Source organism: Streptomyces sp. NPDC050564 (assembly GCF_044457265.1).
GTDB lineage: Bacteria > Actinomycetota > Actinomycetes > Streptomycetales > Streptomycetaceae > Streptomyces.
The window spans coordinates 65,965-123,635 of record NZ_JBITGS010000005.1 but is presented as its reverse complement, the minus strand read 5'-3'; the positions used below and the strand labels follow the sequence as shown (position 1 = coordinate 123,635).

Annotated in this window: 50 protein-coding genes and 1 riboswitch (1 of these 51 running past the window's edge); of the genes, 19 read left to right on the top strand and 31 right to left on the bottom strand. The window is 70.8% G+C overall.

Annotation, left to right across the window (positions count from 1 at the left end):
- The 3 genes from ACIBK0_RS10025 to ACIBK0_RS10015 form a co-directional block, all read left to right on the top strand.
- Positions 1–852 carry the 3' portion of a pectinesterase family protein gene (locus tag ACIBK0_RS10025; protein WP_399077595.1) on the top strand. Its footprint begins 279 nt before the window's first position, so 852 of the gene's 1,131 nt are visible here — the last part of the coding sequence; its start codon lies beyond the left edge, outside the window; it ends in the stop codon at positions 850–852.
- A 58-nt stretch (positions 853–910) separates the two neighbouring features.
- Positions 911–2,023: a chondroitinase-B domain-containing protein gene (locus tag ACIBK0_RS10020; RefSeq protein WP_399077593.1), complete on the top strand. Its 1,113-nt coding sequence runs from the start codon at positions 911–913 to the stop codon at positions 2,021–2,023.
- A gap of 161 nt (positions 2,024–2,184) precedes the next feature.
- The gene (locus ACIBK0_RS10015) at positions 2,185–2,979 is read left to right on the top strand and encodes an HAD family acid phosphatase (RefSeq protein WP_399077591.1); all 795 of its coding nucleotides are present in this window, start codon (positions 2,185–2,187) and stop codon (positions 2,977–2,979) included.
- A 6-nt stretch (positions 2,980–2,985) separates the two neighbouring features.
- Here the strand turns inward: ACIBK0_RS10015 and ACIBK0_RS10010 are convergent, their stop codons facing one another.
- Positions 2,986–5,202, bottom strand: coding sequence for a family 43 glycosylhydrolase (locus tag ACIBK0_RS10010; RefSeq protein ID WP_399077588.1), 2,217 nt, complete (start codon positions 5,200–5,202; stop codon positions 2,986–2,988).
- Positions 5,203–5,458: 256 nt separating this feature from the next.
- Here ACIBK0_RS10010 and ACIBK0_RS10005 point away from each other — a divergent pair, with 256 nt between their 5' ends.
- The gene (locus ACIBK0_RS10005) at positions 5,459–6,616 is read left to right on the top strand and encodes a right-handed parallel beta-helix repeat-containing protein (RefSeq protein ID WP_399077586.1); all 1,158 of its coding nucleotides are present in this window, start codon (positions 5,459–5,461) and stop codon (positions 6,614–6,616) included.
- A gap of 304 nt (positions 6,617–6,920) precedes the next feature.
- On the opposite strand, the gene ACIBK0_RS10000 is transcribed toward ACIBK0_RS10005, so the two are convergent.
- The 3 genes from ACIBK0_RS10000 to ACIBK0_RS09990 form a co-directional block, all read right to left on the bottom strand.
- Positions 6,921–7,751 (bottom strand): pectate lyase, encoded by an 831-nt coding sequence (locus ACIBK0_RS10000; RefSeq protein ID WP_399077584.1) that lies wholly within the window; start codon positions 7,749–7,751, stop codon positions 6,921–6,923.
- A gap of 87 nt (positions 7,752–7,838) precedes the next feature.
- Entirely contained in the window at positions 7,839–8,720 is an 882-nt protein-coding gene (locus ACIBK0_RS09995) for a hypothetical protein (protein WP_399077582.1), read from the bottom strand.
- Positions 8,717–9,283, bottom strand: a complete 567-nt coding sequence (locus tag ACIBK0_RS09990) for a SigE family RNA polymerase sigma factor (RefSeq protein WP_399077580.1) — start codon at positions 9,281–9,283, stop codon at positions 8,717–8,719. Before ACIBK0_RS09990 ends, ACIBK0_RS09995 begins: the two co-directional genes overlap by 4 nt.
- A gap of 258 nt (positions 9,284–9,541) precedes the next feature.
- On the opposite strand from ACIBK0_RS09990, the gene ACIBK0_RS09985 reads away from it, so the two are divergent.
- Positions 9,542–10,993: an NCS2 family permease gene (locus ACIBK0_RS09985; RefSeq protein WP_399077578.1), complete on the top strand. Its 1,452-nt coding sequence runs from the start codon at positions 9,542–9,544 to the stop codon at positions 10,991–10,993.
- 117 nt (positions 10,994–11,110) lie between these two features.
- Here the strand turns inward: ACIBK0_RS09985 and ACIBK0_RS09980 are convergent, their stop codons facing one another.
- The 6 genes from ACIBK0_RS09980 to ACIBK0_RS09955 form a co-directional block, all read right to left on the bottom strand.
- Complete coding sequence (locus ACIBK0_RS09980; RefSeq protein WP_399077576.1) at positions 11,111–12,562, bottom strand: peptidoglycan D,D-transpeptidase FtsI family protein; 1,452 nt, start codon at positions 12,560–12,562, stop codon at positions 11,111–11,113.
- A gap of 95 nt (positions 12,563–12,657) precedes the next feature.
- Positions 12,658–13,329 (bottom strand): response regulator, encoded by a 672-nt coding sequence (locus tag ACIBK0_RS09975; RefSeq protein WP_399077573.1) that lies wholly within the window; start codon positions 13,327–13,329, stop codon positions 12,658–12,660.
- The gene (locus tag ACIBK0_RS09970; protein WP_399077571.1) at positions 13,326–14,585 is read right to left on the bottom strand and encodes a sensor histidine kinase; all 1,260 of its coding nucleotides are present in this window, start codon (positions 14,583–14,585) and stop codon (positions 13,326–13,328) included. Before ACIBK0_RS09970 ends, ACIBK0_RS09975 begins: the two co-directional genes overlap by 4 nt.
- Positions 14,582–15,604 carry a hypothetical protein gene (locus ACIBK0_RS09965; protein WP_399077569.1) on the bottom strand — a complete coding sequence of 341 codons (1,023 nt, stop codon included), beginning with the start codon at positions 15,602–15,604 and terminating at the stop codon, positions 14,582–14,584. The genes ACIBK0_RS09970 and ACIBK0_RS09965 overlap by 4 nt, the downstream gene beginning before the upstream one ends.
- Before the next feature lie 421 nt (positions 15,605–16,025).
- A complete protein-coding gene (locus tag ACIBK0_RS09960) occupies positions 16,026–16,499 on the bottom strand; it encodes a GNAT family N-acetyltransferase (RefSeq protein WP_399077567.1) in 474 nt (157 codons plus the stop codon).
- A 10-nt stretch (positions 16,500–16,509) separates the two neighbouring features.
- Positions 16,510–17,283, bottom strand: a complete 774-nt coding sequence (locus ACIBK0_RS09955) for an IclR family transcriptional regulator (RefSeq protein WP_028803360.1) — start codon at positions 17,281–17,283, stop codon at positions 16,510–16,512.
- Between the two features lie 145 nt (positions 17,284–17,428).
- On the opposite strand from ACIBK0_RS09955, the gene ACIBK0_RS09950 reads away from it, so the two are divergent.
- Together ACIBK0_RS09950 and ACIBK0_RS09945 are read left to right on the top strand one after the other, a co-directional pair.
- Entirely contained in the window at positions 17,429–18,958 is a 1,530-nt protein-coding gene (locus ACIBK0_RS09950; RefSeq protein ID WP_399077564.1) for an aldehyde dehydrogenase (NADP(+)), read from the top strand.
- A gap of 219 nt (positions 18,959–19,177) precedes the next feature.
- Complete coding sequence (locus ACIBK0_RS09945) at positions 19,178–19,786, top strand: DUF1349 domain-containing protein (RefSeq protein WP_399077562.1); 609 nt, start codon at positions 19,178–19,180, stop codon at positions 19,784–19,786.
- Positions 19,787–19,928: 142 nt separating this feature from the next.
- Here the strand turns inward: ACIBK0_RS09945 and ACIBK0_RS09940 are convergent, their stop codons facing one another.
- Entirely contained in the window at positions 19,929–21,308 is a 1,380-nt protein-coding gene (locus tag ACIBK0_RS09940) for an MFS transporter (RefSeq protein WP_399077560.1), read from the bottom strand.
- A gap of 70 nt (positions 21,309–21,378) precedes the next feature.
- Between ACIBK0_RS09940 and ACIBK0_RS09935 the strand changes: the two genes are divergently transcribed.
- From ACIBK0_RS09935 to ACIBK0_RS09910, 6 genes are all read left to right on the top strand, one after another.
- Entirely contained in the window at positions 21,379–22,377 is a 999-nt protein-coding gene (locus tag ACIBK0_RS09935; protein WP_399077558.1) for a GlxA family transcriptional regulator, read from the top strand.
- Positions 22,374–22,880, top strand: coding sequence for a GNAT family N-acetyltransferase (locus ACIBK0_RS09930; RefSeq protein ID WP_399077556.1), 507 nt, complete (start codon positions 22,374–22,376; stop codon positions 22,878–22,880). Before ACIBK0_RS09935 ends, ACIBK0_RS09930 begins: the two co-directional genes overlap by 4 nt.
- Positions 22,881–22,990: 110 nt before the next feature.
- Complete coding sequence (locus ACIBK0_RS09925; protein WP_399077553.1) at positions 22,991–23,710, top strand: DsbA family oxidoreductase; 720 nt, start codon at positions 22,991–22,993, stop codon at positions 23,708–23,710.
- A gap of 60 nt (positions 23,711–23,770) precedes the next feature.
- Positions 23,771–24,856 carry an aminotransferase class V-fold PLP-dependent enzyme gene (locus tag ACIBK0_RS09920; RefSeq protein ID WP_399077551.1) on the top strand — a complete coding sequence of 362 codons (1,086 nt, stop codon included), beginning with the start codon at positions 23,771–23,773 and terminating at the stop codon, positions 24,854–24,856.
- 53 nt (positions 24,857–24,909) lie between these two features.
- Positions 24,910–25,506, top strand: coding sequence for an RNA polymerase sigma factor (locus tag ACIBK0_RS09915; protein ID WP_399077549.1), 597 nt, complete (start codon positions 24,910–24,912; stop codon positions 25,504–25,506).
- Positions 25,507–25,609: 103 nt separating this feature from the next.
- Positions 25,610–26,638 (top strand): maleylpyruvate isomerase family mycothiol-dependent enzyme, encoded by a 1,029-nt coding sequence (locus ACIBK0_RS09910; RefSeq protein ID WP_399077548.1) that lies wholly within the window; start codon positions 25,610–25,612, stop codon positions 26,636–26,638.
- A 125-nt stretch (positions 26,639–26,763) separates the two neighbouring features.
- Here ACIBK0_RS09910 and thpD read toward each other — a convergent pair whose 3' ends face one another.
- The 5 genes from thpD to ACIBK0_RS09885 form a co-directional block, all read right to left on the bottom strand.
- Entirely contained in the window at positions 26,764–27,651 is an 888-nt protein-coding gene (thpD, locus tag ACIBK0_RS09905; RefSeq protein ID WP_399077546.1) for an ectoine hydroxylase, read from the bottom strand.
- A 7-nt stretch (positions 27,652–27,658) separates the two neighbouring features.
- On the bottom strand, positions 27,659–28,063 hold the full coding sequence (locus ACIBK0_RS09900; RefSeq protein ID WP_189187471.1) for an ectoine synthase: 405 nt from the start codon (positions 28,061–28,063) through the stop codon (positions 27,659–27,661).
- Between the two features lie 38 nt (positions 28,064–28,101).
- A complete protein-coding gene (gene ectB / locus ACIBK0_RS09895; protein WP_399077544.1) occupies positions 28,102–29,373 on the bottom strand; it encodes a diaminobutyrate--2-oxoglutarate transaminase in 1,272 nt (423 codons plus the stop codon).
- 47 nt (positions 29,374–29,420) lie between these two features.
- On the bottom strand, positions 29,421–29,984 hold the full coding sequence (gene ectA, locus ACIBK0_RS09890; protein ID WP_399077542.1) for a diaminobutyrate acetyltransferase: 564 nt from the start codon (positions 29,982–29,984) through the stop codon (positions 29,421–29,423).
- 723 nt (positions 29,985–30,707) lie between these two features.
- Positions 30,708–31,808 (bottom strand): pyridoxal-phosphate-dependent aminotransferase family protein, encoded by a 1,101-nt coding sequence (locus ACIBK0_RS09885; protein WP_399078017.1) that lies wholly within the window; start codon positions 31,806–31,808, stop codon positions 30,708–30,710.
- A 329-nt stretch (positions 31,809–32,137) separates the two neighbouring features.
- On the opposite strand from ACIBK0_RS09885, the gene ACIBK0_RS09880 reads away from it, so the two are divergent.
- Genes ACIBK0_RS09880 through ACIBK0_RS09865 form a run of 4 tightly spaced genes read left to right on the top strand, consistent with a single transcriptional unit; the run spans position 32,138 to position 35,718 of the window.
- A complete protein-coding gene (locus ACIBK0_RS09880) occupies positions 32,138–32,986 on the top strand; it encodes a transporter substrate-binding domain-containing protein (protein WP_399077540.1) in 849 nt (282 codons plus the stop codon).
- On the top strand, positions 32,983–33,816 hold the full coding sequence (locus ACIBK0_RS09875; RefSeq protein WP_399077537.1) for an amino acid ABC transporter permease: 834 nt from the start codon (positions 32,983–32,985) through the stop codon (positions 33,814–33,816). Before ACIBK0_RS09880 ends, ACIBK0_RS09875 begins: the two co-directional genes overlap by 4 nt.
- Complete coding sequence (locus ACIBK0_RS09870) at positions 33,813–34,592, top strand: amino acid ABC transporter ATP-binding protein (RefSeq protein ID WP_399077535.1); 780 nt, start codon at positions 33,813–33,815, stop codon at positions 34,590–34,592. The genes ACIBK0_RS09875 and ACIBK0_RS09870 overlap by 4 nt, the downstream gene beginning before the upstream one ends.
- A gap of 34 nt (positions 34,593–34,626) precedes the next feature.
- Positions 34,627–35,718, top strand: coding sequence for an amidohydrolase family protein (locus ACIBK0_RS09865; RefSeq protein ID WP_399077533.1), 1,092 nt, complete (start codon positions 34,627–34,629; stop codon positions 35,716–35,718).
- A gap of 77 nt (positions 35,719–35,795) precedes the next feature.
- Here the strand turns inward: ACIBK0_RS09865 and ACIBK0_RS09860 are convergent, their stop codons facing one another.
- Positions 35,796–37,064, bottom strand: a complete 1,269-nt coding sequence (locus ACIBK0_RS09860; protein ID WP_399077531.1) for a serine hydrolase domain-containing protein — start codon at positions 37,062–37,064, stop codon at positions 35,796–35,798.
- 379 nt (positions 37,065–37,443) lie between these two features.
- On the opposite strand from ACIBK0_RS09860, the gene ACIBK0_RS09855 reads away from it, so the two are divergent.
- Positions 37,444–38,352, top strand: a complete 909-nt coding sequence (locus ACIBK0_RS09855; RefSeq protein WP_399077529.1) for an SCO1860 family LAETG-anchored protein — start codon at positions 37,444–37,446, stop codon at positions 38,350–38,352.
- Between the two features lie 159 nt (positions 38,353–38,511).
- Here the strand turns inward: ACIBK0_RS09855 and cobC are convergent, their stop codons facing one another.
- The 6 genes from cobC to cobM are packed head-to-tail and all read right to left on the bottom strand — an operon-like array spanning position 38,512 to position 45,030.
- The gene (cobC, locus tag ACIBK0_RS09850) at positions 38,512–39,621 is read right to left on the bottom strand and encodes an Rv2231c family pyridoxal phosphate-dependent protein CobC (RefSeq protein WP_399078015.1); all 1,110 of its coding nucleotides are present in this window, start codon (positions 39,619–39,621) and stop codon (positions 38,512–38,514) included.
- The gene (locus tag ACIBK0_RS09845; protein WP_399077527.1) at positions 39,611–40,546 is read right to left on the bottom strand and encodes a sirohydrochlorin chelatase; all 936 of its coding nucleotides are present in this window, start codon (positions 40,544–40,546) and stop codon (positions 39,611–39,613) included. Before ACIBK0_RS09845 ends, cobC begins: the two co-directional genes overlap by 11 nt.
- A complete protein-coding gene (locus tag ACIBK0_RS09840) occupies positions 40,543–41,163 on the bottom strand; it encodes a precorrin-8X methylmutase (protein WP_399078013.1) in 621 nt (206 codons plus the stop codon). The genes ACIBK0_RS09845 and ACIBK0_RS09840 overlap by 4 nt, the downstream gene beginning before the upstream one ends.
- A gap of 5 nt (positions 41,164–41,168) precedes the next feature.
- On the bottom strand, positions 41,169–42,959 hold the full coding sequence (gene cobJ, locus ACIBK0_RS09835) for a precorrin-3B C(17)-methyltransferase (RefSeq protein WP_399077525.1): 1,791 nt from the start codon (positions 42,957–42,959) through the stop codon (positions 41,169–41,171).
- Positions 42,956–44,209, bottom strand: a complete 1,254-nt coding sequence (cbiE, locus tag ACIBK0_RS09830; RefSeq protein WP_399077523.1) for a precorrin-6y C5,15-methyltransferase (decarboxylating) subunit CbiE — start codon at positions 44,207–44,209, stop codon at positions 42,956–42,958. The genes cobJ and cbiE overlap by 4 nt, the downstream gene beginning before the upstream one ends.
- The gene (gene cobM, locus ACIBK0_RS09825) at positions 44,206–45,030 is read right to left on the bottom strand and encodes a precorrin-4 C(11)-methyltransferase (RefSeq protein WP_399077521.1); all 825 of its coding nucleotides are present in this window, start codon (positions 45,028–45,030) and stop codon (positions 44,206–44,208) included. Before cobM ends, cbiE begins: the two co-directional genes overlap by 4 nt.
- Positions 45,031–45,137: 107 nt before the next feature.
- Between cobM and ACIBK0_RS09820 the strand changes: the two genes are divergently transcribed.
- Positions 45,138–45,866: a ZIP family metal transporter gene (locus tag ACIBK0_RS09820; RefSeq protein ID WP_399077519.1), complete on the top strand. Its 729-nt coding sequence runs from the start codon at positions 45,138–45,140 to the stop codon at positions 45,864–45,866.
- Between the two features lie 8 nt (positions 45,867–45,874).
- Here the strand turns inward: ACIBK0_RS09820 and cobI are convergent, their stop codons facing one another.
- From cobI to ACIBK0_RS09780, 8 genes are all read right to left on the bottom strand, one after another.
- Positions 45,875–46,606, bottom strand: a complete 732-nt coding sequence (gene cobI / locus ACIBK0_RS09815; protein ID WP_399077518.1) for a precorrin-2 C(20)-methyltransferase — start codon at positions 46,604–46,606, stop codon at positions 45,875–45,877.
- Positions 46,603–47,970 (bottom strand): cobyrinate a,c-diamide synthase, encoded by a 1,368-nt coding sequence (locus ACIBK0_RS09810; protein WP_399077516.1) that lies wholly within the window; start codon positions 47,968–47,970, stop codon positions 46,603–46,605. The genes cobI and ACIBK0_RS09810 overlap by 4 nt, the downstream gene beginning before the upstream one ends.
- Positions 47,970–48,569: a cob(I)yrinic acid a,c-diamide adenosyltransferase gene (gene cobO, locus ACIBK0_RS09805; RefSeq protein WP_399077515.1), complete on the bottom strand. Its 600-nt coding sequence runs from the start codon at positions 48,567–48,569 to the stop codon at positions 47,970–47,972. Before cobO ends, ACIBK0_RS09810 begins: the two co-directional genes overlap by 1 nt.
- On the bottom strand, positions 48,569–50,587 hold the full coding sequence (locus ACIBK0_RS09800; RefSeq protein ID WP_399077514.1) for a putative cobaltochelatase: 2,019 nt from the start codon (positions 50,585–50,587) through the stop codon (positions 48,569–48,571). Before ACIBK0_RS09800 ends, cobO begins: the two co-directional genes overlap by 1 nt.
- Positions 50,584–54,237, bottom strand: a complete 3,654-nt coding sequence (cobN, locus tag ACIBK0_RS09795; RefSeq protein WP_399077511.1) for a cobaltochelatase subunit CobN — start codon at positions 54,235–54,237, stop codon at positions 50,584–50,586. The genes ACIBK0_RS09800 and cobN overlap by 4 nt, the downstream gene beginning before the upstream one ends.
- Positions 54,234–55,769, bottom strand: a complete 1,536-nt coding sequence (locus ACIBK0_RS09790; RefSeq protein WP_399077509.1) for a cobyric acid synthase — start codon at positions 55,767–55,769, stop codon at positions 54,234–54,236. The genes cobN and ACIBK0_RS09790 overlap by 4 nt, the downstream gene beginning before the upstream one ends.
- Positions 55,766–56,821, bottom strand: coding sequence for a cobalamin biosynthesis protein (locus tag ACIBK0_RS09785; RefSeq protein ID WP_399077507.1), 1,056 nt, complete (start codon positions 56,819–56,821; stop codon positions 55,766–55,768). The genes ACIBK0_RS09790 and ACIBK0_RS09785 overlap by 4 nt, the downstream gene beginning before the upstream one ends.
- Positions 56,822–56,938: 117 nt before the next feature.
- Positions 56,939–57,082, bottom strand: a riboswitch (cobalamin riboswitch).
- Between the two features lie 313 nt (positions 57,083–57,395).
- The gene (locus ACIBK0_RS09780; protein ID WP_399077505.1) at positions 57,396–57,551 is read right to left on the bottom strand and encodes a hypothetical protein; all 156 of its coding nucleotides are present in this window, start codon (positions 57,549–57,551) and stop codon (positions 57,396–57,398) included.
- Between the last annotated feature and the right edge of the window lie 120 nt (positions 57,552–57,671).

Below are 57,671 nucleotides of genomic sequence, written 5' to 3'. Positions count from 1 at the left end.
GTGATCGACCCGGCGACGGGCCTGCCCGGCCCCGCGGGGACCGGGATGACCTGGATCGGCGCCTCCGAAGATCCGCGCGATGTCGTCGTGGTGTACGACAATGCCAACGGCACCCGAAAGCCCGACGGTTCGGGTACCTACGGCACCACGGGCTCGGCCACGACCACCGTGCGCACCGACGGCTTCACGGCCCGCTGGATCACCTTCGCCAACGACTGGCTGCGCGCCGACCATCCCGAGATCACCGGCACCCAGGCCGTCGCCGTCAAGGTGCAGGGCGACCGCTCGGCGTTCCACCACTGCCGCTTCCTCGGGCACCAGGACACGCTGTACGCCGACTCCATCGCGCTCGGCAGCTTCGCCCGCCAGTACTACCGCGACTGCTACATCGAGGGCGACGTCGACTTCGTCTTCGGCCGGGCCACCGCAGTCTTCGGACGCTGTCACTTCCACACTCTCGACCGTGACGTCGCGTTCAAGCCCGAGGGGATGGTGTTCGCCCCGTCCACGGCCCGGGCCAACCCGTACGGCTTCCTGGCGGTACGCAGCCAGGTCACCTCCGGCGCCGAGGACGGGGCCTACAAGATCGCCCGGCCGTGGGTCCCGTCGTACGAGACCACGGCCTGGCCCTCGCTCGTCGTCAGGGAGACCCGGCTCGGACCCGGCATCGACGCAGTGACGCCGTACATCGACATGCGCGAGGCCTACCCCTGGCAGTCCATGCGCTTTCGGGAGTACCGCAACACGGGCCCCGGCGCGGAGATCACCATGCCGGAGAACCGGCCCCAGCTCACGGACGCCGAGGCGCAGTCGCACACCCCTGCCTCGTATCTCGGCGACTGGCGCCCCTGAAGTCCGGCGGAGAAAACAGCACATCCCCCGAAGGAATCGACGAAAGGACCGCACTCCTATGTCTCGTCGTACCGCTCTCATCGCCGCCGGGGCCCTGGCGCTCGGCGGCGGACTCGCCGTCCTGCCCAGCCAGGCCCAGGCGGCGACGGTCGTCGTCAGCACCACAGCCGACCTCACCAGCGCCGTCAAGAACGCGACCGCCGGCACCGTCATCCAGGTGCGCGGCGGCACGTACTACCCGACGGCCACGCTCCAGTCGACCGCCAACGGCACCTCGTCGAACCCGGTCACCCTCCAGGCCTACGGCTCGGAGACGGTGAAGATCGACGGTTCGTCCCTGCCGTCGGGCGACTGGATCTTCAAGCTGACGGCCGACTACTGGAACGTCTCGGGCATCACCTTCCAGAACTCGCCGGACAGCGCCGTCGTCTGCCAGTCCTGCACCGGCACGAACTGGAACAACATCAAGACCATCAACGGCGGCGACTCCGGCTTCACGCTCACCGGCGACGGCACCGTCAACAACACGGTCAGGAACATCGACAGTTACGGCAATTACGACGCCGCCAACCATGGCGAGAACGCGGACGGCGTCGCGGTGAAGTTCGGCTCCGGCACCGGCAATCTGATCACCGGCGCCCGCCTGTACCACAACTCGGACGACGGCATCGACCTCTGGTCCTTCTCGTCCCCCGTCACCATCGAGCACACCTGGTCCTTCGGCAACGGCAAGAACCGCTGGTCCGACTCGGCCTTCGCGGGCGACGGCAACGGCTACAAACTGGGCGGCGACGGCGAGGTGGTCGGGCACGTGCTCAACAACTCCGCCGCCTGGGACGACGCGGGCAACGGCTTCACCGAGAACTCCAACATCGGGTCGATCGTCATCAACCGCACCACCGCGTACGCCAACGGCAAGTACGGCTACTACTTCGCGACCAGCTCCGCGAAGCTCGGCAAGAACCTGGCGGTGAGCAACGGCAGCGCGGCGGTCTCCAAGGGCTCCTCGGCCACGTCCTTGGGCAACAACTGGGACTCGGGCATCTCCACCCCGTCCTTCGTCTCCACGGACGCCACCACCACGTACAACTCCCGCAAGTCGGACGGCTCGTTGCCCGCGACCACGTTCCTGACGACAGGATCCACGACCATCGGCGCCACGATGAACTGACCTCTTCCAGAGAGACGGAAGCGGGCCGGAGCACCGGCCCGCTTCTCTTTTTCCATGGGTGAGGTATCGATCGGATAAAGGCCCTCGCACAGCGCACGTGATGCGCGTAGACAGTCCGTGACCTGGTGCGGAATCCACCACACCCAGATACCGGAGAATCCATGCGGAAGTCCCTCAGAGCGGCAGCCATAGGCGCCGCCTGCGTCGTCGCCGGCGGCGCCCTCTACGGCACCGGCGTAGCCACCGCCGGCCAGTCGACGGCGAACTCCACCCACGAGCCGTACAACATCGGGCTCCTGGTCAAGGACATCGACACCTACTACGGCACCACGCTCGACAGCAACGGCGTGTACCAGGCGTCCGCGGACAGCCAGTACGCCAAGGACCTGGCGCGCCTCGAGTCCGACGCCAGGCGCTACATCGACAAGGCGGCGCACAAGGCCCGGCACCACGGCGAGAAGCCCGCGGTCGTCTTCGACATCGACGACACGCTGCTGCTCTCCCTCGACTACGAGAAGAAGACCAACTACACGTACAACTCCGCCTCCTGGGCCGCGTACGTGGCTCAGGCCGACCGCCCGGCCGTCTTCGGCACCCCCGCACTCGTCGAGTACGCCGAGTCCGAGGGTGTCGAGGTCTTCTACAACTCGGGCCTGAAGGAGTCGCAGCGCGCGGATGCCGTCAAGAACCTGAAGAAGGTCGGCGCCGACATCAACCTCGACGCCGACCACATGTTCCTCAAGGACGCGGCGAACCCGCCCGCGTACCTGAGCGACTGCGCCACCGCCGCCGCCTGGAACTGCACGACGGTGCAGTACAAGTCCGGCACCCGCAAGCACATCGAGTCCCTCGGGTACGAGGTCATCGCCAACTTCGGCGACCAGTACTCCGACCTCGAAGGGGGCTACGCCGACAAGACGTACAAGCTCCCGAACCCGACGTACTTCGTCAGCTGAGCCTCCTCAGGAACGGTCGGTCCGCACGGGGCGGATCGACTCCAGGGTCGGCACCACCGGCAGAATCGTCCCGTCGGCCGCGAATTCCAGGCGGTCGACGGTGGTCTCCCGGTGCGTGCCGTCCCCGCCCGGCTTCCCGGGGCCGTTCAGGGCGAACCGGTGGTAGACGATGTACCAGTCGTCCGTACCGGGGACGTTCACCACGGAGTGGTGACCGGTGCCCTTGATGCCGTACTCCGGGCGCTTGGACAGGATCGTGCCCCGCTTGGTCCACGGGCCGAGTGGGGACGGTCCCGTCGCGTAGGCGACGTGGTAGTTCTCGCTGCGGGTGTCGTCCTCGGACCACGTGAAGTAGTACGTGCCCTGCCGCTTGACGACGAAGGATCCCTCACGGAAGCCGGTCTGGGTGATGTCCTTCACCTGCGTCGCGTCGAACGACACCATGTCGTCGTTCAGTGGCACGACGTACCCGTGCCCGTTGCCCCAGTAGAGATACGCCTGGCCGTCGTCGTCCGTGAAGACAGCCGGGTCGATCATCTGGCCCGCGAACTGCCCCTTGGCGACCAGGGGTTTGCCGAGGGCGTCCGTGAAGGGACCCGCCGGGGAGTCCGCCACGGCCACGCCTATCTGCTGCTCGGCGCAGAAGTAGAAGTAGTACTTGCCGTTCTTCGAGGCGATCGCGGGTGCCCAGGCGTTCTTGTCCGCCCACGCCACATCGGGCCCCAGGTCGAGGATCACCCCGTGGTCCTTCCAGTGCACCAGATCCTTCGACGAGTAGGCCTTGAAGCTCGTCCCGCTCCAGCCCGGGTGGCCGTCCGTCGTCGGATAGATCCAGTACCGGCCGTCCAGGTAGTGGACGTCGGGGTCTGCGTTGAGGCCCGCAAGGACGGGACTTCGGGTCGGTACCGCCTCGACCGTCCACGTCCGGCTCGTGCCGTCCGCCGCCGTCACGGTGTACGTCCGCGGCTCCCGGAAGTCGCGGCGCGTGCCGGACTTGGGGCTGAGCTCGGCACCCTCGCCGACCCACAGCTTCGGCGCGAGCCGCGAGAGGTCCGCTCCGGGCTCCATCGGCAGCACCACCTTGGACGCGGCCTCGGTGACGACCGCGTATCCCTTCTGCCCGTGCGCCGTCGCGTCCACGACGGAGGTCCCGGTGTGCGGATACGCGGCGAGCAGCCGGTCGTACTCGGCCTGGGTCACCGGCATGACGGTGCCGTGCCGTGGGCTCGCGGGCAGCTGGTAGTCCGTCGACATGGTCCACTTGCCGGAGTCGAGGTCGGTCGTCTCGAAGGGGACGTAGCCGCGGCCGCCGTACTCGTCGATGAAGAGGTACCACTTGTTCTCGGTGTTGGACTTGAAGACCGTCGGTCCCTCGCCGCGGTCGATCGAGCCGCTGCCGACGCAGTCGGAGACGAAGTCGTACTTCGTGTTCGTCAGAGACGTCGATTTCTCCACGGTGATGAACTTCGAGCAGGGGCTGGACGAGGTGGGGTCGCGCTCATCCTTGGTGTAGCGGTAGTAACTGCCCTTGTTCTTGATGACCGTTGAGTCGATCACCGAGTAGCCGGGGTCGTCCCAGACCTTCGGCTCGCTGAAGGTGCGGAAGTCCTTGGTGGTGGCGTACAGCATCTTGTTGTACGTCGATCCGGTGTGATCGGGATCGTCATCGGCGTAGAGCTTGGAGGCCCAGAAGACGACGTACTCGCCGAGCGCGTCGTCCCAATAGGCCTCCGGGGCCCAGGTGTTGCCCGCGTTGTCGGGGGCGACCTCGACCAGCCGTCGGTCGGTCCAGTGGACCAGGTCGGTGGACTCCCAGATCATGATGGACTTGCTGCCGTGCCGCTGGACGTAGTCCCAGCTGCCGCTGCTGTTCTTGTACATCTTCAGGTCGGTGGCGATGAGATAGAACTTGTCGCCCTCGGGGGAGCGGATCACGAACGGATCGCGCAGTCCCTTCTCACCCAGGTCGGAGGTGAGGACGGGTTTTCCGGCGTTCAACTCCCGCCAGTGCAAGGCGTCGTTGCCACGGCTGAGGGCATAGCGGATCTGCTCCCCGTCGGCGGTTCCCTCGCCGGTGAAGTAGGCGAAGAGATAGCCGGCGTACTTCTGTTGGTTCACGTGGGGTGCTCCGGGTTGCGCGGCGGGGCTGGGCGGTGCCGCGAGCAGGCCCAGCAGGAGGGCGAACAGGGGGATCAGGAGCGTGCGGGCGGTGCGGCGTCGCATGACACATCCTGTCGGAGTCTGATGGATTCTGTTGATTGAACTGCTCCCGGAGTGTCACCAGTTGGGGACGGTGTGTCAATCGATGTGGAGGTGGTGAGGGTGGCGAAAAGTTTCGATCGCTTGCGTGCGGACCTCGGCAACCCTTTTGGCTGCGGCGGCGACCAGAGAGCAGAAGCGGGCCGGGGCGGCCCCTCCGGCCCGCTTCGTACGGCCCGACAGGGCCTGGAGCCCCATTTCCCCGGGAAAGGAATGCCCCGTGCGTCAGAGCATCGGACGCCACCGCAGGACCCGCACGCTCTCGATCGCCGCCGTGGCGGCCGTCGCCGCGGGGGCGGGTGGCGTCTACCTCGGTCTTTCGGACAACGGTTCGGCCCAGGCCGCCGCCACCACGGTCACCGTCTCCACCACCGCCCAGCTGGAGTCGGCGGTGGCCCACGCGGCCGCCGGTACGACCATCCAGGTGCGCGGCGGCACGTACTATCCGACGGCCACGCTCAAGTCCACGGCCAACGGCACGAGTTCTACGCGCATCACGCTCACCGCGTACGGCAGTGAGAAGGTGAAGATCGACGGTTCGAAGCTCGCCGCCGGTTCCTGGCTGGCCGGGATCTACGGCGACTACTGGACCGTCCAGAACATCACCTGGCAGAACTCGCCGGCCCAGGGCTTCGTCGCCACCTCGTCCGTCGGCGGCGTCTTCAGAAACCTGGTCACCGCCGACAACGGCGACTCCGGGTTCACCCTGCGTGGCGACGGCACGACGAACAACCTCGTGCAGAACCTGGACAGTTACGGCAACTACGACGCGGCGGGCCACGGCCAGAACGCCGACGGCATCGCGATCAAGTTCGGCTCCGGCACCGGCAACAAGATCACCGGAGCTCGCCTCTACAACAACTCGGACGACGGCCTCGACCTCTGGCAGTTCTCCTCGTCCGTCACCATCGAGCACTCCTGGGCCTTCGGCAACGGCAAGAACCGCTGGAGCGACTCCGCCTTCGAGGGCAACGGCAACGGGTTCAAGCTGGGCGGCGGGGGTGTTGCCGTCGCGCACGTCGTGAACAACGACGCGGCCTGGGACAACACGCTGAACGGCTTCACCGAGAATTCCAACACCGGGGCGATCGTGCTGAACCGGAACACCGCGTACGCCAATGCCGAGGCCGGGTTCTACTTCGCCACGGGGAAGGCGCGGCTCGCCAGGAACCTCGCTGTGAGCAACAAGGGCGGGTTGGACAAGCTCGGCTCCGCCACGGTCTCCGCAGCCAACAACTGGGACAGCGGTGTCCCGACACCGGCCTTCAGGTCGACGGACGCGACGACCGCGTACGGGGCCCGCTCGTTGAGCGGTTCGCTGCCCTCGACGACGTTCCTGACCACGAGCTCCACGACCATCGGCTCGACCATGAACTGACCTGTCGGACGACGAATGAACGCCCCCGCCGGTCGTCACCGGCGGGGGCGTTCCTCTGCTGACCGAGGGGGGCTCAGGTCAGCAGGTCAATGCAGTCGAACGACGTGCCCGGGCTGGGTGGGCCGAGCCGGTCGCACCACTGACGATGCCGAGCTTCAGGACGCTGTACTGACCGGCGTCCGTCTTCCCCGCACTGGTAGGGACGTGGAAAGTGAACATGTGGTTCATTCCTGGTACGAACCCATGGTGAGCGAGCACACGCCGGCGCGTGAGACGTTGTGCGTGAGCGCTCAAGGCGATTGCGTCACTCGTAGCTGATGTCGGACGCCGTGAACTTGCAGGACGTGCCGTCCGGACCGGTTCCCAGCTCCGTGGGCTCCTTGCCGGTGTTGTTGCCCTGGAAACGGACACAGGTCTTGATCTTCTTGCCGCTGTCGCCGTGGACGCGCACCTTGCGCAGGGCGGCCGTGTCGCCGTAGTTGGAGTTGATGCCGACGATCGCCTTCAGGGGCGCGGTGACATCCACGTCGTTGATGATGATCGTGCGCTTGTACTGCGTCTTGCAGTTGCCGCAGGAGCGCACCAGCTTGCCCGAGTTCTCGACCTGGAACTTGCTGACGACGAGCTTGCCCGCGCCGTTGAACTGCAGCACCTTGTCGGAGGCGTTCTTCGCACCGCCGCCGTAGACCTTGTACACGGCCGACGACGACTTGCCCTTGAAGCTCGCCGCGTCCTCGCCGACGTCCAGCCACCACACGTTCTGGAGCGTGCAGCTGCCCAGGCAGTGGACGCCGTCGGCAGCCGGGGTGCCGATGATCACGTTCTTGAGGGTGGCGCCGTCGGCCAGCTCGAAGAGGGGGCCCTGATCCTCGTCCTGGCTGTCGGTGCCCAGGTCGCCACTGCCGTAGAACTTCTTCAGCTTGCCGTCGTACGTGCCGGACACCGGAATCGTGGACCCGACGGCCTTGCTGCCCGTGGCCGTCGGCCAGGCCGACGCCGCGCCGGCCGAGGACAGCATCGTCGTGGTGACGAGGGCCGCGCCGGTGATGCCGAGGGCGGCCACGCCCCCGATCACGGCACGCCGCTTGGTGACCCGGCGGCGGTGGCGGACGCGCTGTTCAACTCGTGCAGTCATGAACCGAGTTCCTTGAGTGGTGAGGAGATCGTTGCGTCTCCTGGTCGCCACTGCCGAGGAAAGGGTTGCCGCCTTCCGGAAATTCTCTTACGAATCTCCGTCGGCCGCCGCGTCGGTGCTGCCCTGGGCCGCGAAGTCGCCGGACACGGTGGACCGTTCGCCGTCCGTGGTGGTGGCCGTCGCCGAGTAGCTGTCGTCCTTCGCGTCCCGGCCACCGCGGTCGTGGTCGTATTGCCCCGCGAACACCCACTCGCCCGGCCAGACCGTGTGGTCCGGCTTGAGCACCCAGGTGTAGACGAGGAAGCCGTCCTGCTCCGCGACCGTCGTGGTGAAGTCGTCCTCGGGCAGCGAACGCCAGGATCCCGCGTTCGTGACCCCGCCGGCCTGTCTGATCCTCAACACGACGGTGAGCGAACGGAGTTGCTTGCCCGGCTTCAGGGTCACATTGCTCTGCGCCCAGAACTCGTTGCTGTGCGGGTCGACCGAGCCGTCGGACCAGAGCGGGCCGTCCTGGTTGCCCTTGGCGGGCGGCTGTGCCGTGGCGGAGACGGAGCTCCCGGGCGTCGGGGTTGTGGAGGGCGAGGAACGCGGCTTCCCGGACTGCTTCGACGTACCGGAACGGTGGGTGGGCTCCGGGGCGACCGGCGCCCGGCTCGTCGCGTCCGGCGACGGATCGGGGGTCGGCGAGACCGCGACGGTCTGATGCGCCGGTGTGTCGTCCTTCACCGCCGAGGCGACGGCGTAGCCGCCCACCGCGAGGACGCCCGCGACCGCGGCCGTGGCGCCCACGACACGGGCCCAGCCGAGCAGTGGCGGCCGTGCCGCACGCCGCGCGGGCCGCCGCTCGTTGCCCCCCGCCATCCCGCGCTCGACCCGGGCCAGGATGCGCGCGCGGTCGGGCTCGTGCGCCTCGGCCGCCTCACGCAGCCCGGCGCGCAGCTCGTCGTGCACGTCCTGCGCCTTCCTCATCGGTCCCTACCTCCGGCTCCGCCTGTGGGCAGCACTCCCGCGTGCACCCGCATCGGTGCCTCGTCGGTGCCGAGAAGCCGCTTCAATTCCGCCATGCCCTTCGACGTCTGGCTCTTCACCGTACCCACGGAAACCCCGAGGGCGAGAGCCGTGTCCTTCTCCGAGAGGTCGAAAGCATGCCGGAGAACGACACACGCGCGCTTGCGGAACGGCAGTCTGCGCAGCGCTTCCTGGACATCGATCGTGCCCGGAACGTCGGGGTTCTCGGTCCTGTCCTCGCGCTGCGACCAGAACAGTGTGATCCGCCGGCGCTCCCGCACGGCGCTGCGTATGCGGGTGCGGGCGAGGTTGGCGACCACACCGCGCGCGTACGCCACCGGATGGTCCGCCGCGCGCACCCGGTCCCAGCGGTGCCACAGCGCGAGCAGCGCATCCGCCGCCAGATCGTCGGCGGCGTCCGCCTCGCCGGTCAACAGGTGGGCCAGACGGGCCAGTTCGGCGTAGTGCCGTTCGAAGAAGGTGTGGAACTCCACGGAGGCGGCGTCGTCGACGACAGTGCCCACGGGCGACCTCTCCTCGCTGCGGCTTTCGGTACCGGTGCGGGTCTGTGCGTATACGGCCCCTGTGTTTCACCTGTGAAGAAGTGGTGTTCGCGTGGGGCGAGATGCGAGAGCGTACCAGCGTTCCGTACAGAACTTCGAACGCCGTATGGCAGGTCGAACTCGATTCTGTAACACGGGGAAAACCTGAAAGCGGTTCAACGCGGGAACAATCCAGCCAGCATCCGCACACCCGGCACGCAGGTAGCGAGGAGTATCGCCATGTCCGAAACGCAGAAGGTGACCGATCGGTCAAGTGCCGCGCCACCGGCGGAGAACAGCGTCGATCGGTTCTTCAAGATCTCCGCCCGGGGCTCCACCTTCGGCCGGGAGATACGCGGCGGCTTCGCCACGTTCTTCACCATGGCCTACATCCTTGTCCTGAATCCGATCATCCTGGGCAGCGCCAAGGACAAGTTCGGCCACCAGCTCGACACCGTCCAACTGACCACCGCCACCGCCCTGGTGGCCGCGGTCATGACGATCATCATGGGTATCGGCGGCAACCTCCCGCTCGCGCTCGCCGCGGGCCTCGGCCTCAACGCGGTCGTCGCCTTCCAGATCGCCCCGCTGATGAGCTGGGACGACGCGATGGGCCTGATCGTGCTCGAGGGCCTGCTCATCTGTGTGTTGGTGGTGACGGGCCTGCGTGAAGCCGTCATGCACGCGATACCGCAGCCGTTGAAGCAGGCGATCAGCGTCGGCATCGGCCTGTTCATCGCCTTCATCGGCTTCGTCGACGCCGGGTTCGTCACCCGTATCCCGGACGTCGCGAACACGACGGTTCCGGTGCAGCTCGGCGGCACGGGCGCGCTCGCCGGCTGGCCGATCCTCGTCTTCTGCCTCGGAGTTCTGCTGACCATCGGGCTGCTCGCGCGCAAGGTCAAGGGCGCGATCCTGATCAGCATCGTCACCATGACGATCGTGGCGATCATCGTCAACTTGGCCGCCGACATCAAGAGTTGGGGCCTGACCACGCCGAAGGTCCCCGACGACGTGGTGGCCTCGCCGGACTTCGGACTGCTCGGTCGCTTCAGCCTGTTCGGCTCCTTCGGTGAGACCAGCGCGATCACCGTCGTCCTGCTGGTCTTCACCCTTGTCCTGTCCGACTTCTTCGACACCATGGGCACGGTCGTCGGCATCAGCGCCGAGGCGGGACTGCTCGACGACGAGGGCAAGGTGCCCCAGCTCGGTCGCGTCCTGCTCATCGACGGTGCCGCGGCGGTCGCCGGTGGTGCGGCCTCGGCGTCCTCCTCGACCTCCTACATCGAGTCGGCGGCGGGCGTCGGTGAGGGCGCGCGCACGGGGTTTGCGAACCTGGTCACCGGTGGCCTGTTCGCGCTCGCCCTCTTCCTGACGCCGCTGCTCACGATCGTTCCGCTGCAGGCCGCCGCACCTGCCCTCGTCGCGGTCGGTTTCCTCATGATGACCCAGGTCAAGCACATCGACTGGGACAGGTACGAGATCGCCATCCCGGCGTTTCTGACCATCGCGGTGATGCCGTTCACGTACTCGATCACCAACGGGATCGGGGCCGGTTTCCTGGCGTACGTCCTGATCAAGACGGTGCTTGGGAAGGCGAAGGAGGTGCACTGGCTGTTGTGGGCGGCGTCGGCGCTGTTCCTGGTGTACTTCGCGATTGATCCCGTGGAGCAGCTGTTCGGGGTGAAGTAGCCCGTCCTTCGGGTGCCGCTTGTCCGTGGCCGGTCGCGCAGTTCCCCGCGCCCCTTCGGGGGTCCCGTACGGGGCGCGGGGGAGCGAGCCTCTGGGGCCTGATCCAAACGACAGGCCCTAGTTCTTCAGGGCCGCCTGCATCATCGCCTTCGCCACCGGAGCCGCCAAGCCGTTGCCGCTGACCTCGGAGCGGGCCGCGTCGGACTGTTCGACCATGACCGCCACGGCGACTTCCTTGCCATTGGAGTCGGACTTCGCGTACGACGTGAACCAGGCGTACGGCGTCTTGCTGTTGTTCTCGCCGTGCTGGGCCGTACCGGTCTTGCCGCCCACGGTCGCGCCGGAGATCTGGGCGTTCGTGCCCGTGCCGTCCGTGATCACCGTCTGCATCGCCGACTGGAGCTGCTGGGCCGTGGACGAGCTGACGATCTCCTTGGTCTCCGTGCTGTCGTCGTAGTTCCTCAGCACATTGCCGTCGGCGTCGCCGGTCTGCGACACCATGTGCGGCGAGACCAGCTTGCCGTCGTTGGCTATCGCGGCGGACACCATGGCCATCTGGAGCGGGGTCGCGGTCACGTCGAACTGGCCGATGCCGGTCAGCGCCGTGGAGGACTTGTCCATGTCCGAGGGGTACACGCTGGTGTACGCGCGGACCGGCACGTCCTGCGTCTTGTCGTTGAAGCCGAACTTCTCGGCCATCGCCCTGACCTTGTCCTGGCCCAGGTCGACGGCCATCTTCGCGAAGACGTTGTTGCAGGAGTACTGCAGCGCGACGCGGATCGAGGCGTTCTCGCAGGGTGCGTTCGGGTTCTCGTTCGACAGCTCCCGGGTCGTGCCCGGCAGCGTGTACGGGTCCGGGCTGTCCGTCTTCGTGTCCACGTCCGAGTACCGCCCGTCCTCCAGCGCGGCCGCCGCGACGACCAGCTTGAACGTCGACCCCGGCGGCAGCGGCTGGCGCAGTGCGCGGTTCGTCATCGGCTTGTCCGCGTCCTTCGTCAGCTTCTTCCAGGCGGTGGAGTTGCCTGTGCTGAGCTGCGAGGGGTCGTACGACGGTGTGGAGACGGCCGCGAGGATCCTGCCCGTCTTCGGGTCGATCGCGACGGCGCCGCCCTTCTTGTCGCCGAGGGCGTTGTACGCCGCCTTCTGCACATCGGGATCGATCGTCGTGATCACGTCACCCGGGTCGGCGCGCTTGTTGGTGATCGTGTCGAGCGGGTTCTTCAGCTGGGTGTCCGTGCCGTCGAGCAGGTCCTGGTAGATGCCCTCCAGCTGGGTCGCCCCGTACACCTGTGAGCTGTAGCCCGTGACCGCCGCGTACAGACTGCCGTCCTTGTACGTGCGCTTGTACTTGAGGTCGCTGCCCTTCGTCTGCGCGGAACCGGTGATCGCGTCGCCGGCCACGATGATGTTCCCGAGCGGGTTCGCGTACAGCGAGATCGCGTTCCGCCGGTTGTCCTTGTTGTCCGCGAGCGCCTTGCCGTCGTAGAACTGCACCCAGGTCGCCCTGATCAGCAGGGAGAGCACGAGCAGCAGAGTGAAGACGGCGGCACGCCTGATCGTCTTGTTCATCCCGCTCAGAAGGACGAGCGAGGAGGGGCGAATCGTTCCCTTCCGCCCGGATTTCTCATACGTCCTTCATGAAGTTCGTCCCTCGGCAGCGGGGGTCAGCCGCCGTCCCGCATGAAGCCCGCTTCGTAGGCGGCGATCACCGCCTGGGTGCGGTCGCGGGTGCCCGTCTTCGCCAGGACGGCCGCGACGTGCGTCTTCACCGTCGCGGGGCCGACTTCCATGCGCCCGGCGATCTCGGCGTTCGTGAGCCCCGTGGCCATGAGCCGCAGTACGTCGCGCTCCCGTGCGGTGAGCTTCGCCACCCATGGCGGCGGAGCGGGCCGCGACCGGGCGTGCTCGGCCGCCAGCGCCCGCACGGCCGACGGGAACAACAGCGTGTCGCTGCGCGCCACCAGCCGTACGGCCTGCACGAGCGCGTCGGCCTCGGCCCGTTTGAGCAGGAAGCCGGAGGCTCCGGCGCGGAGCGCCTCGTACACGTAGGCGTCGTTCTCGAAGGTGGTCACGACGACGACGCGCGGGGGGGCGGGGAGCGTCGCGAGGATCTGCTCGGTGGCGCGGATCCCGTCGATCCCGGGCATGCGTACGTCCATGAGGACGACGTCCGGTGTGAGCTCCCGGACGACGGACACGGCCTCGGCGCCGGTCGCCGCCTCGCCGACGACCTCCAGGTCGGGCTCGGCGGTGAGGATCGCGCGCAGGGCGGTGCGCACCATGCGTTCGTCGTCGGCGAGGACGATACGGAGGGGGTCGGTGCGCGGGCTGGTCATGAGGGTCCTTCGTCTCTCTCGACGGGCAGTCGTACGGTCAGCCGCCACACCCCGTCCGCCGGGCCCGCCTCGCACGTGCCGCCGAGCAGCCGGGCGCGGTCGGCGATGCCCCGCAGGCCGTGACCGCCGCCCGGGCGGGGAACGCCGGTCGCTGTGGTCGGATTCTCCGTGGTGATCTCCAGTGCGCTGCCGCTCCCCGTGATCCGCAGGGTCACCGGTGTGCGTGCGCCCGCGTGTTTGAGGGCGTTGCTCAGGCCCTCCTGCACGATGCGGTACGCCTCCCGGGAGACGAGCGGGTGCAGGTCGTCCCGATTCACTTCGACGGTGGCGGTCACCTGGAGGCCGCCGGCGCGGGTGCGGTGCAGCAGGCCGTCGAGGTCGGCGGCGAGGGTGGGTGCCGGAGCGGTGGAACGATCGTCGCCCTCCCGCAACACGCCCAGCACCGCGTCCAGTTCACCCACCGTCCGCCGCGTGGTGTCCTCGATCGCGGCGAGGGCCTCGCGGACGAAGTCAGGGTCGGTGTCGAGGACACGGCGGGCGGCGCTCGCCTGGAGGGTGACCGCGCTGAGGGCGTGGCCGACGGAGTCGTGCAGCTCGCGGGCGAGCCGGTTGCGTACGGCGAGGTCGGCGGCACGGCGTTCGGCCGCCGCGAGCCGGTCCTCGGGCGTGGGCCCGAGCAGCGCGGGCGCCCAGCGGGCCAGCAGATTCCCACCAACGGCGGCGCAGGCCGCGAGCGCGATGAGCGTCGCGACCCCGGCGACCGGCGACAGCGCCAACGCCCAGGTGTGGTCGAGGACTTCGGGCAGTCCGAGGCGGGAGTCGCGCAGCCCCGCCACGACGGGCAGCACGATGAGAACCGTCGCGAAGGGCGGTACGGCCAGCGACATCCCGCTGATGACCCCGCCGAAGCCGAGGTGCAGCGTGAACCAGCCGACAGTGCGTCGTCGGGCCGCCCAGGTGCGCGGGGGCCCGTCGGCGAGCCGTTCGCCGTCGACCCCGCACAGCGCGCGCACCCCGGCCACCGACATCGGACGGGTCAGCGGGAACAGCGCGGTGATCGCGGCGAGCGGCAACCCGACCGCGAAGGACATGAGCTGGAGGGGGAAGGAGTTGAACACGTAACGCGAGTCGGTGAGCGGCCCGACGATGACCTCACCGACGAGGACGTACGGCATCGCGAGCGCGCCGCCGAGGATCAGATGGATCCACCGCCGGCGCGCCCGCCGTCCGAACAGGAACCGGGCGAACTCCCTCACGTGGTGCGCCGTGGCGGCCTGGCAGCGGCGGTCCGCTCGGCGAAGAAGTGCGCGCCGAGGGTGACCACGAGCATGCCGACGATCATGTGCACAGCGTAGGTGAGGTTCATCAGCTCCGTCGGGCGCTTGGCGATGTCGTCCACGCCCAGGCCGGCCAGCGACAGCCAGCCGCCCCAGCAGGCCACCGCCCCCGAGCCGATCCAGGCGAGGGCGAGGGGCGCCGTCACGGGCAGGGCCCGCCCGCGCCGGAAGGCGAGGATCCACGCGCCCGCGACGGTGGACACCAGGAACACGACGTCCATGACCTCCAGGACGAAGAAGTCGCTGGTCCGGTCCGCGACCCGGCCCGTGCTCAGCCCCGCCGTGCCGCCGCACGCCCACAGCAGGTGGGTGGTGAGCGGGAACAACGCGAGTACGGCCGCCGCGACCGCCGCCGCCCGCTGGGCCGCGCCCACCCGGCTGACCGGCAGCTCCCAGACCCGTCCGCGCCACAGGTACCCCCAGCGGTCCCGCGCGTACAGCACGAACAGGGGGCCCAGGGCGAGGCCCTGCACGATGAACCCGGTGTAGACGACCCCGAACACCCACTCGTCCAGGAACGGTTCCCGCCCGCTCTCCAAGGCCTTGTTCCCGGAGCCGCCGAGGGCCTTCACCAGGATCTGGAGCGGGAATCCGGTCATGATCGGCGCGAGCAGGCCGGTGGCCACCCACATCGGCAGGGCCGGCAGCCACGCCGGCACCCGTAGCCCCCAGGGCCGGGTGAGCAGCAGCGCGATCACGATGACGGCCCCGTCCATCAGCACGGTGATGCCGTTGGCCACGGCCATGCCGGTGCGGTGCTCCAGCAGCGAGCTCCCCTCGGGGATACCGAGGTGGCTCCCGGCGATCCAGGCGACCTTGAGGGAGAGATACGGCGCGCACGAGACGATGGCGACGTTGCGGAGGATCCGGCGAAGCCGACTGCTGCCCAAGGGCCCCGCGGGGGTCGTGTCCGAAGCGGAGGCGAGTGTCTGCGTCATGCCTCCACGCTCCCTGGCGGGCCCTCGCCCCACGTCCTGCGCGGCGACGATCCGCCTCCGCCGGACGGGGGAGGGGCCGTCTGACTTGCGGAGGTCTCCGGCAGCGTCGCCGAGGCGCGCCCAGGGGGTTGAGCGCTGTCACGGCGCGCATGGTTCCGGCACCTTGCGGTGCCGGAACCATGCATCGGAGGGCGAGGCGGCGCGCGGCTGCGGTGGGGTGCGCCGGGAAGCTTTGCGTTCAGCGGGCCACAGGGCGGAGCCGCGCTTGCGACCTGTGCCGGGGAGCCGCCCTGGTCCGTGCCATGAAGGGGTCGGCACCATCAGGTGCCGCGCCCTTCATCCGCCGCGACGGCGCTCGGCCCACGCGGCGCTGTGCGGCCGTGTCGAGCCGGCGCCGGGCCGGGCGTGGTCCACGTCGTGCTCAGGCCTCCAGGGTGAGCACGAGCTCGGGTATCTCCGCGCCGCGGGCGTTGGCGTAGCCGCTGGTCCGGGCGGTCACGTGGAAGCCACACTTCTCCAGGACCCGACGGGAGGCGGTGTTGTCCGCGGCGGTGCGGGCGGACAGCGGGCGTTCGTCGACCTGCGCCAGCAGGGCTCGCAGCGCCGCCGTCGCGATGCCGCGGCCCCAGTACGCGCGGTCGATCCAGTACGTGACCTCCCGCTCGCCCGGCGAGCCGTACACCGACGCGCTGCCGAGGACGTCGCCGTCCACCAGGACCGTGCGCACGACGATGTCGGACGAGGAGCGGATACGACGCCAGTGGTCGGCGAAGGCGGTCCAGTCGGCGGGATCCTCCGCGGTGAACGCGGCCATGCGGAGCGCTTCCGGGTCGTTCATCTGGCGGAAGAAGACCGGCAGATCGCTGTCGTGTACCTCGCGCAGGATGACATCCATGCCGGACACGTCAGAGCCTGCGCGTCGCGAGCGTGAGCCGGTCGCGCGCGTCGAACAGCGCGTCCTTGACCATCTGTTCGTGCGCGGGGGTGAGACGGGCCACCGGGACCGAGCAGCTGATGGCGTCGCGGGCGGGCGTGCGGTACGGGATCGCCACGCCGAAGCAGCGCAGCCCCAGCGTGTTCTCCTCGCGGTCCACCGCGAAGCCCTGCTCCCGCACCTGGTGCAGCTCCTCGATGAGCTTCTCCCGGTCGGTGATCGTGTGCTCGGTGAGCGCGGGAAGCGTCTCGGGGAGCATCTTGCGGACCTGCTCGTCGGTGTGGGTGGCGAGCAGCGCCTTGCCGAGGGAAGTCGAGTGGGCGGGCAGCCGGCGGCCCACCCGGGTGAAGGGGCGCAGGTAGTGCTGGGACTGGCGGGTGGCCAGGTAGACGACGTTCGTGCCGTCCAGGCGCGCCAGGTGGATCGTCTCCGTCGTGTCGTCGGAGAGCCGGTCCAGCGTGGGCCGGGCCGCGGCGACCACCTCGTCGCCGTCGATGTACGACGTGCCGACCAGCAGCGCCCGTACGCCGATGCCGTACCGGGTGCCCGTCGCGTCCGTCTCGACCCAGCCGAGCTCCACGAGCGTGCGCAGCAGCATGTACAGGCTGGACTTGGGATAACCGACGGCCTCCTGGACCGCGGCCAGGGAGTGCATTCCGGGCCGACCGGCGAAGTACTCGAGCAATTCCACGGTCCGCACCGCGGACTTGACCTGCGCCCCGCCGCCTGTCTCGCCTGCCGACATCGCCCTTGACCCCTTCGTTGGACGGGAAATAGTCTCCGCATCATATTCACCAACAGAGACAGCGTTCAGTATATCGAACGCCCCTGGTGGGTGACATTAAGAACTGCGGTGAAGAACTGCGGCAACACATCTGGAGGGATCCGCGGTGGCAGCAGCACCAGTCTGGAGTGTCGACCCCCGTACCGGGAAGCAGCGTGAACAGGTTGCGGTGGAGGCCACAGCCCAGGAGGTGGACGAGGCAGTGCGTGCCGCGCACGCCGCGCGCCCCGCGCTCGCCGACCGCACCGTACGCGCCGCGTTCCTGCGCACCGCCGCCGACCTGCTCGAAGGCGCCAAGGACCAGCTCGTCGAGGCCGCCGACGCGGAGACCGCGCTCGGCCCGGTCCGGCTCACCGGCGAACTCGCGCGCACCTGCTACCAGTTGCGCGCCTTCGGGAACATCGTCGACGAGGGCGCCTTCCTCGACGTCGTGATCAACCACCCCGACGACACCGCGACCCCGCCGATCCCGGACCTGCGCCGCTACAAGGTGCCGCTGGGCGTCGTCGCCGTCTACTCCGCCTCGAACTTCCCCTTCGCCTTCTCCGTGGCGGGCGGCGACACCGCGAGCGCGCTGGCAGCCGGGTGCCCGGTCGTGGTCAAGGCGCACCCCGACCACCCGGCACTGTCGGAGCTGGTCGCGGCCGTACTGCGCCGGGCCGCCGCTCAGCACGACATCCCCCAGGGCGTCGTCGGCCTCGTCCACGGTTTCGAGGCGGGCGTCGAGCTGGTCAGGCACCCGCTGATCGCCGCCGCCGGGTTCACCGGTTCGGTCCGCGGTGGCCGTGCGCTCTTCGACGCGGCGGCCGCCCGGCCGGTGCCGATCCCCTTCCACGGCGAGCTGGGCTCCCTCAACCCCGTCGTGATCACCGAGGCCGCCGCCGCCGAGCGGGCCGAGGCGATCGGTGCCGGACTCGCGGGCTCGATGACGCTGGGCGTCGGCCAGTTCTGCGTGAAGCCGGGCCTGGTGCTGGCGCCCGCGGGCGCGGCGGGCGACCGCCTGGTGAAGTCCCTGACGGACGCGGTCAGCGACACGGACGCCGGTGTGCTCCTCGACCACCGCATGCGGGACAACTTCATCGCCGGTGTCGCCGCGCGCGCCGAACTTCCCGACGTGGAGTCCCCGGTGACCCCCGGCGCGGGCGGCGAGCACACCGTGAGCCCCGGCTTCCTGACCGTGCCGGCACAGAAGCTCACCACCGAGGGCGAGCACGACCTGCTCCTGGAGGAGTGCTTCGGCCCGCTCACCGTGGTCGCGCGCTACGAGGACGAGTCCGAGGCGGGCGCGGTCCTCTCCCGCCTTCCCGGCAACCTCACCGCGACCGTCCAGCTCTCCACCGAGGAGGCCGCCGGCGAGGGCCGCGGCGCGGAGATCCTCGCCGAGCTGACGCCGCTCGCGGGGCGCGTACTCGTGAACGGCTGGCCGACGGGTGTCGCGGTCGCCCCCGCCCAGCATCACGGCGGTCCGTACCCGGCGACGACTTCGACCTCGACGTCGGTGGGCGGTACGGCGATCGAACGCTGGCTGCGGCCGGTGGCGTACCAGAACGCGCCGGAGGCGCTGTTGCCGGCGGAGCTGCGGGACGACAACCCGCTGGGGTTGCCGCGTCGTTTCAACGGCCGTCTGGAGCGGTAGCGCTCCGCCGCGCCGTTGGGCCTTCGTCCGGAGCGGTAGTGCTCCGCCGCCCCGTTGGGCCTTCGTCCGGAGCGGTAGTGCTCCGCCGCCCCGTTGGGCCTTCGGCGGGGCGCGGGGCCGCAGGCCGTCCGTGGTCTGTCGCGCCCAAGCGGCGGAGCCGTACGTGTCACTGCCCCGCGCCCCTTCGGGGCGCCGGGCCGGACCTGAGAGACTCCCGCAATGGACGTCGAACTCCCCGAACTCCCCTTCCCCCTTCGTACCTACGGCCCCGACGGCCATTGGTCGTACGAGGACGGAGTGCTCACCGGCTGGGCAGGACCCCGCCAGGACCGTTTCGTGCCGCCCACCGGTGAGAACCTGGACCCCGCCTCCGACGCGCCCCGGCTGCTCGGCGCGCCCGAAGGGGACTTCCAGCTGATCGCCCGGGTCACGGTGGGCTTCGCGGCCTCCTTCGACGCGGGCGTCCTCTACGTCCACGTGGGGGAGCGGGCCTGGGCGAAGCTGTGCCTGGAGTACTCCCCGGACGTGCCCACCGTCTGCACGGTGGTCACCCGGGGGCACTCCGACGACGCCAACTCCTTCACGGTGGACGGTAGCTCCGTGTGGCTCCGGGTGAGCCGGACGGGTCGCGCCTTCGCCTTCCATGCCTCGCGCGACGGCGAGCGCTGGACCTTCGTGCGCCTCTTCACGCTGGGCGACGAGAAGGAGACCGGGGCGGCTCTGGTCGGCTTCATGGCCCAGTCGCCCATGGGTGAGGGCTGCGTGGTGACCTACGACGGCATCGAATTCCGCCCGAACTGGCCGCGGGACTTGAGAGACGGCAGCTGATCGCCCCCGCCGCCCCTGAAGGGGCGGGGGGAACAGCGTGACAAGCCCCCACCCACCTACGGCCGAAAGGCCGGTACGGGTCGGGTAGGGGCCGAGGGGCCGAGGGGCCGAGGGGCCGAGGGGCCGAGGGGGCGAAGAAACCCTAGCGAGTCACCCGCAATCCCCACGTCGCCCCCGCCGTTACCACCAAAAGCGCCGCGCTCAGCGCGAGGCTGACCCGTAGTCCCGACTCGAAGCCCCCGGAGACCAGGGAACCGAAGGCCGCGATGGCCAGCCCGCCCGCCACCTGGCGGGCGGAGTTGAGGACGCCCGCCGCCAGCCCCGCCCGGTCCGAGGGCACCGCGTCCATCATCGCGGCCGTGAGCGGAGGGATCGTCAGGGCGCAGCCCAGGGCCATGGGGACCAGGAGCAGGGCCACCAGAGCGGGCGGGGTCGACGAGTCGACGTACAGCAGGAGGAGCAGCCCCACCGCGGCCGACGACTGGCCGAGCAGCATCGGCAAGCGCGGCCCGAAACGCCCCGCCAACTTGCCCGCCGCGATGTTCGTGACCGCGATCAGCCCGGTCATCGGCAGGAACATCAGCCCCGCGTACAGCGCGGAGCGGCCTTGGACCTGCTGGAAGAAGAGGGAGAACAGGAACACCACTCCGTAGAACGCCACGCTGCAGGCGGCGCCCGCGGCAACCGCCACGGTCACGCTCCGGCTGCGGAACAGACCGAGCGGGACCACGGGATGCGTCTGCCGCGCCTCGACCCGCAGGAAGAGCAGGGCCGCGACGACCGCCACGGCCAGGGCGGCCGACCCCGTCCCACCGCCCTCGATGACCGCGAACGTCAGCGCGGTGAGCGCGACGACCGCCGTCAGCTGGCCGGGCAGGTCCAGCGGTGCGGGACGGCGCTCCGAGCGTGGCGCCCGTACCAGCAGCGCGAGAGCCACCGCGCCCAGCGGCACGTTGATGAAGAAGATCCCCCGCCAGTCCCACACCGTGGTCAGCGCACCGCCCGCGACCGGTCCCAACGCCACCGCGACCGAACCGCCCGCCGCCCACAGCGCCACCGCCCGCGCCCGCTGCGCGGCGTCCGGGTACGCCTGCCGCACCAGCGCCAGCGAGGCCGGCAGCACCACAGCCGCCGCCACGCCCTGCACGGCACGCGCGCCGACCAGCACCGGCAGACTCGGCGCAAGACCGCATGCCACCGACGCCAGTGTGAACACCGCGATCCCGATCCCGTACGCCCGGCTCGCCCCGGCCCGGTCCGAGAAGGCCCCCGTGGACAGCATCAGCGCCGCGAACGCCAGCGTGTACGCGTCCACCACCCACTGGAGCCCCGACATCCCGCCCCCGAGCGTCGCCCCGATCGACGGGAGCGCCACGTTCACCACGGACGCGTCGAGCGTGATCAGCGCGAAGCCGAGCAGGGCGGCGGTGAGGGTGAGGGCGGGCGACGGGTTCAACAGGGCTGCAGTGGCAGGGTGTTGAGCCTCGACCCACGGTTTCTCGGTAGCCGGTTTCGTTGACATGCCCCCATGCTGCGGACCTCCGTCGGCTTACAGTAGTGGCCTGAATGCCATACACCCGGAGGTTCTGGCCATGCTCGCCGCACAGCGGAAGCCGCACCGCATCGCCGTCATCGCCCCTTCCCCCGTCTCGATGTTCAACCTCGCGATCCCCGAGCTCCTCTTCGAGAAGGTCGAGTTGGACGGCGGTCCGGGGTACGCACTGGTCGTCTGCACCCCGAATCCGGGCCCGATCGCCACCACCGGCGGGCTCGACCTGCACGTCGGGCGGGGCCTGGACGCCGTACGCGACGCGGACACCGTGCTGGTCGCCGGCACCGGACAGCGGTACTCGCCCGATGCGGCCACCGTGGCCGCCGTCCGCGAGGCCGCAGCCGCGGGCAAGCGGATCGCCTCCATCTGCAGCGGGGCCTTCGTACTGGCCGAGGCCGGACTGCTCGACGGGCGCAGCGCCACCACGTACTGGGAGCTCGCGGACGAGCTGCGCAAGCGGTACCCGGCGCTCGACCTCAAGGGTGACGTCCTGTATGTGCAGGACGGTCAGATCATGACCTCGTCCGGGTACGCCGCCGGAATCGACCTCTGCCTGCACATCATCCGGACCGACTACGGCGCCGCGGCCGCCAACCAGGTGGCGCGGCTCGCCCTGGTCGCCCCCGTGCGTCCGGGCGGCCAGACCCAGTTCACCCAGACCCCGCTGCCGCCCGAGCGCGGCGAGGCCTGCGCCGACACCCGCGGCTGGGCCATGCGCAACCTCGACAAGCCGCTCACGCTCACCGACCTCGCCCGGCACGCGGGCGTCAGCGTGCGCACGCTCACCCGCCGTTTCCATGCCGAGAGCGGGGTCAGCCCCCTGCAATGGCTCCTCCACCAGCGCATCGAGCGTGCCAAGGAACTCCTGGAGACGACCACCCTCCCCATGGACCAGGTGGCCCGCGCCTGTGGTCTCGGCACGGCCGACTCGCTGCGCGGCCATCTGGTCCGCCGCACCGGCCTCACCCCGAGCGCCTACCGCGCCCAGTTCAGCCGCCTGGGAACCGCGGTCCTCTCGGGAGCGTCCTCGGCTGCATGATCCAAGACCGTGTGAATCAGGTGGGCCGGGTGATCAGAACCGCGCTCCCCGCCGAGGCCGAAGCCATCGCCGCCCTGCATGCCCGGGCCCGGGCGACGTACTACCCGGACGGGATCCCGCAGGACGGCACCGACTGGCTCGCGGCCTGGCAGAGCGTCATCGAGCGGCCGGACGGACATGTGCTGTGCGTCGTCGAGGAGGGCCGGATCACGGGCATCGCGTCCTTCCGCACACCCGAGGGCGCCCCCGCAGAAGCGGTCAAGCTCTTTCAGTTCCACGTCGACCCCGACCGCTGGCGGGGCGGCATCGGCACCGCGCTGCACGCCGCGTGCGTCGAGGAGTGGCAGGCCGACGGCAAGCGCACCGCCGTCCTCGACGTGCACGTCGACAACCGGCGCGCCCAGGCCTTCTACGCCCGCCTCGGCTGGACTCCCGATCCGGAGAACCCGCCGGCCGAGGGTGACCACCACCTGTACTTGCGCTTCTCCGTGACCGGGGAGTGACCGTCTCCCCGACCGGGGAATGAGACCAGCCGCTTGAACGTTCACATACAGACGTCCCTGGAGGGTGTCCCCGTACCCCGTATCCGTACGACCTGGAGAGAGCCGAAGACATGCGCGTCGAGATCTGGAGCGACATCGCCTGCCCCTGGTGCTACGTGGGCAAGGCCCGCTTCGAGAAGGCGCTCGACGCCTTCCCGCACCGCGACCAGGTCGAGGTCGTGCACCGTTCGTTCGAGCTCGACCCGGGCCGTGCCAAGGGCGACATCCAGCCGGTCATCAGGATGCTCACCAAGAAGTACGGCATGAGCGAGGCGCAGGCGCAGGCCGGCGAGGAGAACCTGGGCGCGCAGGCCGCGGCCGAGGGCCTGGAGTACCGCACCCGAGACCGTGATCACGGCAACACCTTCGACATGCACCGCCTGCTGCACTTCGCCAAGCAGCAGGGCAGGCAGGACGAGCTGATAGCCCTGCTCTACAAGGCGAACTTCGCCGAGGAGCGCACTGTCTTCGACGACGACGAACGGCTCGTGGAGCTGGCCGTCGCCGCCGGGCTCGACGCCGACGCCGCCCGCAAGGTGCTCGCCGACCCGGCGGCGTACGCCGACGACGTGCGCGCCGACGAGCGCGAGGCCGCCGAGCTGGGCGCGAACGGGGTACCGTTCTTCGTCCTCGACCGCAAGTACGGCGTTTCCGGTGCCCAGCCCGCCGAGGTCTTCGCGCAGGCGCTGACCCAGGCATGGGGCGAGCGGCCGCCGCTCCAGCTGATCCAGGACGGCTCCGCCGATGCCGAGGCCTGCGGCCCGGACGGATGCGCGGTGCCGCAGAGCTGAAAAGCCCAGGTCGGAGCGCACGTATAAGCACCTCTTAGCGGTTCCACGCAAAAATCGGCAATGGACGGGGGGTTCCTGGGACCGCAGAGTGGTCCCATGGAGACCTTCGAGAGCCTCGTGCGTGCCGAGTTCGCCCCGGAGAACACCTACCTGAACACCGCGAGCACCGGCCTCCTGCCGGTGCGCACGGTGACCGCCATGCGCGCCGCGGTCGAGTCCGTCGCCGCCGGCCGGCCGGCCGACATGTTCGCGGACGTCGAGGCCGCACGCGCGTCGTTCGCCCGGCTGGTCGGGGTTCCCGCACGCCGGGTGGCGGCCGGGGCCTCGGTCGCCGTCTACAGCGGGCTGATCGCCGCCTCGCTGCCGCAGGGCGCCGAAGTCCTCACCGCCGAGGCGGACTTCAGCTCCGTGGTGACCGCCTTCCACGTCCGCGGCGATCTCAAGGTGCGCGCCGTACCGCTGGAGCGGATGGCCGAATCAGTACGCCCGGGCACGGCGCTCGTCGCGGTCAGCGCCGCGCAGTCCGCGGACGGGCGGGTCGCCGATCTGGAGGGGATCCGCGACGCCGCGCGGGCACACGGGGCACGTACGTACATCGACGCGTCCCAGGCCGCCGGATGGCTGCCCGTGCGGGCGGACGCGTACGACTACGTCTCCTCCGTCGCCTTCAAGTGGCTCGTCTGCCCGCGGGGCGTGGCCTTCCTGGTCGTCCCGGAGGACCTCGGCGGGCTCACCCCGGTGTTCGCGGGCTGGGTCGCCGGGGAGGCCCCCTGGGACAGCTGCTACGGCCCCGTCGAGGAACTCGCCCACTCCGCACGGCGGTTCGACGAGAGCCCGAGCCTCTTCTCGTACGCCGGTGCCCGGCACTCCCTCGCCCTGATCGAGGAGCTGGGCGTGGCGCACGTACACGCCCACGACCTTGCCCTCGCCGGCCGTTTCCGTGAGGGTCTGCACGCCCTGGGCCACGAAGCGATCCCCGCCCCCGGCTCACCGATCGTCTCCGTGCCCGGACTCGGTCACCGTCAGCCCGACCTGAGCCGCGCGGGTGTCGAGGTGTCGGACCGTGCGGGCAACTTGAGGGCCGCCTTCCACCTGTACAACACGCCCGCGGATGTCGACCGGCTGCTGGACGTCCTGTCCGGCTGAGGGGTTCGCCCTCTGGCGCGGGGTGCGGGAGGGCGCTAGGAAGGCTCCACGAGGTGGTGGTGCCGGTGGATCCGACGCTCACGGACGCCGAGCTGCATCGGCGGCTGGTGTACGGGGACGAGACCGCGCTGGCCGAGGCGTACGCCGCGTACGGCGGGCTCGTGCGACGGGTCGCCGTTCGGGTCATCCGCAGCCCGGCCGGCGCCGAGGACGTGGCGCAGGAGGTCTTCGCGCAGTTGTGGAGCAGGCCGTACGCCTTCGACCCGCGCCGTGGCTCGCTGCGCACCTGGCTGTCCATGCTCGCCCACCGGCGGGCCGTGGACTGGGTGCGCAGCGAGGCCCGGCACCGCAAGGACGCCCGCGCGGACGACTCGGCGCTGCACGCCATCCCCGACGCCGGACCCGGCCCCGACGAGATGGTCGTCGACCGCGAACGCTCGCTGCTGCTGCACACCGCCCTCGCCGAACTCCCGCAGCCGCAAAGGGAAGTCGTCCACCTCGCCTACTTCGCGGGCCGCACCTGCCGGCAGGCGGCCGTGGAACTGGGGATCCCCGAGGGCACGGCCAAGACCCGGCTGCGCTCCGCCTTGCGCAAACTCGCCGAATCCCTGGCCGATCCACCGGATCCGGCGCTGGAGAGGGGTGCGTGATGGCGGCGCGGGTGGGGCCGGCCGGGCCGGGCGTGCGTAGGGTGGCCACAGCGGGGCGAGGTGCGGCCACCATGCCGGCCGTGACCCGGAAGGGCGGCATGTGATGAGCACCGACCACGAAGGCGTACGGGACCTGCTGGCGGCCTGGGCCGTCGGCGCGCTGACCCCCGCCGACCAGAAGACGGTCCCTCTGCACCTGGCGGAGTGCGAGTCCTGCGCGGCGGAGGCGGAACGGCTGCGGCAGACGGTACGGCTGCTCGACGGCGCCCCACGGCCGCCCCTGACGAACGACGCTCCGGCCGGCATCGACGGCGTCCTCACCGTCGCCCTGCGTGCCCGTCCGGCGGCACCTCGCGTGGCCTCGCACGCCGCCCCGTACGCCGCCGCTGTCGCCGGACTCCAGGCTCTGCTACGGGAGTTGGACGGTCACAGCCCCTGGGGTACGCCGGTCGTGCACGACTGGGACGTGCACGCCACGGTGGCCCACCTGATCGCGGCGGACGAGCCGCTGGCGCGACGACTGGGCCTGGCGGCGCGGGTGCCGGAGTCCCGGGTCGCGGAGGGGACGGGATGGGCGGACGCCTGGGCCGGGCGGACCGCCGACGTGATCGCCTACGAGCAGCGGCGTACGCCCGAGGAGACCGTCGCCACGTGGACCGCACAGGCCGGCGCGCTGCTGGCCACGCCCGAGGCGAGGGATCCCGAACGGGCCGCGCACGCCACCACGCTGATGGGCGTACGGCTGCCCGTCGCCGACCACTTCGTCGTGCGGGCCTTCGAGGCGTGGATCCACACCGACGACATCGGGCGGGCCCTCGGACTGGCCGTGCCGCCGCCCCCGGACCCGCACCTGTGGCAACTCGTCCGGCTCGCCGTCCGCATCCTCGGCCTGGCACTGGGACCCACGGCACCGCCGGTGCTGTTCGCGGTGACCGGGGGAGAACTCGACGCCCAGTGGGTGCTCGGTTCCGAAGACGAGCCCGTACGCGCCGAACTCGTCCTGGATCCCGTCGACTTCTGCCTGCTGGTGGGCGGGCGGTATGCACCCGACGAGGTGCCCCGGGGCGCGGCGGGGGACGACGCCGCGATCAGGGACGTGCTGGGGCGCGCCGCCTCACTGGCGTGGCTGTAGGCCCGGCACCCAGGTGAAGTGCCGGGCCCCGCACGCCAATTACCGCACCGGCGTGAAGTCCCGAGCCCCGATGCCGTGTCCGATTGCGGCTTCGCCACGGGTCGGCTCCGCCGACCGGAGCAGAGTCACCGCACCGGCGTGAAGTCCCGAGCCCCGATGAACTCGGGCCTGCGCACCGGCGCCGCGAACGGTTCCACGGCCGCGTTCTCCACGCTGTTGAACACGATGAAGACATTGCTGCGCGGGAACGGGGTGATGTTGTCCCCGGAGCCGTGCATGCAATTGCAGTCGAACCAGGTCGCCGAACCGGCCCGGCCCGTGAAGAGCTTGATGCCGTGGCGGGTGGCGAAGCGGGTGAGCGCCTCGTCGGAGGGCGTGCCCGCGTCCTGCATCTGCAGCGACTTCTTGTAGTTGTCCTGCGGTGTGGCACCCGCACAGCCGAGGAAGGTCTTGTGCGACCCCGGCATGATCATGAGGCCGCCGTTGGTGTCGTAGTTCTCGGTCAGCGCGATCGAGACGGACACGGTCCGCATGTTCGGCAGACCGTCCTCGGCGTGCCAGGTCTCGAAGTCCGAGTGCCAGTAGAAGCCGCTGGCTCCGAAGCCCGGCTTGACGTTGATCCGCGACTGGTGAACGTAGACGTCCGAGCCGAGGATCTGCCGGGCCCGCCCGACCACGCGCTCGTCACGGACGAGACGCGCAAAGATCTCGCTGATCCGGTGCACCTCGAAGACGGACCGGATCTCCCGCGACTTCGGCTCGACGATGGACCGCTCGTCGGCACGGATCGCCGGATCGCCGACGAGCCGCTCCAGCTCCTGCCGGTACACCGTGACTTCGTCCTCGGTGATGAGCTCCTCGACGGCGAGGAAGCCGTCACGCTCGTACGCCTGGAGCTCGGAGACCGCGATCGGCCCCGGCTCGCCCGGCGCGCTCCACACGACCGGGTCCTGGCGGGGCGCGGACACCTCGGTGGCGCCGCGGCTGGGGTAGAGATCGGTGAGGGTGGTCATGCGGTTGTCACACCTCCTCGGGTTCGGTGAGCAGGGGGTAGACGCCGTTCTCGTCGTGGTCCTCCCGTCCGGTGACGGGCGGGTTGAAGACGCAGATACAGCGGAAGTCCTCCTTGATCCGCATGGTGTGCCTCTCATGGCCGTCGAGGAGGTACATGGTGCCGGGCGTGATCGTGTACTTCCGCCCGGTCTCGTCGTCGGTGAGCTCGGCCTCGCCCTCGACGCACACGACGGCCTCGATGTGGTTCGCGTACCACATCGACGTCTCCGTACCCGCGTACAGGATCGTCTCGTGCACGGAGAAGCCGACCTTCTCCTTGGCGAGGACGATGCGCTTGCTCTCCCAGGTGCCCGAGGCTGACCTGACATGCCGGTCGGTGCCTTCGATGTCCTTGAACGAACGGACTATCACGGTGGTGCGATGCCTCTCTCTCGTGGCTCGGGTGTGTGTCAGGCGGTTTCGCGTACGGCGCGGGCGAGGGTGCGCAGCCCCTCGTCGAGCTCGTCCGGGGTGATGGTGAGCGCCGGGAGGAGCTTCATGACCTCGCTCTCCGGCCCGGACGTCTCGATGAGCAGCCCGAGTTCGAAGGCGCGTTGCGCGATACGCCCCGCGCGCTCCTTGTCCGTGAACTCCATGCCCCAGACGAGTCCCCGCCCCCGGTACTCCTTGACGTCGGCGAGGTTCTCCTCGGTGATGGAGATCAGCGCCTGCTCGATCTGCTCGCCGCGGGCGCGGGTCTGCTTCTCCATGGCGGAGCCGTCGGCCCAGTAGGCCTCCAGCGCCGCGGTGGCCGTGACGAACGCCGGGTTGTTGCCGCGGAAGGTGCCGTTGTGCTCGCCCGGCTCCCAGATGTCCAGCTCGGGCTTGAACAGGCACAGGGACATGGGAAGCCCGTACCCGCTGATGGACTTGGAGACGGTCACGATGTCGGGCACGATGCCCGCTTCCTCGAAGGAGAAGAACGCTCCCGTCCGTCCGCAGCCCATCTGGATGTCGTCGACGATCAGCAGCATGTCGCGCCGCGCGCACAGGTCGGCGAGGGCCCGCAGCCACTCGGGCCGCGCGACATTGATGCCGCCCTCGCCCTGCACGGTCTCGACGATGACCGCGGCGGGCTGGTTGAGCCCCGATCCCTGGTCCTCGAGCAGCCGCTCGAACCAGAGGAAGTCGGGGACCTGGCCGTCGAAGTAGTTGTCGAACGGCATCGGAGTGCCGTGCACGAGTGGAATCCCGGCGCCGGCCCGCTTGAAGGCGTTGCCGGTCACGGCGAGCGACCCGAGGGACATCCCATGGAAGGCGTTGGTGAAGGACACGATGGCCTCGCGCCCCTTCACCTTCCGCGCCAACTTCAGCGCGGACTCCACGGCGTTGGTGCCGGTCGGACCCGGGAACATGACCTTGTACGGCAGATCGCGCGGCCGCAGTACGAGATTCTGGAAGGTCTCCAGGAAGGCGCGCTTGGCGGTCGTCGACATGTCGAGCCCGTGGGTGACGCCGTCGCGCTCCAGGTAGTCGATGAGGGCTCGTTTGAGTACGGGGTTGTTGTGCCCGTAGTTCAGCGACCCCGCACCGGCGAAGAAGTCGAGGTACTCGTGCCCGTCCTCGTCGTACATCCGGCTGCCCTGCGCCCGGTCGAAGACGGTGGGCCAGCCACGGCAGTAGCTGCGCACCTCCGACTCCAGGGTCTCGAAGACGCTCAGGTCGGGCTGGGTGATACTCACAGCGAATCGCTCCTCGAAGCGTGGGGGGAGAAGGAGACCGGGGGAGGTCAGCGGGAGAGGGGGAAGCGGGGGGAGAGGGGGCCGATGCGGTACAGCACTTCGGGATCGTGCGGTCCGTCGGGGAACTGCTCGGCCTGGAACAGCACTTCGCGCTCCACGGTCGCGCCGTGGCGTCGCGCGTACGACGTGAACAGGCGCTCGGAGGCGGTGTTGCCGGGCGTGATCGTGGTCTCGACAGTTGTCGGCGTGTGCTCGCTCTCCTCGGCGACCCGCGCGGTCAGCCCGTCGAGCAGCGCCGCGGCGAGCCCCCGCCCGCGGTATGCGCCGTCGACGGCCACCTGCCATACGAGCAGCGTGCGCGGGCGCTCGGGCCGGACGTACCCGGTGACGAAGCCGACGGGCGTCCCCTCCGCGTCGCGCGCCACCGCCGACGTGCCGGCGAAGTCACGGCACCAGAGCAGATAGCTGTACGAGGAGTTCAGATCGAGGGTTCTGGAGTCCTTGGCGATACGCCAGAGCGTGGCCCCGTCGGCCACCTCCGGACGGTCGATCCGAAGGCCCTCCGGCATTTCCAGGAATTCCGCTTGCAGGTCTGCGTGTGCGGCGGTCATGCGGATTGAATTTACCGAGCGAAAGCTCAAATTGCATCGTCGGTCGGGGTTACGTGCGGCGCGTCCATGTGTTATCGCGCGCCCGCGGAGGCGCGCGAGTGGGTGGCGATAACTCCCGTTTTGACCGGGAAATAGGGGAGGAAACAGGGCAGGGTGTGGAGTGCGTCACAGCTATGTAATGGCCACGAGATCTGCCCGAATTACGTCGATTGGCGTTCGCGAAATCTTTGCGTTTAGGCATCCGGAAAGCGGGCAGAAGAATACGGGAAGCTGTGCTGGATTAATTACTGGACAGGCGGGTGAGGAATCCCTTTTCTGCGGGATTCGCGCCGGAGTTTTTCGCCCCCGCCGCCCCCTGACCCATTCCTGTCCCCTGGGGCTCCGCCCCGGACCCCGCTGAAAAGTGGGGGGGGGGGGCCCCCGGCCCGGGCGGGGGGGGGGGGGGCGGGGGGGCGCGGGGGGGGGGGGGGGGCCCCCGCGGGGGGGGGGGGGGGGGGGGGGGGGGGGGGGGTAACGCAGGTGGCGCGGCACCGGCGGGCCGGCCCCCCAAGCCCACTGGGCGACCGGGGGCGGCGGCCCCCACACCGGCGCCCCCCGCGCCGCGGCCCCGCCCCCCGCCCCCCCGCCGCCCCCCCCGCCCGCCCCCCCCCCCCGCACGGGGTCCGGGGCGCAGCCCCGGGTCGGGACGGTCAGGGGCGGCGGAGGCGACGAAAGGCTCGGGCCTCAGCCCCACACCCCCGCCACGGCCCTCCGCGCCCCTTCCAGATCCACCGAAAGACCGAACTCGGCCAGCGCGGCCCCCAGCCCCGCAAGGCTGGAGTGGACGACCCCCCGAGTCGCGTCGGGCCCATAGTGGTTCACCCGGATCACCTCCTTCGCGAGCGCACCCCCACCCGCGACCAACGGAAGCACCGGATCCGCGGCCAACGCCTTCGCGACCAGCGCCGACGCGTCAACCCCCGCCGGCACCCGCAACGTCGTGGCGACAGGTGCCGCATCGGACGCCGCGTACACATACGGCTCGAGCCCACCGCCCAGAGCGACGGCCCCGGCCCGAGTCGCCGCCGCGGCCGAGGCATGGCGGTCCATCACCGCGTCCAGCCCCTCACCCTCGATGCGCTCCACGCACGCCTCGAGCGCCAGCATCTCCAACTGCGCCGGCGCGTGCAGCAATGCCTTGCGCCCGCCGTCGACCCACCTCTCCTTCCAGTCCAGCAGGGAGAGGTACGAGCGACGCGGCGCCGCCGTATTCGAGGCCATCCGCGCCCACGCCCGGTCGCTCACCGACACCGCGGACACGCCCGCGGGGCCGCCCATCGCCTTCTGCGCCCCGATCACGCACAGGTCGACACCCCATGCGTCCGGCAGCACCGGCTCGGCGCCGATCGACGCGACCGCGTCCAGGTAGAAGAGCGCGCCGTGCTCGCGCACGACCTCGCCGATCTCGGCGACCGGATTGGTGTTCCCGGTGGCGGCCTCCGCGTGCACGAGCGACACGAAGTCGATCGACGGATGCTCGGCGAAGGCCTCGCGGATCTGCGCGGCGGTGACGGCGGTGTGGAAGGGCACCGCCAGATCGATCACGGCCGCCCCGCAGTCCCGCAGCCAGTCCCCGAAGGTCTGCCCGTACGGACCGGTGATGACGTTGAGCGCGGTCGTGCCGGGTCCGGCCGTCGCGCGAATGGCCCCCTCCAGCGGGAGCAGCGCCTCTCCCTGCATGATCACGACGTCCTGCTCGGTGGAGAGCAGTCGGGCCACGCGGTCCTCGATCGACGCGAAGCGCGCGGCGCTCAGCGGCGCCAGGTCCAGGAAGGGGTGGGTCACGGTGGTGCTCTCTTCGCTCACGGTTCCGATGCGCGGGTGCGCGTTTCCAGCACGCGCGTGCGCGGATTCGAGCGTAACCGGGGGTCCCGTGGGTCCTGGACGCGGTGGGGGAGGGGGCCCGTCGGTCAGCGGCCGGGCCCGGGTGAATGATCCCGCGCCGCGCCCGGCGAGAACGCGGCCACGAGCCGTCGGGCACCGGCACGAGACCGCCGGGGCCCCTCCCGGCAGCAGATCTGAGGCCGCACGGCCCGGCAACCATCGGATTGATTTGAGCAACTCAAACCTTTCCTTATAATCGGAACCCACAGTTCCCCCACAGGAGGTCCCCCGTGAACTCGGTCCTCGGACGCCGGACCCGCATTCTGGCCGCCACCACCGCGACGGCCGGGCTGCTGCTCGTGGCCGGATGCTCCTCGGACAGCGGAGGAGGCAAGGCCACCGCCAAGGGGGTCCCCCTGGTCAAGGCAGGCCAGCTCACGACGTGCACCCACCTTCCGTACCCGCCGTTCCAGTCGGAGATCGACGGCAAGGTGCAGGGCTTCGACGTGTCGCTGATCGACCTCGTCGCCAAGAACCTGGGCGTGAAGCAGACCATCGTCGACACGCCCTTCGAGAACTTCAAGACGGGCGCGTTCCTCAACTCCGGCCAGTGCGACCTCGCCGCGGCCGGCATGACGATCACCGCGGAGCGCAAGAAGAACGTCGACTTCTCCGACCCGTACTTCGACGCGACCCAGGCCGTCCTGGTCGACAAGAAGAGCGGCATCAACTCTCTCGCCGATGTGAAGTCCAAGGGCAAGAAGCTCGGTGCCCAGGCGCAGACCACGGGAGAGGACTACGCGACGAAGCAGGGCTTCGACCCGGTCTCCTTCGAATCCTCCGACGCGGTCCTCAACGGCCTGCGCACCGGCCAGGTCCAAGCCGTCATCATCGACTACCCGGTCGTCCAGGGCTGGCTGAAGGACAAGGCCAACTCCGACGCCTTCAAGGTCGTCGACAACCTCAACACCGGTGAGCAGTACGGATTCACGGTGAAGAAGGGCAACACCAAGCTCCTCGCCGCCATCAACGAGGCGATCAAGGACGCGAAGGGCGACGGCACGTACAAGAAGCTCTACGAGCAGTGGATCGGTCCCTACGAGGCGTCCGCGGCCTCCGCCGCCCCGTCCGCCTCATGAGCGGTGCCGACGCACAAGTCCAGCCCCGCAAGTCCGGCCTGACCCGACGTCAGAAACGCGCCCTGTCGCGCGGCGCGCAGTACGTCGTCTTCGTCGCCGCCGTGATCGCCTTCGCGGTCACGGCCGACTGGGGGCGGCTGAAGAACCAGTTCGCGCAGTGGGACCTGGTCCAGCAGATGTTCCCGGACGTCATCACGCTGGCGCTGAAGAACACCGTGCTCTACACGATGTCCGGCTTTGTGTTCGGCCTCGTACTCGGCATGGTCATCGCCCTGATGCGACTGTCCCCGGTGGGCCCCTACCGCTGGCTCGCCGGCATCTACATCGAGATCTTCCGTGGCCTGCCCGCCCTGTTGATCTTCGTCTTCGTGGGCGTCGCCGTGCCCTTGGCGTTCCCGGGCACGGAGATCCCCGGCGGTACGTACGGCAAGGTGGCGCTCGCGCTCGGCCTGGTGTCGGCCGCGTACATGGCGGAGACGATCCGCGCGGGCATCCAGGCGGTGCCCAAGGGGCAGATGGAGGCGGCCCGTTCGCTGGGCTTCTCGCACGCCCGGGCCATGGTCTCGATCATCGTTCCGCAGGCGTTCCGCATCGTGATCCCGCCGCTCACCAACGAACTCGTGCTCCTCTTCAAGGACTCCTCGCTGGTGCTGTTCCTCGGTGTCACCCTCGAGGAGCGCGAACTCACCAAGTTCGGGCGCGACCTGGCCAGCCAGACCGCCAACTCCACGCCGATCCTGGTCGCGGGCCTGTGCTATCTGCTGGTCACCGTGCCGCTCGGCTTCGTCGTGCGCCGCCTGGAGGCCAAGGCCGGGGAGGCCACCAAGTGAGCAGTACTCCAGAGATCCAAGTCCGGGACCTGTACAAGTCCTTCGGTGACAACGAAGTCCTGCGCGGCATCGACCTGGAGGTCGGACAGGGCGAAGTCGTCTGCGTCATCGGGCCGTCCGGCTCCGGCAAGTCCACGCTGCTGCGCTGTGTGAACCTCCTCGAGGAGCCCACCAAGGGCCAGGTCCTCGTCGGCGGTACGGAGGTCACGCACCCCGACGTCGACATCGACGCCGTACGCCGCCGCATCGGCATGGTCTTCCAGCAGTTCAACCTCTTCCCGCATCTGTCGGTGACCGAGAACCTGACGCTGCCGCAGCGCCGGGTGCTGCGCCGGGACAAGGAGGAGGCCGCCCGGATCGCCGCCGAGAACCTGCGGCGGGTGGGCCTCTCGGAGAAGGCCGACGCATACCCGGCCTCCCTCTCCGGCGGCCAGCAGCAGCGCGTCGCCATCGCCCGCGCGCTCGCCATGGGCCCCGAGGTGATGCTCTTCGACGAGCCGACCTCGGCGCTCGACCCCGAGCTCGTGGGCGACGTACTCGCCGTGATGCGGATGCTCGCGAACGAGGGCATGACGATGATGGTCGTCACCCACGAGATGACCTTCGCGCGTGAGGTCGCCGACCGGGTCGTCTTCATGGACGGCGGCGTGATCGTCGAGGACGGCACGCCCGCGCAGGTCATCGGCAACCCCAGCCACGAGCGCACCCGCCACTTCCTGTCCCGGCTGCTCGACCCGGCGATGGCGGACGTGGAGGAGACCGAAAAGGGGTCCTAGCGCTCCGCCGTTCGGCAGGAATTAGGGTGCCGTCATGAGCGATCGCGCGGTGCTGCACGTGAAGGGGCGGGTCCTCGTCGGGCCCGACGACGTCCGTGACGAACTCTGGGTCGTCGGCGGGAGGATCTCGTACGAGCGTCCCGCCGGCGCCCGTGACGTCCGTACCGTCGAGGGCTGGGCCCTGCCCGGACTCGTCGATGCGCACTGCCACGTCGGGCTGGACACCCACGGCCCCGTCCCCGAGGGCGTCTCCGAGAAGCAGGCGCTGACCGACCGCGACGCGGGCACCCTGCTGATCCGGGACGCGGGCTCGCCCTCCGACACCCGCTGGATCGACGACCGCGACGACCTCCCGAAGATCATCCGCGCGGGCCGGCACATCGCGCGCACACGCCGCTACATCCGCAACTACGCGTGGGAGGTCGAGCCGGAGGACCTGGTCGCGTATGTCGCCCAGGAGGCCCGGCGAGGCGACGGCTGGGTCAAGCTGGTGGGCGACTGGCTCGACCGCGGCACGGGCGACCTGGGCGCCTGCTGGCCGCGCGGGGCGGTGGAAGCGGCGATCGCCGAAGCGCACCGCCTGGGCGCGCGGGTGACCGCGCACTGTTTCGCGGAGGATTCGCTCCGGGACCTGGTCGAAGCGGGCATCGACTGCATCGAGCACGCGACGGGCCTGACGGAGGACACCATCCCGCTGTTCGCCGAGCGCGGGGTCGCGATCGTCCCCACGCTGGTGAACATCGCGATCTTCCCGCAGCTCGCGGCCGGCGGCGAGGCGAAGTTCCCACGCTGGTCGGCACACATGCGACGACTGCACGAGCGACGCTATGACACCGTGCGCGCCGCGTACGACGCCGGAATCCCCGTCTACGTCGGCACGGACGCCGGCGGCTCACTCGCCCACGGACTGGCCGGCGCCGAGGTCGCCGAGCTCGTCACCGCCGGCATCCCGCCCGTCGAGGCGCTGTCCGCCACGACGTGGGGCGCGCGGCAGTGGCTCGGGCGGCCCGGCCTCGACGAGGGGGCGCCCGCGGACCTCGTGGTGTACGAGGCGGATCCGCGGGCGGACGTACGGGTGCTGGTGGCTCCGCGCCGGGTGGTGCTGAACGGGCGGGTGCTCGGTTAGGGGCGCCGTGCGTCGAGGTGGCGGGGACCCGGCCCGTGGCAGGGCCTGTCACCTCCGGGCCCTGACCGGCACGGCGGTCAATGCGCCGCCGGCTGTGCGGGCAGGTTGAACACGTGCTGCGGGCTGATGATCTCTGTGATGGCCTGGCCGACGACGGTGCTGGGCTCCGCGCCCTGATAGTTGATGTCGGTGTTCAGCACCACCACGAGGGTCGCCTTCGCCGACGGGAGATAGATCGTCAGGGACTCGTATCCCGGCAGTGAGCCGTTGTGTCCGATCCAGCCCTGGACGTTGAAGATGCCGAGGCCGTACCCGGCGCCCGGAATCGGGGTCGGGGGCGTGGTGAGCCGCTGCTTCTGTGTTGCGGGGCTGATCATGCGGGAGCCGTCGGGAAATACGCCCGTGGCCACCGTGGGCGCCCAGGTGCGCAGATCGTTCAGCGTGGAGATCATCGCGCCGGCCGCCCAGCCCCACGACGGATTCCAGTCGGCTGTGTTCGCGACCTTCCCGTCCGCTGTCTGGTTCGTGTACCCCTGCGCGTGCGGGTTCGGGAACGCCGCGTCGATCGGGAAGACGGTGTGATGCATTCCGGCCGGTGCGAGGACGTTCTTCTCGATGTAGTCCCCCAGCGGCAGGCCGCCTCGCTTCTCGACGACCAGGCCGAGCAGGATGAGGTTGGTGTTGGAGTAGTAGAACTTCTCGCCCGGCGGGAACAGCACGGGGTGCTTGAAGGCGTAGTCGAGCAGCTGCTGCGGTGTGAACGGCCGCTGCGGATCGGACGTCAGAGCCTTGAAGAAGTCAGGGTCCTCGGAGTAGTTGAAGAGTCCGCTGCGCATCCCGGCCAGCTGGCGCAGCGTGATCTTGTCGCCGTTGGGCACGCCGGAGACGTACTTGCCGATCGGATCGTCCAGGCCCACCTTGCCCTCGTCGACCAGCTTCAACAGAGCCGTCACGGTGAAGGTCTTGGTCTCGCTGCCGATCCGCATGTACAGATCCGGCGACATCCTCTGGCCGTTGCTCTTGTCGGCGACCCCGAACGACCGTACGTAGCTCCCCTTGTCGGGCGTCCAAATGCCCACGGTCACTCCGGGGATGTTCGCCTTCCGCATGACCTGCTGCACGGTCACATCGAGCTGGTGCGTCACATCAGGGGTGAGGACACGGACGCCGCCCGAGGGTGAGGCGGACGGTGAGGGTGGTTCGGTGGAGGCGACGGCGGCGTTCGTGACCGTGTGACCGAGCGCGGGGACCCCTAAGGCGGTACCGCCCGCGAGCGGAACCATGAGGGTCCCCATCGCCGTGGCGGTCACGGCACCCCTGCGCAAGCGTCCGGATGAGAGCGTCATGGCTGACTCCAAGCATGGATGCCCCGCCCCACCCTCGGGCCCCAAGCCCTGCAGACCAGCATAGGAGCGCCCCTCCCCCGCCGCCTGTCGAGCAGGCGGGGGGCCCGGGGACTACAGAATGCCATGGGCTGGTTGACGGAGTGTGACGAATGGCCGGGACGGCTCGTTGAACATCCTCGTCCGTGCGCCGGAGCGTCAACCGGCGTCATCGCGCAGGAATGGTCGAGTGGGTGACGGCAGGGAACACCCGTGCCGCGGGATTCGAATTGATTCACGGAAATCCCACGTTGGAGTGAAGTCACGTCAGGTTGCTGACGGTTTACTCTCAGTGCGTAATTCTTTCCGGGTCCCAAGCTTTTCTCCTATGGGGGTCCCACCCTTGAACAGCAACAACTTCCGCATGCCCGCACGCCGTTTCGCCGCCGCCGCGGCGGCCGGTGTCCTCGCCGCCGGTCCCGCGGCGCTGGCCGGCGCGGGCTCCGCTCACGCGACCGCTGACCACGGTCGCGCGAGTGCCGTCGTGCTCCGTACCGGGCTCGACGTGTCCCTGCTCAACAAGACCGTGAACGTTCCGCTCTCGGTCTCCCTCAACGAGGTGCAGGCGCCGCAGAGCGCCCAGAAGACCGCACTCACCGCGCGGTTGGACGGTGTCGATGGCGGGCGTGCGTTCAGCGTGCTGCGCGCGGACGTCGCCACCGCGAAGGCCACGGTGTCCGCCGGGAAGGCGGAGGGCTCCACGCATCTCGCGCACGCGGTGGTCCATGTCCCCGGGCTGCGACTGCTGTCGCTCATCGAGGTCGAGCAGGTGACCTCGAAGGCGACGTGCGAGGCCGGGAAGAAGCCCGAGGCCACCGCGAACCTTCTCGGCGGGGTCACCGTCCTCGGCAAGAAGGTGACGCTGTCGGTGGGCGGGCCGACGGAGGTGAAGGTGCCCGGGGTCGGTGAGGTCCGCCTCGACCTGTCCAAGACCGAGACCACGTCCCGTACGGCGGCCGCATCCGCGCTCGAACTCAAGGTGTCCGTCAATCCGTTGAAGCTGAACGTGGCCGAGGTCGAGGGAACCGTGACCCTTGCCGGAGCGACCTGTTCGTCCCCGGCGGCGCCGAGTGTCCCGCAGGCCGAGCCCGCCGATCCGGCGTCCGACGTGAAGCCCCAGGGGGCTCCCGCCAAGGCGGGCCTCGCCGAGACCGGGGGCAGTTCCGTGACGCCGTACATCGCGGGCGGCGCGGTCGCGTTGCTGGTGGTGGGCGGGGGAGCGGTGGCCTTGACGCGCCGCCGCCGGGGCTGACGCGGGGGTGTTCGCCCCCTCGCCCCTGCCCGTCCCGTCCCTGGGGGCTGCGCCCCCAGGCCCCCGCCAAAAGATTGCGCAGTTCCCCGCGCCCCTTTTCAGGGGCGCGGGGAACTGCGCGCACGAGGTCCGGGGCGGAGGGGGTGAGAAACCCCAGCCTCAGACCCCGCCCACCGTCACCGCCCGGTCCAAGGCCTGCAGAAACCGGTTGACCGTCCTCCGGTCCCGGACCGCCAGCCGCAACCACTCCTCGTCGAGCCCGGGGAAGGTGTCCCCGCGTCGCACGGCGAAGCCAAGACCGCGAAGACGCCGCCGCACGGCGGCCGCGTGCGGGAGGCGGATCAGTACGAACGGCCCCTCCGCGGGCTCCGCGACCCGCAGCCCGTCCGCGCCGAACTCCTGAAGGCCGGCGACAAGATGGGCCCGATCCGCCGCGATACGGTGCGCCGCGTGCGCGGCCTCCGCCAGCGCCTGGGAGGACATACAGGCCTCGGCCGCAGCGAGGGCGGGCGTGGAGACGGGCCAGAGCGGCTGGGCACGCTCCAGCGACGCGATCGTCTCGGGGGAGGCGAGGACGTAGCCGATGCGCAGTCCCGCCAGCCCCCATGTCTTCGTGAGGCTGCGCAGAACCACGAGCCCGGGCACGTCCGTCCGCCCGGCAAGGGCCTCCCGCTCACCCGGCACCGCGTCCATGAACGCCTCGTCGACCACCAACACCCGTCCGGGCCGGGCGAGTTCGGCGATCGGCGCGGCCGGATGCAGCACCGACGTCGGATTGGTCGGATTGCCGATCACGACCAGGTCGGCGTCCTCGTGAACGGCAGCGGGGTCCAGGCGAAAGCCGTCCTCCGGGCGGAGCAGGACACGGTCGACCGTATGGCCCGCGTCCCGCAGCGCGGCCTCCGGCTCCGTGAACTGCGGGTGCACGACCACCGGCCGGCGGACTTTGAGGGCACGCGCGAGCAGCACGAATGCCTCCGCCGCGCCCGCCGTGAGCAGCACCCGCTCCACCGGCAGCCCGTGCCGCGCCGCCACCGCGGCCCGTGCGACCCGTCCGTCCGGGTAGGCCGCGAGCCCGCTCAGCGACGCGGCGATCCGCTCGCGCAGCCACGGCGGAGGCGTGTCCGCGCGGACATTCACGGCGAGATCGATGAGTGCCGAACCGTCGTCGCGCACCTCGGCGTCACCGTGGTGACGAAGATCGTGCGCACCGCCCGCGTGCACGTTCCCCTCGTGCGCCCCGCCCTCGGCCGGCCCCTCAGTGCGCATGGGAGTGCGACTGCGCGTGATCACCGTGGTGGTGCCCGTGATGGTGGTCACCGTCGTCGTCCGGGTGGAAGTGCGGCTGCTGGGGGAGCCCCACCTTGTCCTCGAATCCGGGCAGGGCGATGCGGTACACGCACGAGTCGCAGTTCATCCGCAGATCGCCCTGGACAGCCTCACGGTAGCGCTCCATGACGAGGTCGAGCAGCTCCGGCTCGGGGCCGATCACATCGGCGGACCGCACCTCGGCCTCGGGGTGCGCGGCGGCCCAGCCCTCGGTCTGCTGCCGCACCCGGTCGGGAAGGATGCCCGTGAAAAGGAAGTAGGGGAGAACGACGATCCGGCGCGCGCCCAGCTTCACGCAGCGGTCGAGCCCGGACGGCACGTCCGGCGCCGCCAGCGACACGAACGCCGTCTCGACGCCCGCGTACCCCCGGCCCTCCCACAGCAGCCGCGCCGCCTTGTGCACCTCGGCGTTGGCGTCCGGGTCGGTGGAGCCGCGTCCGACGAGCAGCACCGTCACATCGGCCCGGTCCTCGGGCGTGCGGGCCGTACCTCCGAGGGCCTCGTCGAGCCGCCGCTCCAGGACGGCGAGCAGCGACGGGTGCGGGCCCAGCGGACGTCCGTACGTGTACGAGATCCCGGGGTGCCGCTCCTTCTCGCGGGCCAGCGCCGCCGGGATGTCTCCCTTGGCGTGACCGGCGGACACCAGCATCAGCGGTACGGCGGCGAAACGCCGTACGCCCTGCTCGACCAGTTCGGTCACGGCGTCACCCAGCGGCGGCGGGGACAGCTCGATGAACCCGCCCGCGACGGGCAGTTCGGGGTGACGACGCCCCACCTCCCGTACGAAGTCGCGGAAGGCCTCGGCTCCGGCCTCGTCCCGGGTGCCGTGTCCGGCGATGAGCAGGGCGGGGGGCGGGGTGGTCACGATTTCTCCTCAGTAGGCTCGGAGGCCTTGGTCACGGGGTGGTACAGCAGGGCGTTGAGCGCGGCGGCGGCGACCGCCGAACCGCCTTTCTCGGACACGTTGCTGACCGCGGGCAACCCGCTTTCGCGGAGCGCGGCCTTGGACTCTGCGGCGCCGACGAAACCGACGGGCAGACCGATGACGAGCGCCGGATCGGCATCCAGCGTCAGCAACTCCTCCAGGGCGGTCGGCGCGCAGCCGATGACCCACAGCGCGCCGGGCCCGACATCCTCGTACGCGAGCCGGATCGCATGGGCCGAACGGGTCAGGCCGGGCCCCGACTTGGCGTCCTTGAGCCGGCAGACGGTGGCACGGCGGGTGATGCCCGCCGCGACCATCTCGACGTCCACCACGACGGGCGCCCCGGCGTGCAGCGCCGTGTGCGCCTTCTCAAGGGCGACCTCGTCGGTGACCAGGTCCGTCGCGTACTCCAGGTCGGCGGCGGAGTGGATGACCCGCTCCACCACCGCGCGCGTCAGCGGCGCGAAGTGCGAGGTGTCCAGGCGGGCGCGCAGCCGCCGGAAGGACTCCTGCTCGATGGGGTGCACGACCCGGGTCTCGGGGAACACCTGGCTCACTCGGCTCACTTGGGCTCCTCCTGCCAGCGGTAGCCGCGCGGTGTCACCATGCGCCCGGCGATCTCCCGGGTCGCCGTATTGCCCACGGTCACCACGGTCATCATGTCCACGATCGCCGGATCCAGGGACCCCAGCGTCGTCACCCGGCTCGACTCGTCGGCCCGGGAGGCATTGCGGACGACACCCACCGGCGTCGTCCGCTCCCGGTGCTCGGCGAGGATCGCGAGGGCCTTCGGCAGCTGCCAGTCCCGGCCCCGGCTGCGGGGGTTGTAGAAGGTGACCACGATGTCCGCCTCGGCCGCCGCACGCACACGCCGCTCGATGACCTCCCACGGCGTGTGGAGATCGGAGAGGCTGATCGACACATGGTCGTGGCCGAGCGGCGCGCCCAGGATCGCCCCGGCCGCGAGCGCCGCGGTCACCCCGGGCACCCCGACCACGTCGATGTCGTCGGACGCCTCGGCCAGCGCGGGCGACGCCATCGCGTACACGCCCGCGTCGCCGCTGCCGATCAACGCGACGGCCTGCCCGCGCCTGGCCTCCGCCACCGCCGTACGCGCACGCTCCTCCTCGGCGCCGAGACCCGACTCCAGGACCCGGGTCCCGGGCCGCAGCAGATCGCGGATCTGGTCGACATACTGGTCGAGCCCGACGAGCACACCGGCGCGGCGGAGTTCGTCCTTGGCACGGGGCGTGAGCAGATCGCGCGCACCCGGTCCGAGCCCGACCACGGCGAGCCGTCCGCGCGCGGGCCGACGCACGACGGCGCAGGTCGCCATCGCCGGCTGCCCGTCCGCGCGCTCCGACTTCCGCTTGGGGACCAGGAGTTCACCACCGCGTACGAGTGCGGCGGCCTCCGCCACGGAAGGGGTCCCGACGGCGGCGAGCGGCGCGTCCGAGGGGTTCGGCACGGCCACCTTCGCCAACTCCTCGGCGGTGTACGTCACCACGGGCACCCCGAGGTGCTCGGCGGCCGCGACGATGCCGGGCTCGTCGGCCTTGGCGTCGACACTGGCGATCTCGGCAACGGACTTCGCCGAAAGGCCGGCCTCCCGGAGGGCGTCCTCGACGAGCCCGAGTACCTCATCGACGGGCGCGCCCTTGGAGGCACCCACACCGACGACGAGCGAGGGCGGCCGAAGCACGACCTCCCGCTCGACGGGCTCGACGGCACGGTCGGTGACGCGGATGACGGGTGTACCCGGCTGCGGGCCATCGTTCCGCTGGGCGATGGGGGTCCCCCCTGCTCGAGCGGAGCCGAGAGCTCGGGGGAGGGTGGGCGCGGCCCCCGGCGCCGGGCGGGTGACATTCGACGGCAACGCGGGCAGAGGCCACTGCAGCTCCCCCTCCAGCGCGACGGGCTCCCCGTCCAGCATGGCCCGGGAGACCCCGGCGACATCCCCCTCCACCGGGAACCCGAGCGTATCCAGCCCCGGCACCCCGACGGAGTCGGTCGCCGTGGTCACCACGGGCTGGGCCCCGAGCAACTCACCCACTTCGCGGGCGAGTTCGTTCGCACCGCCCCCGTGCCCCCCGACGAGGGACACGGCAAAGCGGCCCGCCTCGTCGACACACACGACGCCGGGGTCGGTCGCCTTGTCGGAAAGGAGCGGCGCCACGAGCCGCACGGTCGCCCCGGTGGCGAGGAAGCACACCACCTGCTCGCACTGCGCGAACGCGGCCCGCACGGCGTCCCCCACGGACCCGTCGTACACCCGCGTACGGGTGGGCCAGGCGGTGGCGAGCCGGTCACGGGCCGCCGCCCCCGCCGCCGTGGCGGAAATCAGGCCGATCACTGGGGGACTCCTTCGGTACGAGCCGGAGGCCGGACGCCCCACAGCAGAAAAACGGGATTGGTGGCGGCGAGCCGGGTGACGCCACCCGGCAGCGGTGCCAGCCGCGACGACTGCAGCAGCACGCCGTCGCAGTCGAACCCGGCGCCGGTGAGCGCGTCCCGGGCCGCCGACACCCGGTCCAGCGCTGCCATGGCGACCACGACGGCACGCCGGGCCCGTCGCGCGCAGACCGTGACGATGGCGGGCAGTTCACGTCCGCCGCCGCCGATGAAGACCGCGTCGGGGTCGTCCAGATCGGACAGCACCGTGGGAGCGGCCCCGTGCACCACCTGTACGTCCACGCCGTGCGCCGCGGCGTTGGCGCGGATGCGGTCGCAGCCGTCCCGCGTCTTCTCGATCGCGGTGACGGCGGCACCGAACCGCGCGCACTCGACGGCGACTGACCCGGAGCCCGCGCCGACGTCCCAGATCAGCTCGCCGAGGCGCGGCCCTAGCCGGGCCAGCGCGAGCGCCCGCACCTCGAACTTGCTGATCATCGAGTCACGGTGTGCGAACTCGCTCTCGTCCAGGGCCCATTGAGCGGGCCCGGACGGCGGCCCGGCGACGGTCCGCACGGGGGCGAGGGCACGTGACTCGTCCAGGCACAGGACGACGCTCACGGCCGTACCCCAGTCACGGGCCGCGGCCTCGGCGGGCGTGACCCGCTCCACCCGCTCGTGCTCGGGGTCGCCCAGGGCACTCGCCACGACGAGGATGCGTTCGGCGCTGCGGTACGCGAGGGCGGCGCCCAGCTCGGCGGGTCCGGAGCCGGGTCCGGTCAGCACGGCCACCTTGGGCCGGGCTCGGCAGACCTGGACGGCCGTGCGCAGATCACGCCCGTGCGCGCTGACGACCACCGCATCGTCCCAGGGCAGCCCGAGCCGCGCGAAGGCGGTCGCGACGGACGAGACGCCGGGGCTGACGTGCAGCCGTTCCGCCCCGAACCGCTCGGCCAGCGCCCGCACGACCCCGAAGAACCCGGGGTCGCCGGAGGCGAGTACGACGACCCGGCCTTCCTGCTTCTCCCCATACCGTTCGATGGCGTCAAGGGCGGGTGCGAGCGGCCCGAGGACGATCTGTTCGGCCTCCTGAGGCGGCCGCGCGGCCGCCAGATGCCGCCGGGCACCCACGACCAGCCCGGCCTCGGCGAGGGCGGACGTGGCCTCCGGGGGCAGCGGCGCCCCCGTCCCCGTACCGAAGACACTGATCACGACGGATTGCCCTTCCGCGCCGCGCGCAGCTCCGCACGCGCCTGCGGGTCGGCCTTGCGGAACCCGTGGAAGTGACCGGGGTGGTAGAGGTGCGAGCGGGTGCCGCTCGCGTCGAGTGCCGGGCCGACCAGGAAGAGGGTGTGCTTCCAGAGCTTGTGCTCCTTGACGGTCTCCTCCAGCGTCTCGATCGTGCACTTCACGATCAGCTCCTCCGGCCAGGTCGCCTGATAGGCGACCACGACCGGCGTGGAGGTGGGGTAGCCGCCCTCCAGCAGCTCCCGAACCAGCTGGCCGCTGCGGGCGGCCGACAGGAACAGCGCCATGGTCGTCCCGTGCCGGGCGAACTCGCGGACCTCCTCACCGGGCGGCATCGGCGTCTTGCCGCCGCCGAGCCGGGTGAGGATCACGGACTGGGCGACCTCGGGAATCGTCAGTTCGCGCTGTGCGAGCGCGGCCACGGCGGAGAAGGAGGAGACGCCCGGGATGATCTCGGTCTCGATGCCGATCTCCGCACACCGGTCGACCTGCTCCTGCGTACCGCCCCACAGGGCCGGGTCGCCGGAGTGGATCCGAGCCACCCGCAGGCCCTCCGCGCGGGCCCGCCGGTACACGGCGACCACGTCCTCCAGCGACATGGCCGCCGAATCGAGGATCTCTGCGCCCTCGCACGCGTGGTCGAGGACCTCGGCCTGCACCAGGCTGGCCGCCCAGATCACGACGTCGGCCTCGGCGATGGCGCGCGCGGCGCGGAACGTCAGCAGGTCGGCGGCGCCGGGCCCTGCCCCGACGAAGGTCACCTTGCCGGTGGGGGCATCGGCCATGGAAATCGGTCCTCTCCTACGAAAAACTCGGGTGTTGCGAAAAGTCAGTGCCCGCGCGGCCGTCGTCGGACGTGCGCGAACGGGGGTCGATCGGATAGCAAGGGCGTATGGCGGTGCTCGTCGCGCTCGGCGCGTTCCTGATGACGCTGGCCGGCGGCTGGACGGCACAGCGCGTGACCGACCGCCGCCACCTGGTGCTGGGCCTGGCCGGCGGCCTGATGCTCGGTGTGGTCGGCATGGACCTGCTGCCGGAGGCGCTGCGCGCGGCGGGCGAGGAGGTCTTCGGTGTACCCGCCGCGCTGCTGCTGTTCGTGGCCGGGTTCCTGCTGGCTCATCTGGTGGAACGCCTGCTGGCCCACCGTCAGGCCGCGCACGGCGGCGAGGAGAACGGCGGACGCGCGCCCGAGGTGGGCCTGACGGCGGCCGCCGCGATGGTCGGCCACAGCGCGATGGACGGTGTCGCGATCGGCGCCGCCTTCCAGGTCGGCGGCGGCATGGGGCTGGCGGTCGCTCTCGCGGTGATCGCCCACGACTTCGCGGACGGCTTCAACACGTACACGATCACGAGCCTGTACGGGAACGCCCGTCGCAAGGCGATCACGATGCTGGTCGCGGACGCGGCGGCCCCGGTGGTCGGCGCGGCCTCCACACTCTTCGTCACCATCCCCGAGAAGCTGCTCGGTTGCTATCTCGGCCTCTTCGGCGGCGTACTGCTCTACCTCGCCGCCGCCGAGATCCTCCCCGAGGCGCACCACGAGCACCCGGCCCGTTCGACCCTGCTGTGCACGGTCGCGGGCGTGGGCTTCATCTGGCTGGTGGTGGGCATCGCGGCCTGATCCGCACCTCACAGCTTTCCGCCGCGTCCGCCATCGCGCCGAGCGGGCGCGATGAGCGTGGACAGGTACGGCAGGGGCCCACCGTCCAGTTCGCCCGCCGGCCTGATCGACTGGTCCTCGAGCCCGAGCGCCGAGCCCCACACGGCGTCGTCGATCCGCCCGGTCTCGCGCAGTGCTTCCGCGACCTCGCGCGCCTGCCGCCCGAACTTGTACGCGACGACCGTGCCGGGCCCGTTCAGGGCGTCCTTGAGCACTGCGGCCCCGGCGGTCACCGGCACCAGGGTGAGCGGCTCGGTTCCCTCCGTGAGCACGGCGCCCGACCGCGCGGCGAGGTCCTGCATGGCGGTGATACCGGGCACGGTCTCGATCTCCGTGCCCGGTACGAGCTCCCCGATGGTCTGCGCGAGATAGGTGAAGGTCGAGTACACGTTGGGGTCGCCGATGGTGGCGAAGGCGACGGAGGCGTGCCTCTTGAGCAACTCCGCGACGCGCGCACCGGCGGCATCCCAGGCGGCCTCGCGCCGCCCCCGGTCGCTCCGCTCGTTGAGCGCGAAGACGACTCGTACGACCTTCTCCTCGGGCACGTAGTGCAGGACGGTCGCCTCGGCGCGCCCCCGCTCCCCAGTGTCCATGACAGGCACCACGACGACCTCGGCGGTCCGCAGAGCGTTGACGCCCTTGACGGTCACCAGCTCCGGATCGCCGGGGCCGACCCCCACCCCGATCAGCTTGCTGCTCATGACGTCAGGCACCTCTCCACGAACCGACGGGCGATACCGGGCTCGGACGCCCAGTGCGTGTGCAGATAACTCGCGTGCACACCTTGTTGTACGAAACCTTCGACGCGCTTTTGAGGGGCGCGCACCCCCCAGGCGGGAGCCGCCCCGGCGCCGGGCTCGACGACGGTCCGGTGGAACTCGTGCCCGCGCATCCGGGTCCCGGCCCCGGCGAGCACACTGTCGGACACCGCGACCGCGTCCCGGTAGCCCAGCGTGAGCCGCTCGCTCATCCGGGCCGTGGCGTCGAGCACCCCGCACATGGGCTGCCCGTCGAGCTCACGGCACAGGTAGAGCAGCCCGGCACACTCGGCGGCAACGGGCGCGCCACTGAGCGCGAGCTCGGAAACGGCCTTGCGAAGCGGCTCGTTGGCGGACAGCTCGGGCGCGTACACCTCGGGAAACCCGCCCCCGATCACCAACCCATCCGTCCCCTCGGGCAGTTGCTCGTCCCGCAGGGGGTCGAACGTGACGACTTCGGCCCCGGCGGCGGCGAGCAGCTCGGCATGCTCGGCGTAGGAGAAGGAGAAAGCGGCCCCACCGGCAAGGGCGATGGTCTTGCCGGGAACGGGCAGGGGCGGAGGGGACGAGGAAAGCACGGCCTCAGTCGCATCCCAAGCCGCACCCGACAACGCGGGCGCACTGCGGGCCAGCGCGAAGAGCGCGTCGAGATCGCACCCCTCCCGCACCTGCGCGGCCATGGCGGCCACCGCCTCGACGGCCTGCGCACGCCGCTCGGCCACGGGCACCAGCCCAAGATGCCGAGCAGGCGTGTCCACCTGCTGAACCCGCCGAAGCACCCCAAGGACAGGCACCCCGGACTCGTCCAACGCCTCCCGCAGCATCCCCTCATGCCGCTCGGACCCCACCTTGTTGAGGATCACCCCCGCGACCCGCACCTCGGGATCCCAGGAAGCGAACCCATGCACCAGCGCGGCGACGGACCGCGACTGCGACGACGCATCCACCACCAGCACGACAGGCGCCCGGAGCAACTTCGCGACATGAGCCGTGGAGGCCAGCTCCCCCTGCCCCGCGGCCCCGTCGAACAGCCCCATCACACCCTCGACGACGGCGAGATCGCACCCACGCGCACCATGCGCGAACAACGGCGCGATCAACTCCGGCCCGCACAGATACGCGTCGAGATTCCGCCCCACACGCCCGGTCGCGAGCGCGTGATACCCAGGATCGATGTAGTCGGGCCCCACCTTGTGCGGGGACACGGCAAGCCCCCGCGAGGCGAAGGCCGCCATCAGCCCTGTGGCAACGGTGGTCTTGCCGCTGCCCGAGGAGGGCGCGGCGATGACCAGCCGAGGGACGGACATCACCACTCGATACCCCTCTGGCCCTTCTGGCCGGCGTCCATCGGGTGCTTGACCTTGGACATGTCGGTCACCAGATCGGCGAACTCGACGAGCTTCTCGGGGGCATTGCGCCCCGTGATCACGACATGCTGGGTCCCCGGCCGATCCCGCAGCACGGCCACCACCTCATCGACATCCACCCACCCCCAGTGCATGGGGTACGCGAACTCGTCGAGGACGTACAGCCGATACGTCTCGGCGGCGAGGTCCCGCTTGACCTGCTCCCACCCCTCGCGGGCCTTCTCCTCGTTGTCCATCTGGGAGTCGCGCTGGACCCAGGACCAGCCCTCGCCCATCTTGTGCCAGTCGACGGACCCGCCCTCACCGGACGCGCCAAGCACACGCAGCGCGTTCTCCTCCCCGACCTTCCACTTCGCCGACTTGACGAACTGGAACACCCCGATGGGCCACCCCTGATTCCAGGCACGCAGCGCGAGCCCGAAGGCGGCGGTCGACTTGCCCTTCCCGATCCCCGTGTGCACGACGACAAGTGGCCGATTCCGGCGCTGCCGCGTCGTCAGACCGTCGTCCGGCACCACACTCGGCTGTCCCTGCGGCATTACGCGGCCCTCCTCGGAGTCCTCTGCGTCTCCTGCACATCACGCACGAGCCCGGCGATGGAATCGGCCCGCAACTCGTCCAACGTCACCGCGGTGCCGCCCAGTTCACCGGCGAGCCGACCCGCGAGCCCGAGCCGCACGGGCCCCGCCTCGCAGTCGACGACGACGGACGCGACCCCCTCCGCGGCGAACAACCGGGCCGCCCGCCCGGCCAGCGCGACCGGCTCCAGCCCACCCGTGGCCCGCCCGTCCGTCACCACGACAACCAGCGGCCGCCGGGCGGCGTCCCGCAGCCGCTCGACCCGCAGCACCTCGTGCGCGCGCAGCAGCCCGGCCGCGAGCGGCGTCCGCCCACCCGTGGGCAGCGACTCCAGCCGGGCCGCGGCGGCGTCCACCGAGGAGGTGGGCGGCAGGGCGACCTCGGCGGCGGACCCGCGAAACGTCACGAGCCCCACCTTGTCCCGCCGCTGATACGCGTCGAACAGCAGCGACAGCACCGCACCCTTCACGGCACTCATCCGCTGCCGCGCCGCCATCGACCCGGAGGCGTCGACGACGAAAAGCACGAGGTTCCCCTCACGCCCCTCTCGCGTCGCCTGGCGCAGATCGTCCCGCCGTACGACGAGACCGCGCCCCGACCGCCCGCGCGCCCGCTGATGCGGCGCCGCCGCCTGCACGGTCGCCGCCAGGTGCAGCTTGGTGAGCGCTCCTCGGGGCCGTCGCGACCCGGTCGTCCGCCCGTGCTCGGTCCGCGCCCGCGAACGCCGGCCGGCCGCGCCCTCGCCGAGACCGGGCACGCTCAGCACCTTCGTACGAAAGGGTTCGGCGGCGCGTACCGGGGACTGCGCGCCGACCGCCTGAGGCTGTCCGCTCTCGCCCGCTTCGGCCTGCGCGGGAGCGTCCCCCGGCGCCTGAGGTGCCGAACCGTCGTCGGGCCCGTCCTGAGGCGGCTGCCCGCCGCCACCGGGCCCGTCCGGGTCGGGATCGTCGTCGCCGTCCCCGTCCTGACCGCCGAACTCCTCCAGCGTCTCGTCGAGCTTGTCCTCGTCGAGTCCCGGCGCGTCGAAGGGGTTGCGGCGCCTGCGGTGCGGCAGCGCGAGCAGCGCCGCCTGTCGTACGTCCTCGGCGAGCACCTCGGTACGCCCCGCCCAGGCGGCCAGCGCGGTCGCGGTGCGCGCCATGACGATGTCGGCCCGCATGCCGTCCACCTCGAAGGCCGCGCAGGTCGCCGCGATCTGCCGCAGCGCCCCGTCCCCGAGCCGCACGGACGGCAACAGCTCGCGTGCCGCCACGATCCGCGCCCGCACGGCGGACTCCTCGTCGGCCCACCGCGCGGCGAAGACGTCGGGATCGTCGTCGTACGCCAGCCTGCGCCGCACGACCTCGACCCGCTGATCGGGCTCCCGCGAGGCCGCGACCTCGACCGTGAGCCCGAACCGGTCCAGCAACTGCGGCCGCAGCTCACCCTCTTCGGGGTTCATGGTCCCGACGAGCAGGAAGCGGGCGGCGTGCCGCACGGAGACGCCCTCGCGTTCGACGTACGAGGCGCCCATCGCGGCGGCGTCGAGCAGCAGGTCGACGAGGTGGTCGTGCAGCAGATTCACTTCGTCGACGTAGAGGATCCCGCGATGCGCGTCGGCGAGCAGCCCCGGCTCGAAGGCCTTCACGCCCTCCGCGAGCGCCCGCTCGATGTCGAGAGCGCCGACGAGCCGGTCCTCGGAGGCGCCGACCGGCAACTCCACCATGCGGGCGGGCCGTCGGGTGCCCGTCCCGGGCTCGTGCGGCCCGTCCGGGCAGGCCGGATCGGGCGACGCGGGCGCACACGAGAAACGGCACCCGGCGACGACGTCCACCTGCGGCATGAGGGCCGACAGGGCCCGGACGGCGGTGGACTTGGCGGTGCCCTTCTCGCCACGCACCAGCACACCGCCCACGGCCGGCGACACGGCGTTCAGCAGCAGTGCGAGCCGCAGGTCGTCCTGACCGACAACTGCCGTGAACGGAAACGGAGTACTCACTGGTCGTCGCCCTCCAAGTCGCCTTCGAGCTCCAGATAGGTGGCGCGCAGCCGCTCCAGGGTGTCGGCGTCCGGCTCGGCCCACAGCCCGCGGTCGGCGGCCTCCAGCAGGCGCTCGGTGATGCCGCGCAGCGCCCAGGGGTTGGACTTCTTCATGAAGTCCTGGTTCTCCGGATCGAAGACGTACTCCGCGCTGAGCTTCTCGTACATCCAGTCGTCCACGACCCCGGCCGTGGCGTCGTACCCGAAGAGGTAGTCGACGGTCGCGGCCATCTCGAAGGCGCCCTTGTAGCCGTGGCGCCGCATCGCCGCCATCCAGCGCGGGTTGACGACCCGCGCGCGAAAGACGCGATGCGTCTCCTCGCCGAGGGTCCGGGTCTTCACCTGGTCCGGTACGGCGCTGTCACCGACGTACGCCTCCGGGCTCGCGCCGGTCAGATGGCGCACCATGGCGACCATGCCGCCGTGGTACTGGAAGTAGTCGTCCGCGTCCACGAGGTCGTGCTCTCGGGTGTCGACGTTCTTCGCGGCGACGGCGATGCGCTTGAACGCCGTCTCCATGTCGCCGCGCGCCGCCCGCCCGTCGAGCCCGCGCCCGTACGCGTAGCCGCCCCACACCGCGTACACCTCGGCGAGGTCCGCGTCGGAGCGCCAGTTGCGCGCGTCGATCAGAGGAAGCAGGCCGGCCCCGTACGCGCCCGGCTTGGAGCCGAAGATACGGGCCGTCGCGCGCCGCCGGTCGCCGTGCTCGGCGGTGTCCTCGTCGGCGTGCCCCCGCACGTAGTTCCGGTCGGCGGGCTCGTCCAGCTCGGCGACCGCGCGCACCGCGTCGTCGATGAGCCCGACGACGTGCGGGAACGCGTCCCGGAAGAAGCCGGAGATCCGGACCGTGACGTCGATGCGCGGCCGGCCCAGCTCCTCCAGGGCCACGACCTCGAAGCCGGTCACCCGGCGCGACGCGTCGTCCCACACCGGGCGGCAGCCGAGCAGCGCGAGGATCTCCGCGATGTCGTCGCCCTGGGTACGCATCGCGGACGTGCCCCAGACCGTCAGACCGACGGACGTCGGGTACTCGCCGGTGTCCTGGAGGTAACGGGCCACGAGCGAGTCGGCGAGCGACTGCCCGACCTCCCAACTCAGCCTGGACGGGATCGCCTTGGGGTCGACGGAGTAGAAGTTGCGGCCGGTCGGCAGGACGTTCACGAGTCCACGGGTCGGCGAACCCGACGGGCCCGCCGGGACGTAACCGCCGTCGAGGGCCTTGAGGATGTGGTCGATCTCGTCCGTGGTACGGGCGAGCCGCGGCACGACCTCACGGCAGGCGAACTCCACCACCGCGACGGCGTCCGGGAGTTCGACGCCCAGGACGTCCCGGACGAGCGCCGCGCTCTCGGCGGTCACCCAGCCGCGTTCCTCCATGCCCTCGGCGATCCGGCGGCACAGCTGCTCCAGCAGATCGATCGCGTCGGCCGCCGTGCGGGAGGGACCCTCGACGAGATCCGTCAGCTCGACCGGCACCTTCACCGGTGTGCCGGGCTCGGCGAGCAGCTCCTTCTCGACCAGGCCGAAGTGTTCGGCGAGGCAGGCCCGCAGGCCGGGCAGCGCGTTGGCCGCGCCGCCCCACACCTGCGAGGCGCGCAGCACGGCCAGCACGAGATTCACCCGCGGCTCGGCCTCCGGCCCGCCACCGAGAATGTGCAGGCCGTCCCTGATCTGCACGTCCTTGATCTCGCACAGATAGCCGTCGATGTGCATGACGAACTCGTCGAAGTCGCCGTCGTCCGGCTGCTCGTCCACATGCAGGTCCTGGTGGAGCTCCGCCGCCTTGACCAGGGTCCAGATCTGGGCGCGGACCGCCGGGGCCTTGGTCGGGTCCAGGTCGGACACGAGGGCGTACTCGTCGAGGAGCTGCTCCAGCTTCGCCAGATCGCCGTACGTGTCCGCGCGCGCCATCGGCGGTACCAGGTGGTCGACGACGGTGGCGTGACCGCGGCGCTTGGCCTGGGTGCCCTCGCCCGGGTCGTTGACGATGAACGGGTAGACGAGGGGGAGTTCACCGAGGACGGCGTCGGGCGCGCAGCCGCTGCTGAGACCGAGCCCCTTGCCCGGGAGCCACTCCATCGTGCCGTGCTTGCCCATGTGCACGATGGCGTCGGCGCCGAACGAGTTCTCCAGCCACCGGTAGGCCGCCATGTAGTGGTGCGACGGCGGCATGTCCGGGTCGTGGTAGATCGCGATCGGGTTCTCGCCGAAGCCGCGCGGCGGCTGGATCATCACGACGACGTTCCCGAACTGGAGGCAGGCCAGCACGATGTCGTCGCCGTCGACGTAGAGGGAGCCCGGCGGCTCGCCCCACGCCTCCAGCATGCCGTCGCGCAGCTCGGGGTCGAGCTTGTCGAACCACGCCCGGTAGTCGGCGAGCGGCACGCGCGCGGGGGCCGCGGCGAGCTGTTCCTCGGTGAGCCACTCGACGTCGTGACCGCCGGCCGCGATGAGCCGGTGGATCAACTCGTCGCCGCCCGCGGGGTATTCGGTGAGGCTGTACCCGGCACCCCGCAGCGCGTCCAGGACCCGTACGGCCGAAGCGGGCGTGTCGAGCCCCACCGCGTTGCCGACCCGCGAGTGCTTGGTCGGGTAGGCGGTGAAGACGAGCGCGAGCTTCTTCTCGGCGTTCGGCTTGTGCTTCAACTGCGCGTGGCGCAGGGCGATTCCGGCGACGCGCGCGGCCCGCTCGGGGTCGGCGACGTACACCGGCACATCGTCGGGGCCCTGCTCCTTGAACGAGAACGGGACGGTGATGAGCCGCCCGTCGAACTCCGGGATCGCGACCTGCATCGCCGCGTCCATGGGGGAGAGGGCGGCGTCCGACTCGTCCCAGGCACTCTTCGACGAGGTCAGGCAGAGCCCTTGGAGGACAGGGATGTCGAGGTCGGCGAGCGCGCCGATGTCCCAGGCTTCCTCGTCGCCCCCAGCGGACGCCTGCGAGGCGTGCGTGCCGCCCGCCGCGAGCACGGTGGCGACCAGCACGTCCGCCGTGTCGAGGATCTCGAACAGGCCCGAGTCGGCGCCGCGCAGCGAACCGCAGTACACGGGAAGGGCATTGGCCCCGCGCGCCTCGATCGCGTCGCACAGCGTGTCGACGAAGGCGGTGTTGCCGGACAGCTCGTGCGCCCGGTAGAAGAGCACGCCGACGGTCGGGCGGCCGGCGACCAAGGCAGGCTCGCCGTGCACGCCGTATTCGGGCATCTTCTGCGGCTCGACGAACCCCTCGCCCGTGAGGAGCACCGTGTCGGAGAGGAATCGGGTCAGCTCGGTGAGGTTCTCCGGGCCGCCCTCCACGAGGTACCGCAGCGCCTCTGCGACCACACCGGCCGGCACCGACGACTCGGCCATCAACTCCGCGTCCGGGACGGCCTCTCCGCCGAGCAGCACGGTCGGGATGCCCGACGCCTTGAGCGTGCTCAGGCCGGCCTCCCAGGCGCGCTTGCCGCCGAGCAGCCGTACGACGGCGATGTCCGCGCCCTCGATGAGCCCCGGGAGCTCCTCCGTGACATCCACCCGGGTCGGATTGCCGATCCGGTACGGGGCGCCGCAGGCACGCGCCGCCAGCAGGTCCGTGTCGGCGGTCGACAACAACAACACTGTGCTCATGCGGGCGCTCCCGGTGGAATGAAAGGCAGTCCTGACGGCGCGCCCGACTCGATGAGCCGCCACAGCGCGTCCGTGTCCGCGTGTTCCTCGATCAGATCGCCGAGCCGGTCCAGCTGCTCCTCGCGCAGCGCCGCGAACGACGTGTCGGCGGCCGGCACGAAGCGGCGGCCCGCGGCGGCCGCCACCTCGCGCAGGAAGGCGCGCCGGAATCCGTCCGACTCCAGCGAGCCGTGCCAGTGCGTGCCCCAGACGGCGCCGACCCGGCACCCGTCCAGGCTGTGTCCCCTGTCATCGGAGATGAACGCATGCCCGCCCGTGACGTCGGCGACTCCGTGGTGGATCTCGTACCCCTCGACGCGCTCGCCGAGCGCCTCGCCGACGGGCCGGGTGAGGGTCTTCTCGCGCGCGAACCGCACGCGTACGGGAAGGAGCCCGAGGCCGTCCACCTGGCCTCGGCGGCTTTCGACCTCGTCGTCGATGTGCTCGCCGAGTATCTGGAAGCCACCGCAGATGCCCAGCACGGGCCGTCCCCCGGCGGCTCTGCGCGCGATCGCGTCCGCCAGTCCCCGCTCCCGCAGCCACTCCAGCGCCTTCACCGTCCCCCGGGTTCCCGGTAGGACGACAAGGTCCGCGTCGGCCAGCTCCTCGGCCCGGTCCACGAACCGCACGACGACACCCGGCTCGGCGGCCAGCGCGTCCACGTCCGTGAAGTTGGACATGAGCGGGATCGCGCAGACGGCGACCCGGAGGATGTCCTCGCCGACAGGAGAGGCGACCTCCGACTCCCGGACCGCCCCGCGCAGCGACACCCCCATCCCGTCCTCCTCGTCGATGCCGAGGCCGTGCTGGAAGGGCAGGACACCGTACGAGCGCCGCCCGGTGAGGCCGTGCAGCATCTCGAGCCCGGGCTCCAGCAGGGAGACGTCCCCGCGGAACTTGTTGACGAGGAACCCGGCGACGAGCTCCTGGTCCTCGCGCGACAGCAGCGCGACCGTCCCGAAGAACGAGGCGAACACGCCCCCGCGGTCGATGTCGCCGACGACGAGCACAGGGAGCCGGGCATTCCTGGCGATCCCCATGTTCACGATGTCGGTACGCCGCAGATTGATCTCGGCAGGACTGCCGGCTCCCTCACAGATCACCGCGTCATACGTGCCCCGCAACTCGGCGAGGCAGTCCAGCACGGTCCCGAGGAGCTGCTCCTGCCGCCCTCCGTGGTAGCCGCGCGCCGACAGCTCCCCCACGGGCTTGCCCATGAGGACGACCTGACTGCTCCGGTCGCTCCCCGGCTTGAGGAGTACGGGATTCATGAGCGCGGTGGGCTCCACGCGCGCGGCCTGCGCCTGCATGGCCTGCGCGCGCCCGATCTCGGCGCCCTCACGCGTCACGAACGAATTCAGCGACATGTTCTGCGCCTTGAAGGGCGCGACCTTGACGCCCCGTCGCACCAGCCACCGGCAGACCCCGGCGGTCACGACGCTCTTGCCGGCGTCGGAGGTGGTTCCGGCGATGAGCAGTCCATGACCCGTCATGATGTCGTCCTCCACCGCAGTGTGCCGTCGTTCCGCAGGGCGCTGGGGGTTCCCCCTGGTCGAGCGAGGCCGAGAGCCTGGGGGAGGGTGGGCACAGCCCGCAGCGCCGGGTGCCTCGTCACCCGACCCCACAGCAGAGCCCCCGCCGCACTCGCCCCCAGCGCCAGCCAGCTCACCCGTCGCGACAACCGCACGGCCCGTTCGATGTCGCGCACCGCAACAGCTCGGCCCGCCTCGTTGAGCACGGGCCGATGCTCGACCCGCCCCCCATAGGAGAGGGTCCCCCCGAGCCGTACCCCGAGCGCCCCCGCGAACGACGCCTCCACGGGCCCCGCGTTGGGACTCGGATGCTTGGGCGCGTCCGCGCGCCAGGCGCGCACGGCCCCGCGCCGGTCGCGTCCCGCGACGGCGGCGAGCACGGCGGTCAACCGTGCGCCCGGCCAGCCCGCGACATCGTCGAGCCGTGCGGAAGCCCACCCGTACCGTCGGTACTTGGGGGACTTGTGCCCGACCATGGCGTCGAGCGTGTTCACGGCACGAAAGGCGACGAGCCCCGGCACACCGCCGACAGCCCCCCACACCAAGGCGCCCACCACCGCGTCGGAGGTGTTCTCGGCGACGGACTCGACGACCGCTCGCGCGATGCCGTCGCTGTCCAGTGCCTGCGGATCACGCCCGCACAGATGGGGCAGCCGCTCCCGGGCCACCTCGACATCGCCGACCGCGAGCGCGTCGCCGATCGCGCGCGCCTCGCGCCCGAGGGAGGTCCCTCCGACGACGGCCCAAGTGGCGGCGGCGGTCAGTGCGATGGAGGCGGTACGGGATCGACGTACGGAATGACGGGCCAGGGCCGCGAGCCCGGTGGCACCGCCCGCGCACACCACGGTGTGCAGCGCGCCCCACCCGCGGTGGTCCCGCCACAGCACCCGCTCCACGGCTCCCGCGGCCTGCCCGAACGCGGCGACCGGATGCCCCCGGCGAGGGTCGCCGAGCAGCAGGTCACCGAGAAGGCCGGCGGCGGCGCCGTACGCGAAGACGCGATCGGCACGCACCGGTTCAGCCGACCGTCAGGTCGGGCACAACTGTCGTTCGCGTACTTCGCGTCGTTCGCACAGAACTTGGGCAGCCGCGCATGGCGATATGTCCTCACTCAGGGTGTCCACGCCCTGGTTCGACGAGACCGGCGGTGAGAGTTCCTGGCTCCCGGGGACTTACTTCCCCGGTGACAGTGGCGGGACCGCGCCGGACTCACACCGGCTTCCTCTCATGCCGCCGTACTTGGCTCGGGCAGTCCACCACGGGGTTAGAACAGCCGTCAACTTGCTGTTGACCTGGGGCGGAAGAGTGTGCTGAGGCCCACACGGGGCCGGATTGCGTCCGGCCGACCGAATCCGGCCTCTCTGGACTGAAAAGGAGAATTCGGAGAGCGGTGGAGGGCGGTGGAGCCCCATCCTCCGGGTGGGCCTGTGCCGCTGTGTGGGGCGACGCCAGGGTTTGCAGACGCGGCCGAATGCCTCCGGAGCACCGACTCTCAAGCGCAGGAGGTCTGCGTGGTCGACGGGGGCCGTCCGCACGCGTGTGGCGCACCAGCAGTTACCGCCGCATCGCCCCTCCTCGGGCAATGGCTCAACCGACGCTGAAGTCTCGCGCGGCCTTGTCGATGAGGTCGACCGCAGCCACACCGTCGAGCGTGCTGTCGGTGAGTTGTGCGAAGCACTCCTGGTAGCGGGCCAGGAGTTCGTGGTCGTCACGGACGGCGAGCTGCCCCGCCGCGTGCTCCACCCACAGCAGGTCGTATGTGAAAAACCGCGGGGCGGGGGGGGGGCCGGGGGGGGGGGGGGGGGCCCCCCCCCGCGCCGGGGGGGGGGGGGGGGGTTGGGGGGGGCCCCCCCGGAGCATCTG

Coding starts and splice junctions, on each gene's coding strand:
- ACIBK0_RS10020 (WP_399077593.1), top strand. CDS start 911: ATGTCTCGTCGTACCGCTCTCATCGCCGCCGGGGCCCTGGCGCTCGGC.
- ACIBK0_RS10015 (WP_399077591.1), top strand. CDS start 2,185: ATGCGGAAGTCCCTCAGAGCGGCAGCCATAGGCGCCGCCTGCGTCGTC.
- ACIBK0_RS10010 (WP_399077588.1), bottom strand. CDS start 5,202: ATGCGACGCCGCACCGCCCGCACGCTCCTGATCCCCCTGTTCGCCCTC.
- ACIBK0_RS10000 (WP_399077584.1), bottom strand. CDS start 7,751: ATGACTGCACGAGTTGAACAGCGCGTCCGCCACCGCCGCCGGGTCACC.
- ACIBK0_RS09995 (WP_399077582.1), bottom strand. CDS start 8,720: ATGAGGAAGGCGCAGGACGTGCACGACGAGCTGCGCGCCGGGCTGCGT.
- ACIBK0_RS09985 (WP_399077578.1), top strand. CDS start 9,542: ATGTCCGAAACGCAGAAGGTGACCGATCGGTCAAGTGCCGCGCCACCG.
- ACIBK0_RS09980 (WP_399077576.1), bottom strand. CDS start 12,562: ATGAACAAGACGATCAGGCGTGCCGCCGTCTTCACTCTGCTGCTCGTG.
- ACIBK0_RS09975 (WP_399077573.1), bottom strand. CDS start 13,329: ATGACCAGCCCGCGCACCGACCCCCTCCGTATCGTCCTCGCCGACGAC.
- ACIBK0_RS09965 (WP_399077569.1), bottom strand. CDS start 15,604: ATGACGCAGACACTCGCCTCCGCTTCGGACACGACCCCCGCGGGGCCC.
- ACIBK0_RS09960 (WP_399077567.1), bottom strand. CDS start 16,499: ATGGATGTCATCCTGCGCGAGGTACACGACAGCGATCTGCCGGTCTTC.
- ACIBK0_RS09955 (WP_028803360.1), bottom strand. CDS start 17,283: ATGTCGGCAGGCGAGACAGGCGGCGGGGCGCAGGTCAAGTCCGCGGTG.
- ACIBK0_RS09945 (WP_399077562.1), top strand. CDS start 19,178: ATGGACGTCGAACTCCCCGAACTCCCCTTCCCCCTTCGTACCTACGGC.
- ACIBK0_RS09940 (WP_399077560.1), bottom strand. CDS start 21,308: ATGTCAACGAAACCGGCTACCGAGAAACCGTGGGTCGAGGCTCAACAC.
- ACIBK0_RS09935 (WP_399077558.1), top strand. CDS start 21,379: ATGCTCGCCGCACAGCGGAAGCCGCACCGCATCGCCGTCATCGCCCCT.
- ACIBK0_RS09930 (WP_399077556.1), top strand. CDS start 22,374: ATGATCCAAGACCGTGTGAATCAGGTGGGCCGGGTGATCAGAACCGCG.
- ACIBK0_RS09925 (WP_399077553.1), top strand. CDS start 22,991: ATGCGCGTCGAGATCTGGAGCGACATCGCCTGCCCCTGGTGCTACGTG.
- ACIBK0_RS09920 (WP_399077551.1), top strand. CDS start 23,771: ATGGACGGGGGGTTCCTGGGACCGCAGAGTGGTCCCATGGAGACCTTC.
- ACIBK0_RS09910 (WP_399077548.1), top strand. CDS start 25,610: ATGAGCACCGACCACGAAGGCGTACGGGACCTGCTGGCGGCCTGGGCC.
- thpD (WP_399077546.1), bottom strand. CDS start 27,651: ATGACCACCCTCACCGATCTCTACCCCAGCCGCGGCGCCACCGAGGTG.
- ectA (WP_399077542.1), bottom strand. CDS start 29,984: ATGACCGCCGCACACGCAGACCTGCAAGCGGAATTCCTGGAAATGCCG.
- ACIBK0_RS09875 (WP_399077537.1), top strand. CDS start 32,983: ATGAGCGGTGCCGACGCACAAGTCCAGCCCCGCAAGTCCGGCCTGACC.
- ACIBK0_RS09865 (WP_399077533.1), top strand. CDS start 34,627: ATGAGCGATCGCGCGGTGCTGCACGTGAAGGGGCGGGTCCTCGTCGGG.
- ACIBK0_RS09860 (WP_399077531.1), bottom strand. CDS start 37,064: ATGACGCTCTCATCCGGACGCTTGCGCAGGGGTGCCGTGACCGCCACG.
- cobC (WP_399078015.1), bottom strand. CDS start 39,621: ATGCGCACTGAGGGGCCGGCCGAGGGCGGGGCGCACGAGGGGAACGTG.
- cobM (WP_399077521.1), bottom strand. CDS start 45,030: ATGGCCGATGCCCCCACCGGCAAGGTGACCTTCGTCGGGGCAGGGCCC.
- ACIBK0_RS09820 (WP_399077519.1), top strand. CDS start 45,138: ATGGCGGTGCTCGTCGCGCTCGGCGCGTTCCTGATGACGCTGGCCGGC.
- cobI (WP_399077518.1), bottom strand. CDS start 46,606: ATGAGCAGCAAGCTGATCGGGGTGGGGGTCGGCCCCGGCGATCCGGAG.
- ACIBK0_RS09810 (WP_399077516.1), bottom strand. CDS start 47,970: ATGTCCGTCCCTCGGCTGGTCATCGCCGCGCCCTCCTCGGGCAGCGGC.
- cobO (WP_399077515.1), bottom strand. CDS start 48,569: ATGCCGCAGGGACAGCCGAGTGTGGTGCCGGACGACGGTCTGACGACG.
- cobN (WP_399077511.1), bottom strand. CDS start 54,237: ATGAGCACAGTGTTGTTGTTGTCGACCGCCGACACGGACCTGCTGGCG.
- ACIBK0_RS09790 (WP_399077509.1), bottom strand. CDS start 55,769: ATGACGGGTCATGGACTGCTCATCGCCGGAACCACCTCCGACGCCGGC.